A 53,974-nucleotide genomic window follows, 5' to 3' on the forward strand; every position below is an offset into this window, starting at 1 on the left:
GCGCCGGCGCGATCGACGCGCTGACCACGGACAACACGATCCTGGCCGGTTACGCCTCGCAGGACGCCAACAAGGGCAAGTTCAAGGTGGTCGGCAAGACCTTCTCGACCGAGCGCTACGGCGTCGGCCTGAAGAAGGGCGACACCGAGACCTGCACCAAGGTCAACGACGCCCTGAAGAAGATGGTCGACTCCGGTGAGTGGCAGAAGGCGTTCGACAAGAACCTCGGCCCGTCCGGGCTGAAGCTGGACCCGGCGACCAACCCGCCGAAGACCTTCGACGCCTGCGCCTGATCCACCATCTCCGGGGAGGAACCGTTCGCGGTTCCTCCCCGGAGTGCTGGTCTCCACCTCGTTCCCAGCAGGAGAAACATGGATGTGATCTCGGAGTTCTTCTCCGACTACGACGGACTGCAAGCCTTCCGGACGACGATCTACCTCACGCTGCTGGCGGCGGTCTTCGCGCTGCTGATCGGCACCGTGGTCGCGGTCATGCGGGTGTCGCCGATCCGGGTTCTGCAGGTCATCGGCACCGGCTACGTGAACATCGTCCGGAACACGCCGCTGACCCTGATCATCGTGTTCTGCAACCTGGGGCTGTTCCTGCAGCTCGGTCTCACGCTGGCGAACAAGGACTCGGGCACCTTCCTGGCCGACAACAACTTCCGCCTCGCCGTGCTCGGCCTGTCGGTGTACCACGCGTCGTTCGTCGCCGAGGCGATCCGCAGTGGTGTGAACACCGTGCCGCTCGGCCAGGCCGAGGCGGCCCGGGCGATCGGCCTGCCGTTCCTGAAGACCCTGCGGTACGTCGTGCTGCCGCAGGCCTTCCGCGGTGCGGTCGCGCCGCTCGGCAACGTGCTGATCGCACTGACCAAGAACTCGACGGTCGCCTCGGTCATCGGCGCCACGGAGTCGTCGGCGGCGATGAAGGCGATGATGGAGAACCGGCCTGACCAGCTGTTCGTCGTGTTCGGCATCTTCGCGCTCGGCTTCGTCATCCTGACGCTGCCGGTCGGCGTGCTGTTCACGTCCCTTTCGAAGCGACTGGCGGTGAAGCGATGAGCGGCAGCAGCGTTCTGTTCGACGCGCCCGGGCCGAAGGCCAAGCGGCTCTACCTCGGGGTCGGTGTCCTGTCGGTCGTCGCGATCCTGGCCGCGCTCTGGTTCGTGATCGACCGGTTCAACGCGAAGGGCCAGCTGACCGCTGCCAAGTGGAAGCCGTTCCTGACCGGTGAGATCTGGACGCAGTACATCCTGCCGGGTCTGGGCGGCACGCTGGTCGCCGCCGGCATCTCCATCGTCTTCGCGATGATCGTCGGCGTCCTGCTGGGTGTCGGGCGGCTGTCGACGAGTGCCTGGATCCGGATCCCGTGCAGCGTCATCGTGGAGTTCTTCCGCGCCGTACCGGTGCTGCTGATGATGCTGTTCACGTTCGCGCTCTACGCGTTCTACGAGATCTTCCCGCCGGAGCGCTACGCCCTGGCCGCGGTGGTGACCGCCCTGACCCTCTACAACGGTGCTGTCGTCGCCGAGCTGGTCCGGTCCGGCGTCTTCGCGCTGCCGAAGGGCCAGTCCGAGGCGGGGATGGCGATCGGCCTCACCCGCAGCCAGTCGATGCGGATCATCCTGTTGCCGCAGGCAATCACCGCGATGCTGCCGGCGATCGTCGGTCAGCTCGTCGTGGTCCTCAAGGACACCGCGCTCGGCTACATCATCACCTACGAGGAGCTGCTCCGGAAGGCGGAGCAGATCGGCAACTACAAGTCGAACCTGGTCCCGGCCTTCATCGTGATCGGGGCGATCTTCATCCTGATCAACTACCTGCTCACCGTGGTCGCGCACCGGGTCGAGAAGGTCATGCGCAACCGCGGCCGCTCCGCCGGCGGCCCGCTGACCGCCAACCCGATCGACCAGCCAGGCGGCATCGCCCCGATCGACCTCGCGGCAGACAGCGGTGGCGTCAGCAGCTGATCCATCCAGCTCCCTCCGATCCCCGGACGATCCTTCGCCCGGGGATCGTTGTGTTGCGGGCGTTACCCCACGACCGTTGCGGCTTGCCGCCGATCGGTCGTTGCCGGCTGCCACTTCGTGCAATTCCCCGGCCGGGCATGGACACATTTTGTTGCTCATGGCAATGATGTTGAGGCGATCCGACCGGCGAACGAGGAGCAAGGATGAAGATTCGTCACGTTGCCGCGCTGCTGAGCGGTGTCACGATCCTCACCACCCTGACCGTGCCCCTGGCGGCCGAGGCGGCACCACCGAAGGACAAGTGTGCCGACCCGGTGATGACCAAGACCTTCGACCACGACCAGACCGGTGGCTGGTGGGCCATCACGCTCGACATGAAGTGCAACTCCAAGTTCACCAAGGAGTACGTCGTCTTCATCTACAACCGCAAGACCCGCAAGGCCTACCACTTCGAGACGATACCGACCAGGGCCAGCACCTATCACAAGGTCTTCACGGTGGCGTCGACACCGCCGAGCGGCAAGGAGGTCGCCTGCGTCGACGCGCAGGCCTCGGTCTTCGGGCCGTCGGAGGAGCCGTGGGACAGCAAGCGGCTCTACGACTGCTTCCCGATCACTTCCCCGGCCTGAGGAGCGCACCGATGAGACGAATTGTCAGCTTGCTCGCCGGTACGGCGCTCCTGGCGGGCCTGCCCGCGGTCGCCAATGCCGGGCCGGCCCAAGACTTCTGCTTCGACGCCGACGCGAACTTCACCCCGGCGGCCGGCGGCACCAAGGGCCGCGTCAACATCCTGGCGCGCTGCGAGGCGATGGCCGAGTCCTGGCGGCTCGACGTCTACGTGAACGGCGAGTGGTGGGAGTCCACCACCGGCGGCAAGATCAGCGCCGTACGGGAGCACTGGATCGGGGTCGACGTCCCCACCATGCCGAAACCCAACGACCGCCGCGGCAACTTCGTCTGGGCCAAGGTCACCTACAAGACCGGCTCCTGGGAGAACACCTACCGAGAAGAACTCGGCTGGTTCCCCTGCAAGACCTGCACCACCTGACGCCGGAGGGCCTGGGCAGCGCGCCCAGGCTCTCCGCAGCAGGTTCAGCGCAGGGTGTTGAAGGAGTCTCGGAGGATCTCGAGGGCCTCGGTGGTTTCTTCTTCGGTCAGGGTCATGGGTGGGGCCATCCGCAGGACGTTGCCGTAGAGGCCGCCCTTGCCGATCAGGAGGCCGCGGTTCTTGGTCTCCTGCTGGAGTTTGGCGGTGGTGGCGGCGTCGGGGGTGTTGTCGGCGGGGTTGACGATCTCGGTGGCGAGCATCAGGCCCTTGCCGCGGACGTCGCCGAGCTCGGGGAACTCCTCGGCGATGCCGCGCAGGCCGTCGGCGAGCTGGGCGCCGCGTTTGGCGGCGTTGGCCTGCAGGTCGTGGTCGAGCAGGTAGTCGATGGTGGCCTTGGCGGCGCTGGTGGAGATGGGGTTGCCGCCGAAGGTGGACAGCGAGTTGGCCTTGATGCTGTCCATCAGGTCCGGCTTGGCGACCACGCCGCCGATCGCGAAGCCGTTGCCGAGGCCCTTGGCGAACGTCATCGCATCCGGTACGACGTCGTGCGCCTGGATGCCCCAGAAATGGTCGCCGGTGCGGCCCCAGCCGGTCTGGACCTCGTCGGAGATGAACAGGATGCCGTACTCGTCGAGTACCTGCTTGAAAGCGCCGTACAGGCCGTCGGGCGGGGAAGCGAAGCCGCCGACGCCCTGGATCGGCTCGGCGATCAGGCAGGCGACGTCACCGGCGGTGGTGGTCTCGATGACGTTGCGCAGGTCGTCGACGCAGACCTTGATGTAGTCGGCGTCGGACAGGTTCTTGAACGGGCTGCGGTACGGGTACGCGCCCTGCAGGTACTGCACATTGACCGGCGACAGGCTGCTCGCGGACCAGCCACGATTGCCGGTGATCGCGACGGTGCCGAAGGCGCGGCCGTGGTAAGAGTTCCGCATCGCCAGGACCTGGTTGGAACGGCGGTTCTGGGTGGCGAGCAGCAGGGCGGCCTCGTTCGCCTCGGTGCCGGAGTTGGCGAAGAAGACCTTCGCGTTCTCGATCCCGGACAGCTTCGCGATCTGCTCGGCCAGCTCGATCTGCTTGCGGATCAGGTACACCGTGGAGGTGTGCGCGATCCCGCTGCTCAGCTGCTCACGCACCGCGTCGGAGATCTCCGCGATGTCGTAGCCGATCGCGTTGGTCAGGATGCCGGCGAAGAAGTCGAGATAGCTGTTGCCCTCACCGTCGGTGACCCGGCGGCCGGCCCCCCGGACGATCTCGATCGGCTCCTCGTAGTACAACGACAGCCAGTCCGGCATGACGGCCTTGTGACGCTCCCAGAGCTCCGCATGTGTCATGTCATAGCAATACCTCATCTGGCCGTTGTCCGACAGTAGGGTGCTCTGCGTGACACAGCCGAGCATCCCTCACGTCGACATCGAGTCGCTGGAGCACTTCGACCAGATGGTGGCCGCCGGTGCGACCACCATGGCCGGCTGGCGGGTCCAGTCGGTCGACCTGAGCGGCCGGACCGCCGAGCTGCTCGGCCTGAGCCCGCTGGGCGCGCTCTTCCTCGGCTGCGTACTGGAGGACAAGGCCGATCACTGGATCCGGGATGGTGGCGGCCTGGTCTTCCCGGCGATCCCGGAGCTCCCGTTCGACTCCTACCGCGGCAGGCTCTACACCGCCGACGACCTGTACGCCGGTCTGGACGGCGGGTACGAGGCCACGCCGGATGCGCGTATCTACGCGTGGTCCCGGCAGCACGACGAGCGTGGTGACACCAGTCGCACGCTGGCCGCCGCACTGCACGACCACGCGATCGCTGACGCACTGCACGAGCTCCCGGACACCGGTCCGTGGGTCGGCGTGATGGGCGGACACGGCATTGCCCGCGGCAGTACGACGTACCGGTCGGCTGTCCTGCTGGGACAGGGGCTGGCGCGGGCGGGGCTGACTGTAGTGACCGGTGGTGGGCCCGGTGCGATGGAGGCGGCGAACCTGGGCGCGTCGTTGGCCTCGTACGACGATGCGGCCGTGGAACGGGCGCTGACCACGCTGGCCGCCGTACCGTCGTTCCGGCCGTCTATTGCGGAGTGGGCGTCAGTGGGGCTCGACGTACGGCGTGAGTTCCCGGGGAACGGTGGTGTGTCGATTCCGACGTGGTTCTACGGGCACGAGCCGCCGAACGTGTTTGCGTCGTCGATCGCCAAGTACTTCTCGAATGCGCAGCGTGAGGACGTGCTGCTGTCCCAGGCGCGCGGCGGGATCATCTACCTGCCCGGTGCGGCTGGGACGGTGCAGGAGGTCTTCCAGGCGGTCACACCGAACTACTACGGCGACCACGCCACCCAGATCCCGCTCGTGCTGGTCGGCGTCGAGCACTGGACGGTGGACCTCCCCGTCTGGCCGCTCCTGCAGTCCCTGGCCGCGGACCGGCCAATGGTGTCGTCCATCCAGCTGGTCGACACCATCGACGAGGCCGCGTCGCTCGTCAGCTGACTTGCTGCGGCTTGAACTGCATCTGGGGGTTGGCGTAGGCCTCCTGCGACTCCACGAGCTGCAGTTCCCGCTCACCCGACTCGTGAGTGCGCGTGAGCAGGTCGAAGACGCTTGAGGTGGTGCGAGCGAGGGCGTCGGCCAGATCGCCGGTACGGCGGTAGTGCGCGGTGAACAGAGCAGCCGTGACGTCACCGGAGCCGTTCGCCTTCATCGGGATGTACGGCGTCTGGACGAGCCACGCGCCGCTGTCGTCCACCGCCAGCATCTCGATCGTGCCGTCCTCGCGGTCCGGGCGCTCGACGCTCGTCACGAGCACCGTGCGCGGTCCGGTCGCTCGGACGAGCTCCACCGACGCCAGGGTCGACTCGAGCGTGTCCGGCTGAGTGTCGGTCAGGAAGCCCAGCTCGAACTGGTTCGGCGTGATGATGTCGGCCGCTGGTACCACGCGCTCCTTGAGGAGCACCGGGATCGCCGGAGCGACGAAGCAGCCCGACTTCGCGTTGCCCATCACCGGGTCGCACGAGTAGACCGCCGCCGGGTTCGCCGCCTTCACCCGCTGCACCGTCTCCAGAATGACGTCCGCGATCCCCTCGCCGCCCTGGTAGCCCGACAGGACCGCATCGATCTGCGGGAACGCGCCCCGCTCTTCGATCCCCAGCACAACCTCTCGCACGTCGTCCGGGCTGATCAGCGGTCCCCGCCAAGCGCCGTACCCGGTGTGGTTCGAGAAGTTGACCGTGTAGACGGGCAACACCTCGACCCCGATGCGCTGGAGCGGAAAAACGGCAGCCGAGTTGCCCACGTGCCCATAAGCCACTGCGGACTGAATCGAGAGGATCTTCACCCATCCAGCCTAAGCGCCCGCCGATGGCGCATGGCTAGGCGGTGGGGTCGGGGCCGAGGGCCAGGGTGAGGAGGTCACCTAGCTGGTCGAGTTGGGTGGGGGTGAGGGCGCTGAAGGACGACTGGATGACGGCGTCGACGGCTTCTTGGCCGGCGGCGCGGAGGCGGGCGCCTTCGGGGGTGAGTTGGTGACGGACGGCGCGGCCGGGGCCGGGGACGCGCTCGATGAGGCCGCGGTCGGCCATGCGGGTGGCCAGGGAGCCGAAGGACTGGTCGGTCTGGAAGGTCAGGACTGCCAGGTCGTGCAGAGAGGCGTCCGGTTTGCGGTGCAGGTGGCGCAGGGTGTCCCACTGCACGAGGGAGAGGCCCAGGGGCGCGAGCGCCTGGCTCAGGGCGCGGTGGTGGCGGTACTGGAGCCGCTTCACGGCGAGCCCGACCTCGCCCGGTTGGTAAGCCATGGATCGATCTTAGACCAGGTTGCTTATATCAGGATGCTGATATAAGTTTCCTTATATAGACTTTCTCCACCCAGTTGAGGACGACACCATGACGGCACTCCCCCAGGCCGGCTCGCTCCGGCCGGTTCGCACCGAGACCCGCACACTGACCGGCGCCGAGGTGACCTTCCAGGACCGCGACCGCACTCGGCCGTTCCTACTGCTGCACGGCGGCGGTGGCGTGGTGACGATGGCCGGCTTCGCCGACCTGCTTGCCGAGCGCACCCACTCCCGCGTCCTGCTTCCGACGCACCCCGGCTTCGGAGGTACGCCGAAGCCTGCCGAGCTCGACAGCGTCACCGAGCTCGCGCGCCTGTACGTCGCTCTGCTGGACGAGCTCGATCTGACCGACGTCACCGTGGTCGGCAACTCCTTCGGCGGCTGGCTGGCCGCGGAGATCGCGCTGCAGCACAGTCCGCGGGTCAGTGGTGCGGTGGTCATCGACGCGATCGGCATCGAGGCCGAGGGCGAGCCGATCACCGACGTCAAGGGACTGTCGGCGACCGAGCTGCGCGCGCTCTCCTTCCACGACCCGAGCAAGCTGCCAGCGCCGCCGGCCGGGACGCCCGGCCCGAGCCCCGACGTACTGGCTCTGATCGGTTACACCGGTCCGGCCATGCTCGATCCGACGCTGGCCAAGCGACTCGGTGAGATCGACATCCCCGTCCACGTCGTGTGGGGCGAGAGCGACGGGATCGCCGGACCGGCGTACGGGAAGGCTTTCGCCGACGCGATCCCGCAGGCGACGTACACGCTGCTTCCCCGCACGGGCCACATGCCGCAACTGGAGACGCCCGAGGAACTTCTCGGCGCACTCCTCGACCTCGCAAAGGCGTCGGCATGAGTACGCCGTTGGCCGTGACCCGGATCGGGCACGCCTGTCAGTTGATCGAGGTCGCCGGTCTCCGGGTCCTGACCGACCCGTGGTTCACCCAGAAGGCGACGTACTACCAGGGTGAACGCGTCGCCTCGACCGTGGCCGACCTCGGGCACCTCGACGCGATCGTGGTCACGCACGAGCACTACGACCACTGCGACCTCGACGGACTCATTGCCGGAGGCATCGATCTTGGCACGCCCCTGATCGGGCCGGGCACCGTCGCGACCATCGCGCGGGCCAAGGGATTCACCGACGTCCGCGTCGTCGAGGCCTGGGAAGCGGTGTCGGTCGGCGAGTTGACCGTCACGGCCGCTCCGGCCAAGCACGGCGTCCACGAAGTGACGTTCGTCCTCCAGGCCGGCGGCCGGACGGTGTTCTTCGGCGGCGACTCCCTGCGGGTCCCCGAGCTCGACACGATCCCGGAGCGCTTCGGCCACGTCGACCTGGCGATCCTCCCGACGAACGGCCTCTGCATCCGCCCGATGAATCTCGAGCAGGTCGTCATGGATGCCGAGGAGGCAGCCGCGCTGACGGCGGTCCTGAAACCGGCCCTGGCGATTCCGCACCACTACGCTTTCCACAGCGGCCGGCTGGGCGACCAGATGATCACCAAGGCCGACCAGGACCCGCGCCACTACGCGGACGCGGTCGCCCGCCTCGCCCCGGAGGTCGCCGTACGGCTGGCGCTTCCTGGAACGCTGGTGACGGTCCCATGACCTACATGCCGGAGGTCAGCGACGACCTCCCGCCCGGCGAGCGGCCGATGATCGCTGTCGTCCGCGCCGTCCCCGGCCACGAGGCACAGCTCGCCGCGGCCATCGCCACCCTCACCACAGCCGTACGGAGCGAGCCGGGCTGCGTGGAGTTCCGCTCCTTCCGGGAAGCCTCGAACCCCGGGGTGTTCCAGCTGTACGAGATCTACGCCGACACCGACGCCTTCCGGACCCACCTGGCAACCAGCCACGTCGCGCACTTCTTCACCGAACTGGCCCAGCACAGTACGACGGACGCCGCCGCGCTGACCCAGCTCGTCGAGCTCTAGTTGGCGGCGGCGAGCTGGCCGCAGGCGCCGTCGATCTCCTGGCCGCGGGTGTCGCGAACCGTGGTGGAGATGCCGCCGGCCTGCAGGCGGCGGACGAACTCACGCTCGTCGGCCGGATCGGAGGCCGTCCACTTGGAGCCCGGGGTCGGGTTCAGCGGGATCAGGTTGACGTGCACCCAGCCCCAGTCGCCGCGGGCGCGGAGCTTCTCGGCGAGCAGGTCGGCACGCCAGGCGTGGTCGTTCATGTCGCGGATCATCGCGTACTCGATGGAGACCCGGCGCTTGGTCTTCTCGGCGTAACCCCAGGCGGCGTCGAGAACCTCGTCGATCTTCCAGCGGTTGTTGATCGGGACCAGCTCGTCGCGCAGCTCGTCGTCCGGCGCGTGCAGCGATACGGCCAGCGTGACCGGAATGCCCTCGTCGGCGAGCTGGTGGATCCGCGGTACCAGGCCGACGGTCGACACGGTCACGCCACGAGCGGAGATCCCGAGGCCCTCGGGCGACGGGTCGGTGAAGCGGCGGACGGCACCGATGACGGCCTTGTAGTTGGCCATCGGCTCGCCCATGCCCATGAAGACGATGTTGTTGACCCGCCCCGGGCCGCCGGGGATCTCGTCCCGGGCCAGCGCGCGGGCGCCGTCGACGACCTGCTCGACGATCTCCGCGGTGGTCATGTTGCGCGTCAGTCCGGCCTGACCGGTCGCGCAGAACGGGCACGCCATCCCGCAACCGGCCTGCGACGAGACGCACATCGTGGTGCGGTCGGAGTAGCGCATCAGCACGGACTCGACCAGCGAACCGTCCAGCAGCTTCCACAGCGTCTTGCGCGTGGTCCCGTTGTCGCACTCCAGGTCGCGGACCTTGGTCAGCAACGGCGGCATCAGCTCGGCGACCAGCTTGTCGCGGCTCGCGGCCGGCAGATCGGTCATCTCGGCCGGATCCGACGTCAGCCGGGAGAAGTAGTGGTTCGACAGCTGCTTGGCCCGGAACGCGGGCTCTCCCAGCGCGGTGACCGCCTCGCGGCGCTCCTCCCCGGACAGGTCGGCCAAGTGCCGCGGCGGCTTCTTGGCCCGGCGCGGCTCATCGAAAACAAGCGGAAGGGAGGTAGTCATAACCGATCCATTGTCGCCTGCCGTCCCAACCATTCACAAATTCACATCCTGGACGTGCTGCGGATCACTCCGCCTTACGGTCGGAGTGACCGAGCTGGCGATCCGGCGCGATCCGGTCGCGGACCAGCTGCTTCAGTAACGGCAGCTCGATGAACCCACCCTCGGCTTTGCGGGACCAGAGCAGCTCGCCGTCCAGGGAGATGTCGAAGATCCCGCCGGTGGACGGCATCAGCGCCACCTCGCCCAGCTCCTTGGCGAAGGTGGTGAGCAGCTCCTGCGCGGTCCAGGCTGCTCGCATCAACCAGCGGCACTGCGTGCAGTACTCGATCTCCAACCGCGGTGCTCTGCTCACATCCTTAAACTACATTTCCACCCCATGACGCACTTCTGGGTCCACGGTGTGGGCGTCCTCGAGGACGAGGCCACCGAGCGGCTGACGAAACGCCACCCTGGCTGGCGATTCACCGACGGCGCACCGCCTGCAGACGCCTCGTACGACGTACTGGTCGCCCGCTCGCCCACGCGCGAACTCGTTGCCGCCAGCCCGCAGTTGCGGACGCTCGTCGTACCGTTCGCCGGGGTGCGGCAGGAGGTGCGTGATCTGCTGGAGGAATTCCCGGCTGTGCGGTTGCGGACCGTCCATCACAACGCTGGTCCGACGGCCGAGCTCGCGGTTGCGTTGGTACTCGCGGCGGCTCGCGCGATCGTGCCGGCCGACCAGGGCATGCGGTCGGGCGACTGGACCACGCGGTTCGTGCCGCCGAACCCCACGATGATTCTCGGCGGCCACCCCGCACTGGTCATCGGGTACGGCGAAGTGGGCCGCCGCATCGCCCGTGCGCTGAGTGGACTCGGTATGGCGGTGCATGTGGTGCGCTCCACCGAGCAGGCGGCGTCTGACGGGGACATCCGCGTTCACCCGCGGTCCGAGCTGCCCGGACTCGTCAGCCGGTCGCGCGTCGTCGTACTGGCTCTGCCTGGAACACCAGCGACTGCTGGGCTTTTCAGTGCGGACCTGATTGCCCGCCTGCCGGAGCCCAGCGTGCTGGTGAACGTCGCCCGCGCGACCGTGGTCGACGAGCGTGCACTGTACGAGCGCCTTCACGCGGGAGGCGTTGCTGCGGGGCTGGACGTGTGGTGGGACGAGGCCCGGGCGGCCGACGCGGCGATCGGTGTCACCGCGTCGGCGTACCCGTTCCACGAGCTGCCCAACGTCGTACTGAGTCCGCATCGTGGTGGTGCGTTCAGCTTGCGTGAGGTTCGCGACCTGCGGCTCGACCACGTGGACGCCATCCTCAGTGAGCTGGCTCAGGCCGAGTAGCCCTTCGGCGGGATCAGCGTCGCGAGCTGGTTGAAGGTCAGCCAGTACGTCGCCGTGGGGGCGAAGCCGGCCGGGTCAGCGATCAGGACGGTCGAGTCACTCGAGTCGTATCCGATCACCGTGAAGTAGTGGTAGATCGTGTAGTTCGGGTAGCCCGGCGGGTGGTTGCTGGCCGGCGCGACGATGTTCGCGACCAGCGCCCAGCCGCGGTCGACGTCGTACGTGATGTCCTGCCAGAGCAGGTTGCGCTGCGCCTGCGTCGGCGGATCGTTCGGCATCTCCTTGGTCTCGTAGTAGCTGGTGCCGAGGCGGTTGTTCAGCACTCGCGTGACCTGACCGATCCAGTCGGTGCCATTGGTCGTGGTGGGCAGCTCGTTGGCCAACTGCTGCTGGCTGGGCAGCGACGACGTCTTGGCCGACAGTGCGATCCGGGTCGCGGCCGGGCCGCACCAGTAGCCGGTCTGCTGGTACTGGAACTGGATGTTCAGGGTCTTCAGCGTCTGGGTGGAGTAGCCCAGCGTGGGGACGGCCTTGGTCGCCGCAACTGCTTCGGCCGACAGCGTGGGTGCAGCCGGCACCGGTCCTGCGACGGCGGGGGCAGCGCCCATCGGCAGTGCTGCTGCGGCGATCAGGGCCAGACCGCAGAGTGCGGCCTTCAATTTCGGCGGGGTGTGCCTCATGTCAACTCCCTCAGCCTCACGGAGTGACCCGGGGTGGTCGCTCCAGCACCGAGTGCAGTCCCATCTCGACGGAATGTAAACCCCTGCCCAAGATCGTCACGAGATCCGTCAGATACTGACGAAAGGACATTTCCGCAGGTCAGAGCCCAGTACGACGGCTCCCAGGAGGCCCCGGAACGGATTTCGAGCCTTTCGATCTTGCTCGAAAAGTCAGCCGAGGGTCGGCTCGATGATCTCCCGGACCAGCCACTGGACAGCTCGGTCCGGGTACGGCCGGGGCAGCGACAGCACGATGTGATCGAAGCCCAGGCCGACCGCACTCCGGACGATGGCGCGCGTCGACGCCGGATCGTCGTACGAGACGACCTGCTGCAGCGAGCGGCTGACCGAGGCCGGATCGCGACCGATCGCCGCCAGCTCGGCATCGAGTCGCCGGACTCGGTCGGCCAGGAAATCGAGGTCGTTGTGCGGCGGCCCGCTGATGTTCCAGACGTCGGCGTACTCCGCGATCAGTCGCATCATCCGGTTGCCCCAGCCACCGATCAGCAGCGGCGGCCCCGGACGCTGGATCGGCTTCGGCGCGTTCCTGGTCTGCTCGAGCGCGTAGTACCGGCCCTGGAAGTCGAAGACCTCCTCGGTCCACATGGCCCGCAGGATCTCGATCGTCTCCCGCAACCGGTCCACACCCTCCCCCGGCGGTACCAAACTCAGCCCGTACGCCGCGTACTCCGCGGCCGCGGGATTCGGACCGGGAATGCCTCCGGCGCCGTCCGGCTGGTGCGTGCCACCCACGCCAAGCCCCATCACGAGGCGACCGCCGGAGATGACGTCGAGCGTGCTGGCGATCTTGCCCAGCACCGCCGGCGGCCGGATCCGGTTGCTGGTGACGAGCAGTCCGAGCCGCAGCCGGCTCGTCTGAGCGGCCAGAGCCGCGAGCAGCGTCCAGCCCTCCAGGACGTCACCGCCCTTCGGCCCGGCCAGCGGCAGGAAGTGGTCCCACAACCACGCGTCGCGGATCAACGGGGTCTCGTCGGCCTCCCGCCAGACGCGCTGGATCTCGGCGTACGGGACATGCATCGGGGTGGTCTTCAGACCGAAGGTCGGTTCCATAATCGTCAGAGTAACTGACGATCAGCTCTCCTGACGATCAGTTCCCCGGTAGATTCGGCCCATGGCGTCCGATCGGCTGGGATATCTGCTCAAACACGTGCTGGCGCGCCTGACCGAGGCGCAGACCGAGGCGCTGGCGCCGCACGGGCTCAACGGCCGGGATCTGGCCGTCCTCGCCTCGATCGCTTCCGGCGAACCGCTGTCGCAGCTGGAGGTCGCCGCGCGACTCCGGGTGGATCGGACGTCGATCGGCGATCTGATCGACGGTCTCGAGGAACGCGGGCTGGTCGAGCGGCGGCGCAGCGCCGAGGATCGCCGCCGCAACGTCGTGGTCCTGACCTCCGAGGGCGAGCGCACCCTCGAGGCGGCCGAGCGGGTCCGGCACGAGGTTGAACGCGAGTTCTTGGCACCGCTGGGCGATGACGCCCGGTTCCGGGCAGACCTGCAGCTCCTGCTTGGGGAATGAGCCGTCCGAGGCCGCCGTTGCCTTGAGTATGGGCTTGTTGTCAGGGGTGCCGTTGTCGGTCTTGGACAGGTCGCGGCGACGCGTGGGCGAGTCTGAGGCCGAGACGCTGCGTGCGACCGTCGACTTGGCGCAGGAGGTCGAGAAGCTCGGCTACAAGCGGTTCTGGGTGTCTGAACACCACAGCGTGCCTGGGGTGATCGGTTCCGCCCCTACAGTGCTCGCAGCGGCCATCGCAGCGCGCACTGACACCATCCGGGTCGGTACCGGCGGTGTGATGCTGCCGAACCACCAGCCGCTCGTCGTGGCTGAGCAGTTCGGCGTGCTGGAGTCGCTGTACCCGGGCCGCATCGACATGGGGCTCGGCCGCTCGGTCGGGTTCACCAACGGAATCCGCCGGGCGCTGGGCGTCGAGAAGGACGCGGCCGAGGACTTCGCTGACCAGCTCAAGGAACTCTTGGGGTATTTCGACGGCACTCAGCAGGCACATCCGCAGGTCCACGCCCGCCCGGGCGAGGGATTACGCATCCCGGCGTTCATCCTGGCCATCGGCGAGGGCGCTGCGCTGGCCGCGGCGTTCGGTCTGCCGTTGGTCATCGCCGGCGTGAAAGGCGAGGACGACCTGCTGAAGCTCGTCGCGCGGTACCGGGCCGAGTTCCGCCCATCCGCCCAGGCTGCGCACCCGTACGTCGTACTGGCGGCCACGGCTGCAGTAGCACCGACGACCGAGCAGGCGCGTGAGCTGCTGCTCCCGGAGGCGTGGGCGAGCGCCTACACGCGGACGCGTGGCGTGTTCCCGCCGCTCGAGTCCGCTCCCCCGGCCGAGATGACGCCGAAGGAGCGGGAGTTCTTCGAGAACGCGTTGACCGGCCAGATCTACGGGACCCCGGCTGAGGTCGACGCCGCGCTCGGCAGGCTGGTACGTCGTACCGGCGCCGACGAGCTCCTGGTCACCACGAACACGTATGACCGGGGCGACCTGGTCGCGTCGCTCACCGCACTCGCGGAGCTGGCGAGCTAGCGGTTGATGCGTTCCTCGAGGCGCTCGCGCACCTCGGGCCACTCGTCGGCGAGGATCGAGAACACGACGGTGTCGCGGAACGAACCGTCGCCCTGGCGCATGTGGCGGCGCAGCACGCCTTCACGGGTCGCGCCCAGCTTGGCGATCGCCGCCTGGGAGCGCGTGTTCTTCAAGCCGGTCTGGATCTTGACCCGGCCGAAACCGCAGTCCTCGAAGGCGTGCTGGAGCAGCAACAGCTTCGCCGACGGGTTCACCGCCGAGCCCCAGACCGCGGGCGCGTAGCCGGTGAAGCCGATGTGGATCCGCTCGTTGGGGACATCGACATCGGCGAGGCTCGACGTCCCGACCAGGGTGCCGGCCGCACCAAGGGGGCTGTCGGCAACCAACCGGACGCCGTACGCGAACCGCTTGGCCGTGGCCGGGATCCAGCTCTCCCGCATCGCGGCCGCACTGGTCGGCATCACGCCGCCACCGAAGCCACCGGCGTACACCTGCTCGTTGCCGATGGCGGCGTACAGCTCGTCGTACTCGTTGTCCTGCAGGCGATCCAGGCGGATCACCGGACCCACCAGCGATCGTCCGTCCGGTGCGATCGTCATGCGCTCACCCCTTCACCAGCAGATGGAGCAGCAGCCACACCGCCGGCGCCGTCGCCAGTAGTGAGTCCAGCCGGTCCATCACTCCACCGTGACCGGGCAGCAGGTTCGACATGTCCTTGATGCCCAGGTCACGCTTGATCATCGACTCGCCGAGGTCACCGACGGTCGCCGTCAGCACCGCCACCACACCGACGATCGCACCGACCCACCAGTGACCGTCGAGCAGGAAGACCACCGAGAGGATGCCGGCACCGACACAGAACAGCGTCGAACCGGCGAAGCCCTCCCAGGACTTCTTCGGGCTGATCGTCGGAGCCATCGGGTGCTTGCCGAACAGGATTCCGGCCACGTAACCGCCGACATCGCTGGCGACGACCACCAGGAAGAACGTGAGGACCCGGTACGGCCCGTCCGCATCCGGCTGGACCAGCAGGATCGCGAAACCGGCCAGCAGCGGGACATACCCGATCAGGAAGACCCCGGCGCTGGTGTCGCGCACGAAGCCGACCGAACCGCCCGGCATCCGCCAGAAGATCGTGGCCAGCACCGTGAGCGCCATCGCGGTCAGCAGCGCCATCGGCCCGCCGAAGTACGCGGCGACCAGCATGGCCGCCGTACCGACGACGACCGGAACGCGCGGGATCACCGCACCACCGGTCCGCAGCGACTTGATCATCTCGTCCACGGCCAGCAGCACGGCGGCCAGCACGACGAAGATGAACAGGAACTTCATCCAGAACAGCGATCCGATGATCACCACCCCGAGGCCGACGCCGACCCCGATCGCCGCAGGCAGATTCCGCCCCGCGCGGCCAGGATCCGAAGCCGGCTTCGGAACGGGTGGGGGCGTGCTCTCGACGCCCATCACACCTCGAGCAGTTCGGCTTCCTTGTGCTTGAGCAGCTGGTCGATCGAGTCGACGTACTTCTTCGTCATCCCGTCCAGCCGCTTCTCAGCACTCTTGCCCTCGTCCTCGCCGGCCTCGCCGTCCTTGACCGACTTGCCGATCGAGTCCATCGCGTGCCGGCGGATGCTGCGCACCGAGACCTTGGCGTCCTCGCCCTTGGTCTTGGCGACCTTGATGTACTCCTTGCGGCGGTCCTCGGTGAGCTGCGGCATCGTGACCCGGATGACCGAGCCGTCGTTGCCCGGGTTCACGCCGAGGTCGGAGTCGCGGATCGCCTTCTCGATCGCGGCCATCGCGCCCTTGTCGTACGGCGAGATGAGCACGGTCCGCGGGTCCGGGACCTGGAAACCGGCCAGCTGCTGCAGCGGCGTCGGGGAACCGTAGTAGTCCGCCACGATGTTCGAGAACATCGACGGGTGCGCGCGGCCGGTACGGATCGCGGCGAAATCGTCCTTGGCGACCTCCACGGCCTTCGCCATCTTCTGCTCGGCTTCGCGGAGTGCTTCGTCGATCACGACATTCCTCGCTTCCTCAGGGCCGCGTCGGCGCGGCCACCTCAACCCTACGCACGGGAGGTCCGCCGGATCGCGGACATCCACCCGTGTCGACCGATCCTAGTGGTACGGCGGCGCTCGCCGTACCACTGGCCTGCGGAGAACCTGGGGCGGTCAGCCCGGGGCGACGACCGTCCCGATCTTGTCCCCGTGCACGACGCGGGCGATGTTGCCCTCCTCGAGACCGAAGATCACGATCGGCAGCGCGTTGTCGCGGGCCAGGCTGATCGCGGTCGCGTCGGCGACCCGCAGGCCGCGGGACAGGAAGTCGTCGTACGAGAGCTGGTCGAACTTGACCGCGTCCGGGTTCGTCTTCGGGTCGGAGTCGTAGACCCCGTCCACGCCCTGCTTGCCCATCAGCAGCGCCTCGGCGCCGACCTCGAGCGCGCGCTGGGCGGCCACCGTGTCGGTGGAGAAGTACGGCATCCCGGAACCGGCGCCGAAGATGACCACGCGGCCCTTCTCCAGGTGCCGCTCGGCCTTGCGCGGGATGTACGGCTCGGCGACCTGGCCCATCGTGATGGCGGTCTGGACCCGGGTCTCGACGCCGAGCTTCTCCAGGAAGTCTTGCAGCGCCAGGCAGTTCATCACGGTGCCGAGCATGCCCATGTAGTCGGCGCGGTTGCGCTCCATCCCGCGCTGCTGCAGCTCCGCGCCGCGGAAGAAGTTGCCGCCGCCGACGACGATCGCGACCTGGACGCCGGCCCGGACCACCTCGGCGATCTGGGCGGCGATCGAGTTCACCACGTCGGGGTCGACGCCGAGCTTGCCGCCGCCGAACACCTCACCCGACAGTTTCAGCAGCACCCGCCGGTAGGCGGGCGAATACGGCGAAGAGGCCGGATTCGTCTCGGTACCCAGGGTTTCCGTCACGATTCCGGCCTCTCCTCGTTGCGATGCTGTGCAGTCGGTCCTTCAGACCTCAGGCGCCGACCTCGAAGCGGGCGAACCGCTTCACGGTCACGCCGGCCTCGTCCAGGACGGCCTTCACGGTCTTCTTGTTCTCGGTGACCGACGGCTGCTCGAGCAGCACGACCTCCTTGAAGAAGCCGTTCACCCGGCCCTCGACGATCTTCGGGAGCGCGCCTTCCGGCTTGCCCTCCTCGCGCGCGGTCGCCTCGGCGATCCGCTGCTCGTTCGCGACCGTCTCGGCCGGAACCTCGTCGCGGGTGGTGTAGAGCGGACGCATCGCGGCGGCCTGCATGGCGGCGCCACGGGCGGCCTCGATGTTGTCGCCCTCGAACTCGACCAGGACGCCGACCTGGGCCGGCAGGTCCGCGGCACGCTTGTGCATGTACGCGGTGACCTGGCCGTCGAAGACGGCGACCTTGCCCAGCTCGAGCTTCTCGCCGATGACCGCGGCCAGGGCCTCGATGTTCTCGGCGACCGACTTGCCGTCGGTCAGCTTCTCGGTGAGCAGGCCCTCGACGTCGCCGACCTTGCTGGCCGACGCGTGCGCGACGATGTCGGCCGCGAGCTGCTGGAACTGCTCGTTCTTGGCGACGAAGTCGGTCTCGCAGTTCAGCTGGACCAGGGCGTTCTCGGCCGCGGCCACCAGGCCGTTGCTGGCGGAGCGCTCGGCGCCCCGCTTCTGCGCCTTGGCCGCGCCGTGGATGCGCAGCTCCTCGATCGCCTTCTCGAAGTCACCGTCGGTGGCCTCGAGCGCCTTCTTCGCGTCCATCATGCCCGCGCCGGTGGTGTCGCGGAGCTTCTTGACGTCAGCGGCGGTGTAGTTCGCCATTCCTCGTTCTCTCGTCTTCAGTCGATGCGGCTGGATGGGCGGACCTGTCCGGTGGCCCTGCCGCCCGCGGTGCGGGCGGCAGGATCAGCGGGTCTCAGGCCTCGTCGGCCTTCGGGGCCTCGGCGGCCGGGGTCTCCTCGGCAGCAGCCGGGGCCTCCTCGGCAACCGGGGCAGCCTCGGCGGCCGGAGCAGCGGCTTCCGCGGCCGGGGCCTCGGTCGCGACAGCCTCGGCGGCGGGCGCCTCGTCGGCCTTCGCCGCGTCGGCGGCCGGGGCCTCCGCAGCGGCAGCGCCGTTCTGGCTCTCCAGCAGCTCGCGCTCCCAGGCAGCCATCGGCTCCTCGGCACCCAGCTCCTCGCCGGCCGCCGCAGCGCCCTGGCCACCACGCGACATCAGACCGTCGGCGACGGCGTCCGCGACCACGCGGGTCAGCAGGCCGACCGAGCGGATGGCGTCGTCGTTACCCGGGATCGGGAAGTCGACCTCGTCCGGGTCGCAGTTGGTGTCCAGGATGCCGATGATCGGCAGCTTGAGCTTGCGCGCCTCGTCGACCGCGAGGTGCTCCTTCTTGGTGTCCACGATCCACACGGCGGCCGGGACCCGGGCCATGTCGCGGATACCGCCGAGGGTCTTGAGCAGCTTGTCGTGCTCGCGACGCTTCTGCAGCAGCTCCTTCTTGGTGACACCGGAGGCGGCAACGTCGTCGAAGTCGATCAGCTCCAGCTCCTTGAGGCGCTGCAGCCGCTTGTTGACGGTCTGGAAGTTGGTGAGCATGCCGCCCAGCCAGCGCTGGTTCACGTAGGGCATGCCGACCCGGGTCGCCTGCTCGGCGATCGCTTCCTGGGCCTGCTTCTTGGTACCGACGAACAGGATCGCGCCACCGGCGGCGACCGTGCTGCGCACGAACTCGTAGGCGCGGTCGATGTACGACAGCGACTGCTGCAGGTCGATGATGTAGATGCCGTTGCGCTCGGTGAGGATGAATCGCTTCATCTTCGGGTTCCAGCGCCGGGTCTGGTGCCCGAAGTGGACACCGCTCTCGAGCATCTGCTTCATGGTCACGACGGCCATGAGGTGTTCCTCCTGTCGCGCCTCCGGGTATCGCCCCGGGCAACGCAGTCTCGGTTGATTCGCGACGGACCGGTCGGCCCGCCGCGCCTGATGCCCGTCGTGCGGCCCCATCCGGGCGATGAAGCCAGGACCGAGGGGGTCGCACAGGGGTTCGGGCATGCGTAGTCGCCCCACGCGAGGTGGGACGCTGCGAGAAGTCTACGGGACCGACCCCGCCGGAAGCGAACCGGGCATCGGTTGTCCACAGGCAGCAACTCGGCGGCGGAAATCAGCGCCCTCGACGGCATGTTCTCAGCATGAACATCTGCTGCCTGTTCCTCGCTCCCGCACCCCCGCCCACCGCCTGGCCGCTCGAGCCCCGGCCGGCCGTCGTCCACGGCTTCGAGAACCCTGCCAAACCTTGGCTCCCCGGCCACCGCGGCGTCGATCTGGCCGGCTCCCCCGGCCAACCCGTCCTCGCTGCCACGGACGGCACCATCACGTACGCCGGTTCGGTCGCCGGGCTCGGCGTCGTCACGATCGCCGACGGCCCCCGCCGTACGACGTATCAACCGGTCGTACCGTCTGTCCGGGCCGGGACCGTCGTGACCGTCGGAACGGTCATCGGTCACCTGTCGGCGGCCGGTTCGCACTGTGCACCCGACACCTGCCTGCACTGGGGTCTGCTGGAGGGCGAGCGCTATCTCGACCCGCTCACCCTGTTGCCGGAGCGACCGGTTCGGTTACTGCCGCTGTCAGCTGCCGGGGACGCGGGCCTGCCAGGCGTCGTCGTCCTTGGACCGCCGCTCGACCCCGGCGGGGAGCTTGTTCTTGGCCAGGTCGGTCAGCGTGGTGTGCTCGAGGACGTCGCGCAGGCTGGCCCGCGCGGCGATCCAGACGCGCTGCAGGACGACGGCCCGCTCGTTGTAGGCGACGCTCTCGGGCCGGACACCGGAGATGCTCACGATCGGCCCGTCGACGGCCCGCATCACATCGGCGACCGAGATCTCGTTGGGGTCCACCGCGAGCTTCCACCCGCCGGACTGCCCGCGCTGGCTGGCCAGGATGCCGGCCCGCCGCAGGTCGGCCAGGATGCCCTGCAGGAAGCCGTGCGGGATGGCCTGTGCGCGACTGAGCTCCTCGGCCGACACGACCGAGGGATCGTCGGCCACCCATCGCTGGGTGATCTCGATCAGCGCCCGCAACGCATAGTCAGACTTCGCCGAAACCCGCATAGTCCGCAGTCTGCCGTATTCGGGTGGGCAGCCGCCGCACCCGGTGCGCAGACACACCTTCCCTCAGGCGCGGGGATGCGCCTGTTCGTAGGCCTTGCGGAGCCGATCGGTCGAGACGTGCGTGTAGATCTGCGTGGTCGCCAGCGAAGCGTGACCGAGCAACTCCTGCACGCTCCGCAGATCCGCACCGCCCTCCAGCAGGTGCGTCGCCGCCGTGTGCCGCAGCCCGTGCGGCGAGAGGTCCGGCGCCTCGACGACCGCGATCCGCTCGTGCACCAACCGCCGTACGGCGCGCTGATCGATCCGGCCTCCCCGGGCTCCGAGGAAGACGGCGGGTCCGCTGCCGGAGCGAGCCAGTTGCTGGCGGGCTTCGTCCAGCCAGCGATCGAGCGTCCGGCCCGCCGGGACGCCGTACGGGACGGAGCGCTCCTTGCGGCCCTTGCCGAAGACACGCACGACCCGCCGCGAGGTGTCGATGTCGTCGATGTCCAGCGCGCAGAGCTCGCCGACCCGGATACCCGTTGCGTAGAGCAACTCCATGATCGCCAGATCGCGCAGCCCGACCGGGCTTCCGTCGTCGGCGGAGACCGCGGCGGCGTCGAGGACGGCGCGGGTGTCGGTCAGGTTGAGCACGCCCGGAAGGCTCTTGTGCGGGCGTGGGCTGGCCAGCAACGCGCCGGGATCGGTCGTGATCCGCCCGGTCCGGTTGGCCCAGGCGGTGAAGACCCGCGCGGCGGTCGCCCGGCGGGACATCGTGCTGCGCGACTTCCCCAGGCTCTGCTGCTTGGCCAGCCAGGACCGCAGGCCACGGATGTCGAGCGCCTCGAGATCGTTGTGACCAAGCCGAATCAAATGATCGAGTAGATCTGCGATGTCTCCGAGGTAGGCTCTGACGGAATGTTTGCTGAGGTCTCTTTCCGCCGTCAGATGCCGTTCGTAGTCGGTCAGTAACACCGTGAAACTCTCCGGCCTGGTGAGGTCGGTGCTGACTTCCTCCGGCGTCATGCCTCGACCATGCGGGAGCGGGACCGGCATCGCAAGCCACCGCGCGGACGTCGGGAAAGGGAGGTCTGGTCGATAACCCGAGGGTCGGCTACTGTTCGGCCCGATTGCCCTAGTAGCAACGGAGGCACCCCTGACCATGGCCCCCTCAGCGAACGGACAGACCGTAGGCCGGCGCCTGCCGGTCGAGTCGGCGTTCACTCGAGTCGAGGATGCACGGCACCGTCTGCCGCGCCTGTTCGGTCGTCGCGACCTGGTCGTTTTAGGCCTGGGCGTGATGATCGGGTCCGGCATATTCAGTATCAGCGGCAACCAGGCGGCACTGACCGCCGGTCCGGCCGTGATCCTGTCGTTCGTCATCGCAGCGATCGTGTGCCTGCTGGCCGCGGCCTGTTATGCCGAGTTGTCCTCGACGATCCCGGTCTCGGGTAGCGCCTACACCTTCAGTTACGTGACCTTCGGCGAGATGTGGGCCTGGCTGGTCGGCTGGGCCCTCGTGCTCGAGCTCGTCACCGCCGCCGCGATCGTCGCCCGGGTCTGGTCGGCGTACTTCCTGGCCACCCTGGACGGGTTCGGCCTGACGCTGCCCGACAACGTCGCGAAGTACTTCGGCCCGGACGCCAAGCTGAACCTGGTCGCGCCGCTGCTCCTGCTCCTGCTCACCGCGATGGTCGTCACCGGGACGAAGCTGTCCGCCCGGGTGCTGACCGTGGTCGTGATCGCCAAGGTGGCCGTGATCCTGCTGGTCATCGTGGTCGGCGCGACGCACATCAACTGGGACAACTACTCGCCGTTCGTGCCGATGTCGCGGGCGGCTCCGGCGACGGCCAGTCCGACCTTGTTCAGCTGGATCCTGGACTCGTCGTTCGGCACCTTCGGGACGATGGGCATCTTCACCGCGGCGAGCACGATCGTGTTCGCCTACATCGGGTTCGACCTGATCGCGACCGCGTCCGAGGACGCGAAGAACCCGCGCAAGACGGTCCCGCAGGGGATGCTGCTCGGCGTCGGCGCCGTGACGATCCTCTACATCGCGATGGCCGTCGTCCTGGTCGGCATGCGCCCGTACGGGCAGCTCGGCGGCAGTGCGCCGGTGTCCAGTGCGATGGCGGCGGTCGGTGTCGGCTGGGCCGCCAAGGTGGTCAACCTGGGCGCGCTGCTGGCGTTGATGACCGTCATCATGGTGGTCCTGATCGCGCAGAGCCGGGTGCTGTTCAACATGGGCCGTGACGGCCTGCTGCCGAAGAGCCTGGGCCGGGTCAGCCGGGTCTACTCGTCGCCCGCCCGCGCCGCGGGGGCCGCCGGCCTGGCCGCGGTCGCGCTGACGCTGTACCCGAAGGTCCTCGAACTGGAGGAGCTGCTCGTCATCGGAGCCCTGTTCTGCTTCGCGTTCTGTGCGGTCGGCGTGCTGCGGCTGCGCCGGACCGAGCCGGATCTGGAGCGCGGCTTCCGGGTGCCGATGGTCCCACTGATCCCGCTGCTGTCACTGGGCGCGACCCTGTGGCTGATGCTCAACCTGAAGACCAGCACCTGGGCGAAGTTCGGCATCTGGATGGTGGTCGGGCTGGCGATCTACGGCCTCTACGGACGCTGGCACAGCCGGTTGGCCAACGAGGACAGCTGGGACTTCGACATCGGCGACACCGACCCCGGCACGGGCGGCCTGCAGGCCATCCGCAACGATCCCGATCGCACCGGCGAACTGAAGGCCGTCCGCACCCCGCAACAGAACCCGAACCAGACAAAGCCCACCCGCGGCAAACACATGCGCAACTAACGCGTTCGCTTCACACACCCCCTTCGCCGTCTGTGGTTTTCCACAGGCGGCGAAGTCATGGTGAAAATCGGGGGCTGATCCCGGCATGTTCTCTGCCGGAGGTGGTCAACGATGCCAACCAAGAACGCCGTCGGCAGATTCGGCGAGGATCTCGCCAGCAGGTATCTCACGACTGAGGGTCTGGTCATTCTCGAGCGCAACTGGCGCTGCGGGATCGGTGAGATCGACATCGTCGCGCGGGAGGGCGGCACCCTCGTCATCTGTGAGGTGAAGACGCGGCGCGGGCTCGGCTACGGGTCGCCGTTCGAGTCGATCACGTACCGCAAGCTGACCACGTTGCGGAAGCTGGCCGGCGCCTGGCTGCGCAGCCACGAGGTCCATCCGAGCGAGGTCAGGATCGACTTCGTCTCCGTCCTGCTCGATCACGGCGCGCAGCCTCAGGTGGAGCACCTGCGAGGGGCGGCCTGATGACGCTCGCGCAGATGTGGTCGGTCGCCCTGGTCGGGCTCGAGGGTCATCTGGTCGAGGTCGAGGCCGACATCGCGCAGGGCCTGCCGAAGACCACGCTGATCGGTCTGCCGGATGCGTCGCTCTCGGAGGCGAGGGATCGGGTCCGGGCCGCCGTAGTCAACAGCGGCGAGAAGTTCCCGGACCGCAAGGTCACCATCGGCCTGTCCCCCGCGACCCTGCCGAAGACCGGTTCGCACTACGACGTCGCGATCGCGTGTGCCCTGCTCGCGGCGGCCGGGGTCGTCGAGGCAGTCTCGACCCGGCGGACCGCGATCATCGGTGAGCTCGGGCTGGACGGCCGGATCCGGGAGGTTCGGGGCGCGCTCGCGATGACGCTGGCCGTGGCCCGGTCCGGGTTCGACCGCATCGTCGTCCCTGAACTGAATGCGGGCGAAGCACGGCTGGTTCCGGGCATCGAGGTCTACGGGGTGCGGTCACTGCGGCAGGTGCTGGCGTTGCTGCGCGGCGTCGAGATTCCCGATGAGGCGCCACCGCAGGCGGAGCCGCGGCTGTTGTCGGAGTCGCTGACCAGGGTTCCTGAGGTCGATCTGCACGACGTGATCGGCCAGCACGAAGGCCGCCGGGCGATCGAGGCGGCGGCCGCGGGTGGTCACCACCTGTTCCTGCACGGTCCGCCGGGTTCGGGCAAGACCATGCTGGCGGAGCGGCTGGCCGGGTTGATGCCGGATCTCAGCACCGACGAGTCGCTGGAAGTCTCCGCGGTGCATTCGCTGGCCGGGATGTTGAGCGGCGAAGCCGAGCTGGTGTCCCGGCCGCCCTTCATCGCGCCACATCACACGGCGTCGCTGTCGAGTCTGGTCGGTGGCGGTTCGGGTGTGCCGCGGCCTGGGGCGATCAGCTGCGCCCATCGCGGGATCCTCTTCATCGACGAGGCACCCGAGATGCACCCGCTGACACTCGACACGTTGCGGCAGCCGCTGGAGTCGGGGTTCGTCGAGGTGCATCGATCAGCAGCCGTGGCGAAGTTCCCGGCGCGTTTCATGCTCGTGCTGGCCGCGAATCCCTGTCCCTGTGGGATGTCCGGCGTCCGGCACGCCGTCTGCAACTGCACACCGCAGGCGCTCGCTCGCTATCAGCAGCGGATCAGTGGACCGATCAAGGACCGCCTCGACATCCAGCGCCAGATCCTGCCCGCCGGCCGCAGCGGCACCGAGGCCGACGCCTCGGAACCGACCGCAGCAGTCGCGGCCCGGGTGCGAGCCGCCCGGGACCGACAGTCCGCCCGCTACCGCGACAGTCCCTGGACGCTCAACAGCCAAGTCCCCGGTGCCGTCCTGCGCCGAGAGTTCCCCCTCGACTCGAAAGCCCAGCGCCTGCTGGAAGACCACTACGCCACCGGCCGCTTGACCGGCCGCGGCTTCGACCGCGTCGTCCGCCTCGCCTGGACCCTCGCTGACCTCCGCGGTGTCCCTCAACCGACCCTTGAGCTCACCCACGAAGCCTTCCAGCTCCGTGCCGGCGAAACCCTCACCCCGCTGTCCGATACCCGCCCCCTCAAAGGATCGATCTCATGAGCCACACCTGCCCCGCTCCCCTGACCACCACTCACGAGCCGCATGACGCGGCATCCGCGACGCACCACCACGAAGTGCCATCGGCGGTGGTTTGCGGCGTGGACAGGCAGGAGGTCGCGGCTGGCGGGCCGGGAGCCAATCGCGAGGGGAACCTTGGGAGCGGCGAGGCTGAGGCCGGCAGCCCATCTCAAGCAGGGGTCGGTGGTCGGGGGCCTGGTCAGGTTCCACGGGCTGGGGTTGGTGGGAGCGGGGATGCGGAGCGGTTGGCCCGGGTGGGGTTGGGGCGGGTGATCGAGCCGGGAGATCTGGCTGCCTTGAAGGTGTTCGAAGGGATGGGCGTGCTGGAGATGTGGGAGCGACTGCGGCGGAAGGACCTGGGGACGGAGCGGTGGGAGACACGGATGGCGGCTGTGGAGCCTGAGCGGGATCTGGAGCGGGCCGCGGCAGTTGGGGCGCGGTTCGTGATTCCGGGGGACGACGAGTGGCCTGAGCAGGTAGAGGTGCTGGCGGATGCTGGGCAGCTGAGTCGGCGGGCGGGAGTGCCGTTCGGGCTGTGGGTGCGGGGGCCGGCGCGATTGCGGCAGGTGCTGGAGAAGTCGGTGGCGATCGTGGGAGCACGGGCGTGCTCGTCGTACGGGGCGCATGTGGCCGGGGAGCTGGCGGCGGGGTTGGCCGCCAATGGATACGCCGTGGTGTCGGGCGGGGCGTATGGGATCGATGCGGCGGCGCATCGCGGGGCGCTCGCGGCTTCCGGGGTCACTGTCGCGGTGCTGGCCTGTGGGGTGGACAAGAGCTATCCACGGAGCAACTCGGCGTTGTTCAGCCGGATCGTCGAGCAAGGGTTGGTGGTCAGTGAGTTGTCACCGGGGTGTTCCCCGAGCAAGCTGCGGTTCCTGGCTCGCAATCGCGTGATCGCGTCCGCCAGTCAGGGCACGCTGGTCGTCGAGGCGGCCGTCCGCAGCGGCGCCCTGAACAGTGCCGGCTGGGCCGAGCAGTGCGGCCGCCCGGTGATGGCCGTGCCAGGGCCCATCACCTCCCGCATGTCCGAAGGCAGCCACGTGCTGATCCGTGACCGGGACGCCGTACTGGTGACTGACGTCGCCGAGGTCATCGAGGCCGTCTCCGAGCTGGGCAGTGGGCTGACCTCCTACCGGCACGCCCCGAAGACGGCGATCGATGAGCTCTCCCACGACCTCCGCCGCGCGCTGGACGCCGTACCGGTCCAAACCCCGGTTCCGACCCACCGCATCGCCACCACGGCGGGTCTGGACGTTCCCACAACCCAAGGAGCCCTGGAGGCCCTCGCGGCCCTGGAGCTCGTCCATCTGGCCTCGACCGGCTGGTGCCTCACCCGCCCGGAGGCCGGTTGACGTGATCTAGCGACCGAAGTCGGAGTCCTTGGGGACCTCGAGGTCGGACTTGGCGAGCTCCTCGATGTTGACGTCGCGGAAGGTGACGACCTTGGCGTTCTTGACGAAGCGGGCGGAACGGTAGACGTCCCAGACCCAGGCGTCGGCCATGGTCACCTCGAAGTAGACGTCGCCGCCTTCGGTGCGGACCTTGAGGTCCACGGCGTTGCACAGGTAGAAGCGCCGTTCGGTCTCAACGACGTACTTGAAGATCCCGACGACGTCCTTGTACTCCCGATAGAGCTGCAGCTCCATATCGGTTTCGTACTTCTCGAGATCATCTGCACTCATCGACTGCTCTCCACTCCGGTGGGACTGGTGACATTCTGTCCCATATCGGGCCGCAGACTGCGGCGGACATTCTCGAACCGCCGTCGATGTTGTGGGCACGGGCCGTATTCGTCCAGTGCCGCCTGGTGTTCGGGGGTGCAGTAGCCCTTGTGGACGGCGAAGCCGTACTGCGGGTACTCCTGGTCCCAGTGTTCCATCACGCGGTCGCGGGTCACCTTGGCGATCACGGAGGCGGCGGCGATACAAGCCGCCACGCGGTCACCCTTCCAGATCGCCAGCCCCGGTACGCCGAGACCGTCGACACCGAAGCCGTCGGTCAGCACGTACGACGGGCGCACGTCGAGGCGGAACAGGGCCCGGCGGAGCGCCTGGAGGTTCGCCACGTGCATGCCGAGGCGGTCACACTCCGGCGCCTCGATCGAGACCACCGACCAGGCCAGGGCGCGGTTGCGGATCTCCTCGTAGCAACGCTCGCGGGCCTTGGCGGTGAGCAGCTTGGAATCGGCCAGCTCGGGGATCTGACCGCGCTTGCCCTCCGGCAGGATCACCGCGGCAGCGACCAGCGGGCCCGCACACGGTCCACGGCCGGCCTCGTCGACACCGGCGATCGGGTCCAGGCCGACCCGGCGCAAGGCCCGCTCGTACCCGTACAGCCCGGCGTCACGGCGCACCGTGCTCCCGCGGGGCAACGCGCTCATCCAACCCTCCGCATCACACGACCCACCCTAGGCAATCCCACCGACGAACACGGCATCCGGTCGGCGCTGCGCACCCAAGATCGACACACCGGCCCGCCGCACGAAAAGGCGTGCGGGCGGCGGCTTGGTCGGTTGAGAGGGGGCGCTGTCACCGAGCGGGGACTACTTGGGCGGCGGCGTCAGCGAGATCGACGGCTTGGCCGGCGGCGGGCCGGCCGCGGGCGGTACCTGCTTGAAGGTGTCCGGTACGCCGAGCTTCGCCCAGCGGCCCGCCGGCCAGACGACCAGGATCGCGCGGCCGGTGACCTTGTCCAGGGGGACGAAGGCCGCGTCACCGGGGTTGCCGCCGTCGGCGTCGACGTCCTGCAGGTGCACGCGGGAGTCGCCGGAGGCGGAGCGGTGGTCACCCATCACGAAGATCCGGCCGGCCGGGACGGTGACCTGGAACTCCAGCTGCGAGGCGGCGTCACCGGGGTACAGGTACGGCGTCTCCTCCAGCGGCTTGCCGTTCACCAGCAGCCGGCCCTTGGTGTCACAGCACTCGACCTTGTCGCCCGGCATCCCGATCAGGCGCTTGATCAGGTGACCGTGGCTGGAGTCCGGCAGCAGGCCGACGACCTCGAAGAACCGGCCGACCGAACCGCGCTTCTGGCCGCTCTCCTCGGCGCCGAGCCAGCCGCCCGGATCCTCGAAGACGACCACGTCGCCACGCTTGACGTCGGTGAGCTTCTCGACGACGACCCGGTCACCGACCAGCAGCGTGTTCTCCATCGACTCGCTCGGGATGATGAACATCTGCCCGACGAAGGCCCGCAGGATCGAGGAGACGATCAGCGCTCCCACGACGATCAGCACGAACTCGCGCGCGGCGGCCGCGAAGCCGGAACGATGGGCGGGTTTGGCGGGTGTGGCGTCGTCCGTCTTCGTCGGTGTATCGGTCACTTCTTCAGCCCCGGCTTCTTGAAGGTTTCCGGAGGACGCAGCATCGTCATCCGGTCAGACGGCCAGATTACGCAACAGGCCCGGCCAACCACGTTCTCGATCGGGACGAACCCGCCCCCGGGGCCGCCCATATGGGCACGGGAGTCCGCGGACTGGGCCCGGTTGTCGCCCATCACCCACAGATGACCGGCCGGCACGACGACGCTGAACGGCGTGTCCGAGGGGTGTGCGTCCTTGAGCAGGTACTCCCGCTCGTCCAGCGCGATCCCGTTCACCGTGACCTGGCCGTTGCGGTTGCAGCAGACCACCTTGTCGCCGGGCAGCCCGATCACCCGCTTGACCAGGTGACCCTCACCGCTGCGCGGCAGGATGCCGACGAACTCACCGACCTGACGCAACGCGCCAGGCTTGGTCGGCTCCTCGTTCAGCCAGTTGGCGGGGTCCTTGAAGACGATGATGTCGCCACGCTCGACGTCACGATGCAGGTAGCTGACCTTCTCCGCGAGGATCCGGTCGTCCTTCGTGAGCGTGTCGTACATCGACTCCGAGGGCACGTAGAACGCTTCGGCGACGAAAAGCCGCAGCACCACCGTGATGACGAGTGCGAGCACCGTCACGGTGGTCATCTCGACCAGCAGACTGAGCAGCGGATTCCGCTGCTTCAGCCTGCGGTGACGTCCCTTGCTGCGACGTGCCCCCCGGGGTGCCGAGCGAGGGCGAGCACGAGTCGCAGTGCTCGGCGCCATGGGTGGTTGTTGTTACGGGGCTCAGGAGGCCGGGATGTTGTCCCGCTTCTCCTTGATCTTGGCTGCCTTGCCGCGCAGCTCGCGCAGGTAGTACAGCTTGGCGCGACGGACGTCACCGCGGGTGACGACCTCGACCTTCTCGACGATCGGGGTGTGCAGCGGGAAGGTCCGCTCGACACCGACGCCGAAGCTGACCTTGCGGACCGTGAAGGTCTCCTGCAGGCCACCACCGTGGCGGCGGATCACGACGCCCTTGAACACCTGGACACGGGACCGGTTGCCTTCGACGACCTTCACGTGCACGTTCACGGTGTCACCGGCGCGGAAGGCCGGGATGTCGTCGCGCTTGCTCGCGTTGTCGAGCTCGGTCAGGATCTTGCTCATCAGGTGTCTCTTCTCTCGCGCGTGCCACAGGTCACCCACGAAGTGGTTGGTGATGAAGTCATCGAAAAGCTGCCGATCGGTGGTCACCCCCTGTGGCAGGAGCACCGAAAGAGCAGCAGCAGACAATCTTGCCACATGCCCCGCACCGTGACGAAATCCGCCCAGGTGATCAGCACAGGGTGAGCACGGTCACTTCTTCCGGCGGCGCTTGGCGAGGTGCACCAGGTCGACCTTCGGGGTCTGGGCCTCCCGCCGGACCTCCCGGTAGCCGGCCTTCTGGTACAGCGCCAGGTTCCGGTCGCTCCGCCCGCCTGTGTTCAGCTCATACCCGGTCACCTCGGCCGGCGCGAGCTTCTCGACGGTCCGCAGCAACCGGCTCCCGAGACCGCGGCCCTGCCAGTCCGGTGCGACGACGATCCGCCCGATGTAGCCGACCGATCCGTTGACGGTCAGCTGCACCGATCCGATGATCCGCGTACCCGCCACGGCCTTCAACACCAGTCCCTCGCGCAGCCGCTCAGCCGCCGCCTCAGGCGTCTCCAGCAGCGGCGGGATCGCGTACTCGTCGTACAGGCGTCCCTCGGAGAGGAAGGCGGCCAGTTGCAGCGTGTGGATCTCCCCCGCGTCACCAGGCGTCGCCGGCAGAATCCGGATGCCGTCGGCATCCTCTTTGGCGGCCAGTACGTCGCCCCACGCGGCCAGCAGGTCGGGACGGCGCTCCGCGGTGCGGCTGATGGACTGCTCGTGCCGCCACTCGGCGATCTTGCCGTGGTTCCCCGACAGCAGGATCTCCGGTACGTCGTGCCCTCGCCAGCTCACCGGCTTCGTGTACACCGGGTACTCCAGCAGCCCGTCCCCAGAGTGCGACTCCTCGGCCAGCGACTCCGGATTGCCGATCACACCAGGCAGCAGCCGGGCCACCGCCTCGACCATGACCAGTACGGCGACCTCTCCGCCGTTCAGCACGTAGTCGCCGATCGACACCTCGTCGACGCGCATCCGCTCCCCCGCGTACGCCGCGACCCGTGCGTCGATGCCCTCATACCGGCCACACGCGAACGCCAGCCAAGGCTCCTCGGCCAGCTCGTAGGCGAGCGCCTGAGTGAACGGCCGGCCAGCGGGCGTCGGCACGATCAGTCGCGGCTGCTCCGCAGCACCGGGCGGCGCGACCGCATCCAGCGCCTCACCCCACGGCTCCGGCTTCATCACCATGCCCGCGCCACCGCCGTACGGGGTGTCGTCGACGGTCCGATGCCGGTCGTAGGTCCACTCCCGCAGGTCATGCAGCCGGACGTCCAGAAGACCGCTCTGCGCGGCTTTGCCGACCAATGAGACGTCCAGCGCGGCCAGGTACTCCGGGAAGATCGTGAGGACGTCCAGCCTCATTGGCCCGTGTCTCCCGGCTGCGACGGAACCACCTCGGCGCCCTCAGGGTCGAGCAGACCAGGCCGATCGGCCACAGTCACATAGCCGGAGTCCAGGTCGATCTCCGGAACCAACTCTTCGACCAACGGCACCAGTACGGCGTTGCCCGCGGGCCGGCGGATCTCCAGCAGGTCCTGGGACGGCAGGTGGATCACGTCGATCACCTCACCCGCCTCCTCACCGGTGGCGGTGCGGACCTTCAGACCGATCAGCTCGCGGTCGTAGTACTCCTCGGGATCCTCGGGCCGCTCGTCCTCGTCGATCTCGGCCTGGACCTCCAGGTTGCGCAGCAGCTCCGCAGCGGTCCGGTCCGGCGACTCGACGAACTTCACCAGCAGCCGCCCGCTGTGCCAACGGCTGGATTCCACGGTGAGTGTCCGGGGCGGGTTGGAGGTCGTGACGAGCTTCGCGCCGTCGGCGAAGCGCAGGTCCGGGTCGTCCGTGCGGACGATCATCCCGATCTCGCCCTTGATCCCGTGCGCCCGGCCGATCCGACCGACAATTACCAACACCGCTAGTTCCTCTCGAAAGACAACGGCACAGTGTCTCAGGCGCTGCCGCTCCAGGGCGCAGGGGTCAGCACCCAGACCAGCTCAGCCGGCTCCGTCGGGCTGGAGTTGACCCACGCGTGCGGCCAATTCCTGCCCGCATTCCTAGAGGACTGCTTGCAGGGTGACGCTTTGCGGGACGAAGCCGTGCCGCTGGTAGAACCTGTGCGCGGCCTCGTTCGCGGCGTACGCGCTGACCGAGACGAATGCTGCCTGCTGCGCACGGGCCCACGTCAGGAACTGCTCGGTGAGCTGCCCACCGATGCCCTGACCCCGGACGTCGGCGAAGACATAGATGCTTTCCAGTACGGCGGCGAGGCTCGGGCGGGTCGGAGTCGGCTCGCTCAACCGTCCCACCAGATGGCCGATCACCCGGTCCTCGTCGTCGTACGCGACCAGCTGTAGCCAGGCCGGATCCCCGACCAGACCGCCGTACCTCGCGTGCCCCTCGCGGTGCGGCCAGGTGATGTCGGTGAACCGGTCATGCCGGCCCGCGTCGTCCCGGAAGAGGTTGGTGACCGACTCGACCAACTGGTTCACATCGGCTGCGGTGGCCACGCGGATCTTCGGCATACCGCCGAAACTAGCTCAGATCGCGGGCGAACAACGCGAAAGGCCGCGGCCCCCGTCGGGGACCGCGGCCTTTCGCAGGTGGTACTAGCGCCGAGGGCGCTTGTTGAACTCGTCGACGAAGTCGATGCGCAGCGACTGCTCGGAGCTGAGCGCTCCGACGACCGTGCGGATCGCGGTGGCGGTCCGGCCGTTGCGGCCGATCACCTTGCCGATGTCGTCGGGGTGCACGTGCACCTCGAGCGTCCGGCCGCGCCGCAGGTTGCGGGCCCGGACACTCACGTCGTCCGGGTTGTCCACGATGCCTCGGACCAGGTGCTCCAGCGCCTCGGTCTCCATCACCGTCAGGCCTTGGCGTCGTCGGCGGCCGGAGCCTCGACAGCGGCCTCGTCAGCCTTGGGGGCCTCGTCGGCCTTCGCCTCGGTCTCGGCCTTGGGGGCCTCGTCCTTGGCCGCGGCCTTCTTCGCCGTCTTCTTGGCGGTGACGGCCTCGGTCTTCAGCGTGCCGTGGGCCTCGGCCAGCGCCTCGTTGAAGATCTCCTGCTTGTCCCGCTTCGGCTCCTTGACCCGCAGCGGGGCCGGAGCCTCCAGGCCCTTGAACTTCTGCCAGTCACCGGAGGCCTTGAAGATGGCCTCGACGGCCTCGGTCGGCTGCGCGCCGACGCCCAGCCAGTACTGCGCCCGGTCCGACTCGACGTGGATGAACGACGGCTCGGCCTTCGGGTTGTACTTACCGATCTCCTCGATGGCGCGGCCGTCACGCTTGTTGCGGGCGTCCATCACGACGATGCGGTAGTGCGGCGCACGCTTCTTGCCGATGCGCTTCAAACGGATCTTGACTGCCACGTTTGCGGGAACTCCCTTGGGATTACATGTCTTGGGTGAGTAGCACAGCGTCGTGGGGACAACGCGTCGCCGCTCGAATGGGCCGAGCCAGGCCGTGGAGTTAGAGGGCTGCACAAACCTGGACGGACTCAGCCAATCATTCTGCCAGATCCAGCCCGGTGAAGCCCAATCCGGGCCTAGGGGCGGAGGTAGGCGAGGTCGGGGAGGTGGGTGGTGTAGGAGTCGAGGAGGTGGCCGGCGGCGGTGACCGAGTCGATCAGGGGGTGCCAGGCGAAGGCTCTCAGGGCGGCGGAGCGGGAGGCGGAGGTGGCCGCCTCGATGGTGGAGCGCTCGACGGCTTTGACCGCGGTGACCAGGCCGGCCTGGTGGTCGGTGAGCTGGGAGACCGCGACCGGGAGGGCTCCGTTGGCGTCGACCGTGCACGGGATCTCGACCACGGCGTCGTCGTCCAGGTGGCGCAGGATGCCGCGGTTGCGGACGTTGAGGATGAGCGAGGCGCGCTCGTTGTGCGCGATCGCGCGCATGAGCGACAGCGCGACCTGCTCGTATCCACCGGCGGCCATGTCGCGCTCGTCGCGCTCACCGGCGTCGGCGATCTCGCGGCTCTCCACCATGTACGTCGACTCCCGCTCGGCGCGGGTCTTCTGCCACAGCTCGAGCGCCTGGTCGGGGTGTTGCGCGGTCTCGGCGTAGAACGCGGACTGCTGCTCCAGGAGGAACGTCCCCCGCGTCTGCTTCACAGCCTGTACGGCGGCCAGCGTCTCGCGCGCGAAGTAGTAATAGTGCAGGTACTCGTTGGGGATCGAACCGAGCGACCGCAACCAGTCCACCCCGAACAGCCGTCCCTCCTCGAAGGAGGTGAGCTCCTCGGTGGACGTCAGCAGCTCCGGCAGCCGGTCGACCCCGCCGGACCGCAGACCGCGCAGCCAGCCGAGGTGGTTCAGGCCGGCGTAGTCGTAGAAGGCGGTCGCCGGGTCCACCCCGAGCGCCAGCGCCGCCCGGCGGCCGAGCCCCGAGGGCGAGTCACAGATCCCGATCACCCGGTCGCCGAGGTACGGAATCATCGCCTCGGTCACCATGCCCGCCGGGTTGGTGAAGTTGATCGTCCACGCCTCCGGCGCGAGTGCCGCGATCCGCTGAGCAATAGCCGTCGCGACGGGAATCGTCCGCAGCCCATACGCGATCCCACCCGCGCCCACCGTCTCCTGCCCAAGCACACCCAGATCAAGCGCGACCCGCTCATCAACAGTTCGCCCCTCGAGTCCCCCGACCCGAATCGCCGAGAAGATGAAGTCGGCCCCCCGAATCGCCTCATCCAGGTCAGTAGTCGCCGTCACCACCGGCGCTTCTCTCACAACGTCCGAAGAACCGGAGACGGGCGTCGGCGTGTCTTCGGACGTTGGCGAATGGGCTTGCTGGCGGAGGACTGCGGCTATGGAGGAGAGGCGGGTGGGGTCGGTGTCGTAGAGGGTGACTTCGGTGATGCGGCCGGGGCCGCGGTCGCCCAGGAGGGCGTGGTAGACGAGCGGCACCCGGAATCCGCCGCCGCCGAGAATCGTCAGTCTCACTCGATGCTCTCCCTCTTCACCTTGCCTCCGAAACACCTTGCGTCCGAAAACACGCCGACCACGTACTGCGCCCCTTCGGACGCTGGGGGTCAGGCGAGGACTACCTGTACGCCGGCCTCCGTCAACTGGGTCCTGGTCGCGGGGTCGGCGTTGGCTTCCGTGACGACCAGGTGGAGTTCGGCGGGCTCGCAGACGCGGGCTACGCCGTGGCCGGGGAACTTGGTCGCGTCGGCGAGCAGGACCACGCGGTCGGCGGCCTTGATCATCGCGCGCTTGACCGGGACCTCGATCATCGTGCTGTCCATCACCCGGCCGTCGGGGCGGACGCCGCTCGTGCCGAGGAACAGCCAGTCGACGTGGATCTGGCGCAGGCTCTCCTCGGTCAGGTAGCCCACCAGCGATCGATAGCTGCGCCGGACGAACCCGCCGAGGATGATCAGCTCGATCGACTCGTCGTTCTGCAGCTCCTCGAGGACAGCGAGGTTGCTGGTGACGACGGTCAGCGATCGGCCGTGCAGATGTTGCGCCACCCGCAAGGCCGTCGTACCGATGTCGAGGAGCACCGACTCGCCGTCCTGAACCAGCTCGGCGGCCCGTCGCGCGATCCGGTCCTTCTCCGCAGCGTGGACGGCGTTCACATCCGCGAACGGCTCGTCGCCACCGTCCACCGCGAGAGCGCCGCCGTACACGCGGGTCAGCCGGCCCTCGTCGTGGAGCTGCTCGAGGTCGCGACGGATCGTCGCCTCGCTGACCCCCAGGCGGGTGGCCAGCACCTTCACGCCTCCGGCCCCGTCGGCCCGGAGCGCGCGCACGATCTCGTCCTGACGCTGCTTCGGCAACACATCACGACCGTATCACGCAAACTACGTCATTTTCGATCATGCCTATGATCGGGTATTGCGGAATCTGGCAACGCGATCCAAGATTCACGCAAGAGTTTGATCAGACCTGCAGGAGTGTGGGGCAGCTCATGGAAGAGCTTGACGTGGTCGTATCCGGCCTGGTGTTCCAGGACCTGGTGCTCGGCCTGCCCACGCCTCCGCGCCCCGGGACCGAGGTCTGGGCGACCGACTCCCACGAGAGCCCCGGCGGCATCGCCAACTTCGCCGTCGCGCTGGCGCGACTCGGGCTCCGCACCGGCATGGCCGCCGCTTTCGGCGCCGACGACCTCGGCGACCGGCTCTGGGACCGGCTGCACAAAGAAGAGGGCATCGACCTGAGCCTGTCCCGCAAGCTCAACGGCTGGCCGACCCCGCTTACCGTGGCCCTTGCCTATGACAACGATCGCGCCCTGGTCACCCGCGGTACCACGCCCCCACTCACGGCCGACGACCTGATCACCACTCCCCCGAAGGCCAAAGCAGTTGCCGCCCACATCGGTCCCTGGCCCAACGAGTGGCTGGCCAAGGCGAAGGCCGCCGGCAGCCTGGTCTTCGCCGACGTCGGCTGGGACCCGACCGAGCAGTGGGACCCCGCGGTCCTCGACCAACTCGAGCACTGCGACGTCTTCCTCCCGAACGCCACCGAAGCCATGGCCTACACCCGTACGACGTCGCCCGCGGCAGCGCTTGAGGCGCTCGCCCGGCGAGTCCCGGTGGTCGTGGTGTCCAACGGCGCCCACGGAGCGGAGGCGATCGACGGCCGCACCGGCGAGCGCATCGCCGTACCGGCCTTCTCTGTCCCGGCGGCGGACACCACCGGGGCGGGTGATGTGTTCGCCGCCGGCTTCATCGCTGCCACGTTGTGGGACCTGCCGCTCGCGCAGCGGGTCCGCTTCGCCGCCCTCACTGCGGCCCTGTCCGTCACCAAGCTCGGCGGCGCCGACGCGGCGCCCCGCTGGACGGACCTGGCCGAGTGGCAGCAGGAACACCCGGAAGACCAGCATCTCCGAGCGCTCATCAGCGCACACGAAGGAAGGTAAGACCAATGGATCTGTCACGTCGAACGCTGCTTGCTGGGGGCCTCGCAGCCGTGCTCGGCGGCACAGTCGTCGCCTGCTCGTCCGGAATGGACACCGGCTCGACCAAGAAGAACGCCACCGGCAACCTCGCATTGTGGTGCTGGCCGGGCGGTCTCGGCAAGTCGGTGCTGGACGACACCATCGCGCACTTCCCGGACCAGCACATCAAGTACTCCGAGGTGGGCGGCGACTTCAAGCAGAAGCTGCTGACCACCTTCAGCGGCGGGACGTCGATCCCCGACATCACCGGGATCAAGGGCGAGGACATCGCCTCGCTGCTGCCGCAGGCCAGCCGGTTCGTGGACCTGAAGACGATCGGTGCCGACGACGCGTTCCTCGGGCAGTACCTGGAGTGGAAGGTCAAGCAGGCCACGACGCTCGACGGCAAGGTGCTCGGCATCCCGATCGACATCGGCCCGACCGCGCTGTTCTACCGCGAGGACATCTTCACCGCCGGTGGGCTGCCGGGCGACCCGGCCAAGGTCGGCGACCAGATGAAGAGCTGGGACGACTTCCTGCAGGCCGGTGTCGAGCTGAAGGCGAAGAACCCGAAGGCGTTCATCGTCGCGGACGCCGTCGACATGTACGGCACGATCGTCAACCAGGGCACGGCTCGCTATATCGACAAGGACAACAAGTTCATCGGCGACCAGGACCACATCCGCAAGGCCTGGGACACCGCGGTGAAGGCGATCACGCTGAAGGTCGACGGCAAGACGCTCGGTGGTTCGAACGACTGGAACGCCGGCCTCGACCAGGGCACGGTGCCGACCGTCGTCGGCGCGGCCTGGGTCGCGCTGGACATCAAGGCGGCCGCGAAGACCAGCGTCGGCAAGTGGCGGGTGGCGCCGACGCCGGGCGGCCCGGCGAACTTCGGCGGCTCGTTCCTGGCGATCACCAAGAACGCGGCCGACCCGAAGGCCGCCTTCGAGGTGATCAAGTACATGCTGAGCGCGGACAACGAGGCGAAGGCGTTCGCCGACGCGCAGATCTTCCCGGCGACGCCGGCGGCGTACGACAAACCGCAGTTGAAGGCGGCGGACCCGTTCTTCGGTGGGCAGGTGCCGATCGAGGTGTTCGGTCCGGCGGCCAAGGACATCCCGATCGCCTACGAGGCACCGCTCGACGCGGCGATCGCCGTACCGTTCACCGACGCGCTGAAGCTGGTCCAGGTCGGTAAGAAGACCTCCGACGCGGCGTGGGCCGAGGCAGTGACGAAGGCCAAGCAGATCGGCAAACGTCAGGGCGTTCAGTGACTCTCACCGCCACAGCCAAAGCACCCCGTACGGCGAAGGTCCGCACCCGGCGCGGTGTCTGGTCGTACTGGCGGTTCTATCTGGCGCTGTCACCGTTCTACCTGCTCTTCCTGGTCTTCGGGCTCTATCCGATGGCGTCGACGATCCTGCTCGGCTTCCAGAAGTGGGACGGGTTCAGCGCCCGGCAATTCGTCGGGCTGCAGAACTTCGCCTTCCTGTTCGAGGACAGCACGTTCTGGCTGGCGCTGAAGAACACGGTCGTGCTGTTCTTCCTGTCGACGGTCCCGACGCTGGCGATCGCGCTCGTGCTGGCGGTGATGCTGAACTCGGCCGTCCGGTTCTCCAGCGTCTACCGGATCGCGTACTTCATCCCGAACATCACGTCGCTGGTGGCGGCCGCGATCTTCTTCGCGGCCGTCTTCAGCACGAACTTCGGACTGATCAACTCCGGCCTGCGCGCGCTCGGTATCGAGACCCAGGACTGGCTCGGGCAACCGTGGGGGATCAAGATCGCGGTCTCCACGATGATCGTGTGGCAGTGGGCCGGGTACAACACGATCATCTATCTGGCCGGGCTGCAGGCGATCCCGAAGGAACAGTACGAGGCGGCCAAGGTCGACGGCGCCGGCGCGGCCCGGACGTTCTTCTCGATCACGTTGCCGCAGCTGCGCCCCGTCGTACTGTTCACCGTCGTCACGTCCACCATCGGCGGCCTGCAGACGTTCACCGAACCGCAGGTGATGGTCGGCAACAGCGGCGGTGTCGGCCAGAGCGGCCTGACGATCGTCATGTACTTCTACCAGCAGGCCTTCCTGAACAACGACTACGGGTACGCCGCGGCCATTGCCCTGAGCATCTTCATGCTGGTGCTGCTGTTCACGGCGATCAACTGGAAGCTGATCGGCGGAAGGGGCAAGCAGTGAGGTGGCACTGGCGAGGCGTGACGCTGCACGTCGTCCTGGCGATCGCGGGAATCCTGAGTCTGTTCCCGTTCTACTGGACGCTCGTGATGGCGACGAACACCACCGCGGACATCTACCGGTACCCGCCGAAGTTCACCCTCGGTTCGCAGTTCGACGACAACGTCCGCGCCGTCCTGCACAACGTCGCGTTCTTCCAGTCGATGGGCAACACGGTGGTGGTCGCGGTCGCGACCACGCTGCTGGTGCTGTTCTTCGATTCGCTGGCCGCGTTCACGTTCGCGAAGTTCCGGTTCCCGGGCCGGAACGCGTTGTTCGTGATCCTGCTGGCGACGATGCTGCTGCCCGCGCAGCTGGGTGCCATCCCGCAGTTCCAGACGATGGCGGCGTTCGGCTGGGTCGGATCGCTGAAGGCGCTGATCATTCCGGCGGCGGCCAATGCCTTCGGCATCTTCTGGCTGCGGCAGTACTTCTCGAGCTCGATCCACGACGAACTGGTCGAGGCGGCGACGCTGGACGGATGCGGGTTCCTGGGCGTCTATCGACATGTGGCTTTGCCGTCCGCGCGGCCGGCGCTGGCATTCCTCGGCATCTTCACGTTCGTCGGTGCGTGGAACGACTATTTCTGGCCGCTGGTCGTGCTGACCAACCCCGACCACCTCACCCTGCAGGTCGCGCTGTCGTCGCTGAACCGGGCCCATGGGGTGGATTACTCGATGGTGATGACCGGGGCGCTGATGGCGATGGTCCCGCTGATCGTGGTCTTCATCGTCTTCGCGCGGCAGTTCATCAAGGGCGCCACCGAGGGGGCGGTCAGAGGCTAAGCTGCGGAACCAGGAGCAGCAGCGGTACGTCGGAGGGGCGTCATGGTTGGCAAGCGGGGACGCGTGATCGGGCGGATCGCACCAGGGATCGTCGGCGAAGTGATGCTGCCGATCCGTGGTGCCACCGAAGCCTTCTACGCTTACCCCGCGGTCGACGAAGAGATCGAGGTGGGCGCACAGGTCGTGGTCGTCGACTACGACCCGCCCCGCACGGTCTACGTCGCTCGCGCTGTCTGAATTCTCAGGTTCCCTGGAGGGGAAATGCTCTGGACGTACGTGATCATCGCCGCGGTGGCGCTGGTGGTCCTGCTCATCGTGTTCCGGATGGTCTGGCGGGTCGCCGAACCGAACGAGGCACTCATCATCTCCGGCCTCGGCGCGCACTCGAGCAACGAGCAGGTCAACGAGACGCTCGGGTTCAAGATCGTCGTCGGCCGCGGCACCGCTGTGCTGCCGGGCTTCCAGACGGTACGACGGCTGCCGCTGGACATCCGGGCCACGCCGCTGACCGTGACGTGCGTGTCGAGTCAGGGCATTCCGCTGCACATCAAGGGCGTCACGGCGTACAAGGTCGGTGACGACTACGGCTCGATCGCGAACGCGGCCCGGCGCTTCCTGGAGCAGAGCGACGAGCAGGTGATGAGCACGATCCACGAGCTGTTCGCGGGTCACCTGCGCGCGATCGTCGGTTCCACCACGGTCGAGGAGATGCTGCACGACCGCGAGACGCTGACCACGAACATCCGCGGCTCGCTGGCCGGGGACATGGAGAAGCTCGGTCTGGTGGTCGACTCGCTGCAGATCCAGGAGATCGACGACGAGTCCGGCTACATCCGCAACCTGGGTCGTCCGCAGGCCGCTGCCGTCGAGGCCGCGGCCCGGATCGCGCAGGCCGAGCGGGACAAGGAAGCCACCGAGCGCGAGCAGGTCGCCGCGGCGGCCAAGGCGGCCGCCGTACGGCAGAGCTCGATCGCGCAGGCCGGCTACCAGGCCGAGGTCGACCAGGCGAAGTCGAAGGCGCAGCAGTCCGGCCCGCTGGCCGAGGCGCTGGCCCGCCAGGAGGTTGTGGTCGCCGAGACCGAGACCGCCAAGCTGAACGCGTCGCTGGCCGAGAAGCAGCTGGAGTCGTCGGTGCTGAAGCCGGCCGACGCCGAGGCGTACCGCCAGCGCACGCTGGCCACCGCCGCCCGGGACGCGCAGATCGCGGCCGCCGAGGCGAACGCCCGTGAGGTCCAGCTGCGCGGTGAGGCGCAGGCGAAGGCAACCGAGCTGAACGGTAAGGCCGAGGCGGCCGCCGTCCAGGCGAAGGCGATGGCCGAGGCGGCCGGTATCAAGGCGCGCGCCGAGGCGCTGGCCACCAACACCGACGCGGTCGTTGCCCAGCAGCTGGCCGAGGCCTACCCGGAGATCGTCCGCGCCGCGGCGAGCTCGTTCGAGAAGGTCGGCAACATGGTCGTCCTGAACGGTGCCCAGGGCATCGAGGACACCCTGGTCAAGACCATCACGATGGGTGGCTCCGGCTTCGCGCTGGCCAAGCAGCTGATCGAATCCCTGGGCAGCAAGGGCGACGACGCCAAGCCCTTACCGCAAGCCCCGGCAGAAACGCTCTGATATTTTCTAACTAGACAGAGTCTTGCGTGGTTTTTTGTTCACCTCGACACTGCAGAAATGCCGCCCAGAAAACTGTTAGCAGTTCTCGCCGCGCTCCTGCTCGGTGCCGCCACCCTCGTGGTGGCGCCGACGCAGGCGCAGGCAGCGCCGAACTTCAAGGCCCCGTTCCCGTGTGGCCAACGCTGGACCTACAGTCACCACTCCGGTGAGGTCCGCCGCGCACTCGACTTCATCCGCTCCGACGGGGGCACCACGAACGGTACGCCGGTGCTCGCTTCCGCGGGTGGTACGGCGTACCGGTTCTCCCAGCCCGACGGAGCCGGCAACTACATCGCCATCGAGCACGGCGGCGGCTGGAAGACCTACTACTTCCACCTCTCCGCCTACTCGGTGGCCAACGGGCAAGCCGTCTCCCAGGGTCAGCAGATCGGGGTGACCGGGAGCACCGGCAACTCGACCGGCCCGCACATCCACTACGAGCAACTGCTCAACGGTGTCGGTCAGAACATCGTCATCAACGGCAGCGGGCTCGCCTACCCGGGCTCCTACGGCAGCTACAACCTGACCAGTGACAACGGTTGCTCCGGGCCCGGAAAGCCCTTCATGACCTGGGGTTCCGGGGTCAACGTCCGCTCCACACCGCGACTGAACGGCTCGGTCGTGGCCACGCTGTCCGGCCCGACCTCGGTCCGGGTGCTGTGCCAGGTCCAAGGCGACACCGTCAACGCCGAGGGTTACTCCAACAACTGGTGGGCAAAGTTGAACTCACCGGCCGGCTACATGACCAACATCTACATCGACGATCCGAACGCGAAGCTCCCCGGCGTACCGGTCTGCTGACCAGAGACCCCGGATCCCCTATTGCGCGGGGGATCCGGGGTCTCTGCCGGGTCAGGCGGTGTGCAGGGTCAGGCCGTAGGCCTGGAGAATCTCGTTGACCGGCTGGAACCAGGTCTCGCCGCCGCTGCTGCAGTTGCCCCAGCCGCCGGAGGTGACGCCCTGGGCCTGGTCACCGGTGATGAACGAGCCACCGGAGTCGCCGGGCTCGGCGCAGACGTTGGTCTTGGTCGCACCGTAGAACAGCTGACCGTTGCCGTAGTTCACGGTCTCGTTCTTGCCGGTCACGGTGCCGCAGTGCCAGTGCGAGGTCGAACCGCTGCGGCAGACCGAGGTGCCGATCGGCGCCTCCCACGAGCCGCGGACGAGCGAGTCGCTGGTCTGTCCCCAGCCGATGACGACGGGCACCGTCCACCAGCCGTAGCCGGTCGCGACAAAGCCATAGTCGTTGCCAGGGAAGGACCAGCCACGGAAATCACCCTGGTCCGAACCGTCCCAGCCGCGGACCCTTCCACCCCGACCACAGTGGCCGGCGGTGACATAACCGCCGTACACGGAGAAGCCGATCGAGCAGCGGATGTTGTCGACGTAGAACGGGTCGCCGCCGACGGTGCCGGCCGCGAACGTCTGCGGCGCCTGGGCCGCGACCTCGCGTACCGTCAGGGTGCCGGCCTTGGCGATCTTGGCCACGAACGCGTTGACGGCCTGGGATCGCTTACCTGCTTGAACATTGACCACGACGCTGCCTGTCTTGGCGTCGGTGGACCAGCCGCTGACCGCAGCCGGCACAGCCTTCCCGGCCAGCTTGTCGACGGCAGCCTTCTGCTTGTCCAGTACGGCGGCAGTCTTCGGTACGGCGATCGTGTCGACACCAGTCGCCTGTACGGCGGTCGCCCGGCTCGAACCGGCCAGCCCGATCACCAGCTTCTGCTTGGCGGCGTCGTACCAGGCACCGCCGAACTCCGTGCCGGCCGCCTTCTGAGCGGTCGGGAGCAGCTTGGCGGCGTCGGTCTCGGACTTCAGCCGAGCGTTCATCTGCTGCTCGGTCAGGCCGAAGTCCTTCTGCATCGCGGTCGCCTGACCAGCCACGGTCAACGGCTGATCATTGCCTGCAGCAACAGCTTGGGCCGGGACGCCGAGGGCACCGGCGACAAGCACAGCGGCAACTAGAACCTTCATGGATCTCTCCCTCACCTAGGGGCGGGTCGGTGGGTGTGAGAGCGCTCTCTGGACTGAGAGTGGCCTACCGGGAACGGATCGTCAAGACCGCGCGGGTCAGAGTCCCAAGTAGGCCAGAACCGCCAGCACACGGCGATGTCCGGAATCGGACGCCGGCAGGTCCAGTTTGAGGAAAACGTTTCCAACGTGTTTGTGCACAGCACCTTCGGAGACCACGAGCTTCTCCGCGATCGCGGTATTGCCCAGTCCTTCGGCCATCAGGGCGAGCACTTCACGCTCGCGCGGGGTGAGCCGGTCGAGCGGATTGCTCTTCTTGACCATCAACTGGCTGACCACTTCCGGGTCGAGCACAGTGCCTCCGGCGGCCACTCGTCGTACCGCCTCGAGGAACTCGTCGACGCGGGAGACGCGATCCTTCAGCAGATAGCCGACACCTTCGGTGCCGGTCGCGAGCAGTTCGGCGGCGTAGATCTCCTCGACGTACTGGGAGAAGACCAGCACCGGGAGGCCGGGGCGGCCGGTGCGTGCCTTGATCGCGGCGCGCAGGCCCTCGTCGGTGAAGGTCGGTGGCAGCCGGACGTCGACGACCGCGATGTCCACCTCGTGCTCGGCCATCGCCTGCTCGAAACCGTCCACGTCGGCGGCGACCGCGGCGACCTCGAAACCCGAATTGCTCAGTAACAGGCTGAGCCCCTCGGCCAGGATCGGGTTGTCCTCAAGGATGATCACTCGCACGGAAGGATGACCTCGATCGTTGTGGGTCCGCCGATCGGGCTGCGTAGTTCCAGCTGGCCGTCGATCGCTTGTACCCGATGGAGCATGCCATGCAGGCCACTCCCCCGGCCCAGCAGGTCGGCCTGCTCGTTGATGCGCGCGCCACCGATTCCGTCGTCGGTGATCTCCAGGTAGAGCTCAGTACCGCGCCGCTCCATCAGGAGGTCGACCCGGCCGGCGGCCGAGTGCTTGGTGACGTTGGTGAGGGACTCCGCGACGACGAAGTACGCCGCGGCCTCAACGGGGGCCGGGACCTGGCCGAGCTCGCCCATCCGCAGGTCCACCGGCAGTGGGCAGCGGGCGGCGAGTGCGGCGATCGCACCGGCCAGACCGCGGTCCTGCAGGATCGGCGGGTACATGGTTCGCAGTACGCCGCGCAGCTCGTGCATGGCCTGCTCAGCGCCGTCCCGCGCATCGTCGAGCAGCTTGGCGGCCTTCTCCGGGTCGTCGGCCATCACCTGCTTGGCAACGCCAATCCGCATCGCCAGCGACACCAGCTGCGCCTGAGTGCCGTCATGCAGGTCCCGCTCGATCCGGCGCAGCTCTGCGCCGTGTGAGTCGACCGCACCGGCCCTGGTCCTGGTGAGCTCTTCCACCCGCTGGTTGAGCCGAGCTGCCTCGAGCTGGTCGGCCGTGGGCGACAGGTGGTTGAGCATTCCCTTGGCGTGGCCACGTGCCAGCGCGGGTAGCACCCAGCCCAGCAGGCCCAGCCCCAGCACGCTCTGCAGCGGCGTGAGCCAGAGGACGTCCCACCAGCTGTCGATCGGTACCCCGAGCGTGGTGAAGTTGCCCGGGTCGAACGACCACAGCAGTGCGTTCAGCAGAGCACTCGGTACGGCGAAGATCGCGAACACGACGAGGAAGAACTCCGGCACGATCGCCAGGACGCCCAGCGACAGCCAGAGACCCCGCCTGAACGACCGCTTCGTGCCGGGCGGCAGCTGCGGTACGTCGTCCCGGCCCAGGTACCGGCCCGCTCGGGTGAGCTCGCCGTTGGTCCGGAACGACCGCACCAGCAGGTACTTACTTGCTGATCCCCCGCGGCGCAGCCGCCGTGTCCACGTCATACCTCGATGATGCAGCACGGCGGCGGCCGGGTCGGTACAGCAGGCTCTACTCTTCGTGCTCCAGCCCACTGCCTAACAGACGGGAACTCCCGGCAGTTTCGGGTTCGGGTCGGAGATGTAGATGTTGGTCATGTAGCCGCCCTGGTCGCGGAGCTTGGCCCACCAGTTGTTGGTGGTCCCCTCGGCCGTGACGGTGTCGCCCTGGACCTGGCAGGTGACGAAGACCTGCGTCGGGCCGGGGAGCTCGGTCAGGATGGTGCCGTTCAGGCGGGGCGTCGCCCGGACCCGGACACCGCTGCCGTAGGTGGTGAAGTTGTACGTCGGCGGGTTCGGGTCGCCGCCGTTCACCAGCTGCATGTAGTAGGTCCAGTTCCAGTTCGGACCGGGGTCGGTGTGCGTCTGGTTCGGCAGCTCGCTGTGACCCATGATGTGGGCCCGGTCCTTCGGGATACCGCGCCGGTCGGCGATGTTGCGGGTCAGCGCGGCCGACGAGCGGTACATCGCGTCGGTGAACCACGACGGCTGGTCGACGTAGCCCTCGTGCTCGATGCCGATCGTGTAGCCGTTCTCGCTGCCCACGTGCCAGGCCTTGTCCTTCTCGGCGACCATCTGGGTGACCTGGCCGTCGGAGGAGCGGATCACGTAGTGCGCGCTGACCTGGGCCGCCGAGTTCTTGAACCAGCTGATGGTGCCGGCGTAGGAGCCCTGCGTGACGTGGATGATGATCTTGGTGATCGCCTGCGTCCGGCCGACCGTGTAGTTGCAGGTACAGGCCGGGTTCCAGATCGCGCCCGGGTAGTCGACGGCGTCGACCGACGACTCGGAGCGGGTGCCGAGCGGGGCCACCTTCGCGAACTTGCCGCGCTGCGGGGCGACCTGCTTGGGCGCGACCGTCACGCCGTCGGCGCGGACGCCGGCGCCGATGATCCGGTAGACCTCGTCGGTGTAGAGCCGGGCGGTCGGTGCGTCGGCCGAGTGCGAGTACTTCGCGACGACCTCGTACCAGCGGCCGGAGTCCTTGCGGGCATCGCCCTGCAGACCGGCGGCATCGGCGTACGAGTCGAGCACCGCGGCGGCGCCGTCGATGTTCGAGGGAGTGTCCTTGGCGAGCTTCTCGACCGGCAGGCCGGTCAGCTTGGCGGCCTCGGACATCGTGTGGTTCTCGTTGTTGCTGACCAGGTGCATGACGCCGTAGCCGTTGTCCTGGCTCGGCTCACCGTTGTGGCCGTCCAGGTGCGACTCCGCGTACCCGATGCCGACCAGCAGTTCACGCGGTACGTCGTACTTGGTCGCGGCGGACGTGAACGCGGCCGAGATGTCGATCGAGCCGGCCGGCTGGGTCGGCTCGACGGCGCTGCTCGGCAGGGCGCTCAGCGCCAGGGCGCCGGCGGCCGCCGCGGCCAGGAGGGCGGAGAGTCTGGGCACGGGTACTCGGGCGATTTTCCCCATGGGCGGTTCCTTCCCTTGGTCGGTCCGTCGAGGGGCGGTCGACGGTCCCGAATGCAAGCTAGCCGTCACGCTAGGCGAAAACCTTCCGTCAATGCCAGTAGTTGAGTGAACTTTTTCCCGTCACCGCGTGAATTCGCCTCGTTACGCGATTCTGCCACGCAGGACGATCACCTTCGGGTGCGACAGGACGGCGGGGTTCACGCGCGGGTCCTCCTCGTAGACGACCAGATCGGCCGGATCCCCCGGCTGCAGCGTGCTCGGTACGCCGAGCCACTCGCGCGCCGCCCACGATCCGGCGGCCAGCGCCTGCTCCCCCGACATCCCGATCCCGGTCAGCGCCTGGATCTCACTCGCGATCAGGCCGTGCCCGAGGACGCCGCCCGCGTCGGTTCCGGCGTACACCGGCACTCCGGCCTCGAACGCGTCCCGGAGCCGGTACAGCCGACGCTCGTACAGGTCGGTCATGTGCGCCGAGTAGAGCGGGAACTTGGCCGCGGCCTGATCGGCGTACTCCGGGAAGTTCTCCAGCTGGATCAACGTCGGTACGACGGCCACCCGGCGCTCGGCCATCAGCGCGAGCAGCTCGGGTTCGACACCGGTGCCGTGCTCGATGCAGTCGATCCCGGCGGCCAGCAGATCGGGCAGGGCGTGCTCACCGAAGACGTGCGCGGTGACCCGGGCGCCGAGCTCGTGGGCGCGGGCGATCGCCGCATTCAGCGCCTCGGCCGGCCAGCACGGGGTCAGGTCGCCGGCATCCCGGTCGATCCAGTCGCCGACCAGCTTCACCCAGCCATCGCTGCGGCGAGCCTCCTGCTCGACGTACGCAACCAGCTCCTCGGGCTCGATCTCCCAGCCGTAGTTGCGGATGTAGCGCTTCGAGCGGGCGATATGGCGACCGGCCCGGATGATCTTCGGCAGGTCCGGCCGGTCGTCGATCCAGCGGGTGTCGGTCGGTGAGCCGGCATCCCGCACCAGCAGCGCCCCGGCATCCCGGTCGGCGATCGCCTGCTGCTCCGCGGTCGCCTCGTCGACCCCGCCGAAGGTGTCGAGGCCGATGTGACAGTGCGCGTCGACCAGGCCGGGGATGATCCAGCCGCCGGTGTGGACGGTCGTCACGTCAGCAGTGGCGGGCCGGTCGACGACCAGCCCGCCACTGAGGTGAAGCTCCTGCTGCTCACCGGACGGCAACACCGTGCCGACGAGCCTGAGTACGCCGGATTCACTCATGGAGTGACCGTATCCGGCCGGGGATCACCCGTGCGAGCCCCCACCCGGCGTACACGTCGGGGTGGTCGGATCCGCCGAACACGGCGTCCCGCTCGGGGTCTCCGTCGGCGTCGGCGTGGGCGTCGGCGTCGGGGTCGGAGTGGGGGTCGGCGTCGGCGTGGGAGTCGGCGTCGGGGTGGGCGTCGGCTTCTGTGTCGGCGGCTTGGTCGGCTTCTGCGTCGGCGTCTTCGTCGGCTGCTCCACCGGGTCCGGCGTCGTCGTCGGCAGCGTCGGCTTCTTCGTCGGCGTCGGAGTCGGCGTCTTGGGGTCGTCCGGCACGTCCGGGACCTGGCGCGGGTCGACCTTGCGCTCGGCGTTACCGGTCGGCTTCGGGACCGACAGCAGACCCGTCTGGTTCGGGACCAGGACGGCGTTCTTGCTGTAGACGCGCATCCACTTCAGCACCGTGGCGACGAAGTCCTTGGAGTGCTGGTAGCGCAGCAGGGACTCGACCAGGTCGCGCGGTCGCTTCAGGTCGGCGCCCTCGGCGCAGAGATAGACGGCCACCGTGGTCACCGCGTCGTACACGTTGTTGGGGTTGCGGAAGCCGTCGCCGTTGCCGTCGGCACCGTAGTCGGCCCAGACCTGCGGGATGATCTGCATCGGGCCGACGGCCCGGTCCCAGACCAGGTCGCTGTCGAACTTGCCCTTGTCGCTGTCGGGGATCTTGCCGTTGCCGTTCTTGCCGTTCAGCACCGGGCCGAAGATCTTGCCGCGGGTGGTGCCGGCCACGTCGACCCGGCCGCCACTGGCGTGGTCGGACTCGACCTTGCCGATCCCGGCCAGCAACGGCCAGGTGAGACCACAGTACGGCCGGACCACGGCGAGATTCGCGGTGGCGCGGCGGTAGGCGGGGAAGACCCCGCGCGGGATGCCGTTGACGGCCCCCGGACGCCCGGGACGGACCACCGAGCGGCCGTCGGTGGCCCCTTGGACGGGCACGTCGGCACGGGCGGGCTTGTCGGATCCGAGCCGGCCGTCCACTCCGGGACGCTGCGGCACGATCATCGTCAGTTCGTCGAACTCACCGCTGTTCAGGCCGGCCCCAGGCTGAGGAGCAACCGGACTGTCCGTCGCGAGCTGGCCGGAGGCACCGGCCCCACCCGAAGCCACTGTCACGATCGCCCCGACCAGGAGCGGAACTGTACACAGTGACGCGATGATTATTTTGACCCGACGGTTTCCACTACGGGTTAGGCGCATAGTCGGCTCAACGACCGATAGGCCGAAAAGTTACCTCAAGACGACGCAAAGTTATCCGCTCACCCCTTGACCTGATCGAACAGCACGAAATCGTGCAGAACAAGGGGTTTCCGGGCCCGTCCGCTACTTCGGCTGCGGTGCCACCTGCTCGGTCTGACCGGCCGGGCTCGGGGTCGGCGTGGTGCAGGGCGACGGGGTCGTCGTCGGGTCGTCGGCCTGTGCCTGCTGCCCACCGGACGGAGTATCACTCGGCGTCGTCGACGGCGTGTCCGGGCTCTCCGGGGTCGACGTCGGCGGCGTGGTCGGCGGCGTCGGGGTGCAGACCGGCGGAGTGGGGGTCGTCGGAGGCGTCGGCGTGTGCTTGGTCGGCGGCGGCGTGTACGGCGGCTTCGGCGTCTTGGTGGGCGTCGGAGTCGGGGTCGGCTTCGTCGTCGGCGGCTTCGTGGTCGGCGTCGTCGTCGGCGTCTTCGGCGGCGTCGGGGTGACCGTCGGAGTCGGGGTCGGCGTCGGGCTCGTGGTGCTGTTCCGCGTCGGGTTGTTGACGTTGCCGTTGTCATCCGGCGGGGTGACCACACCTGGGGTGTCCGGAACCTTCACGGTCGTCTTGCTGTACGACTGCATCCAGCGCAGCACCGTGGAGACGTAGTCCATCGAGTGGTTGTAGCGCAGCACCGACTGGACCAGCCCCTGCGCGTCGGCCAGGTTGGCACCGCCCGAGCAGAGGTAGTCACCGGCGGCCCGGGCCGCGTCGTACACGTTGTGCGGGTTCTTGACACCGTCGCCGTTCCCGTCGGCGCCGAAGGACTTCCAGGTGCCCGGGATGAACTGCATCGGGCCGACCGCCCGGTCCCACTGCTTGTCGTCGTCCCACTGGCCCTGGTCGGTGTCGGAGATCGCGGCCATGCCCGGGCCACCGTTCAGCACCGGACCGAGGATCTTGCCGCGGGTGTCGCCGTTGGCCTCGACCTTGCCGCCGTTCGCGTGGTCGGACTCGACCTTGCCGATGCCGGCCAGCAGCGGCCAGGTCATGTGGCAGTTCGGCGTCGCGGCGGCCAGGTCGGTCGCGACCTTCTGGTACGCCGCCAGCACGGTGCCGGGAATGCCGGAGGTGTCACCGGAGACGCCGGGGATCGGCGGGACGTTGCCGTCCGTACTCCCGGTGACCGGGACCGAGACCGTCGACTTCTCCTGGGTCGGCAGGCTGCCGTCGGCCCCGGGCTGGCTCGGGACGTCGTTCACCAGGTCGTCGAAGACCGAGTCCGGCCGCGGGGCGGCCAGGGCGTGCGCGTCCACGATGAACGTGTTCGACGTGACACCGCCGATCACGAACACGGCGACCATGGCCGTCGGCGGAGCCAAGCACACCCAGGTAGCGGTGAGCTTGCCCCGCCACGTGTCCAGGTTCTTGAACTGCTGCCTCATCCGATCCGTCCTTCGACGTTTCCGCAGTTTCAGCTTTCTCCGGGCGTAGGGTCGATCTTAGCGGGCCCGGGATCATCGACAACGGGTAACGGGGTGTCACTTCGTGCAGTGACCAGTTGTCCGATCGGGCAGGATCGGCGTCCGGTCACCCGCGGTCACCGTTACTGGCCGCCGAGCATCTTCTTCAGGTCGTCGGGGAGCTCGAAATCGCCGCCGTTCTGGCCGCCGCCGAACGCGGCCGGCAGCTGACCGGGCTGCGGCGCCTGCGGCTGGGCCGGGGCGCCGGAGCGCTTGGCCGGGTTGCCCGAGCCGCGCTTCTTGCCCTTCTTGGCCTGCTGCTGCTTTGCCTTGCGCGCGCCGCCACCCGGCATCCCCGGCATCCCGGGCATCCCCGGGATGCCCTTGCCGGAGGCCATCGCGGACATCATCTTGCGGGCCTCGAAGAAGCGCTCGACCAGTCCGCTGACGGTGGCGACCTCGGTCCCCGACCCCTTCGCGATCCGCGCCCGGCGGGAGCCGTTGATGATGTTCGGGTCGGTCCGCTCGGCCGGGGTCATCGAGTGGATGACGGCCTCGATCCGGTCGATCTCGCGCTCGTCGAAATTCTCCAGCTGGTCCTTGAACTGGCTGGCGCCGGGCAGCATGCCGAAGATCTTGGTCAGCGGGCCCATCTTGCGCACCGACTGCATCTGGGCGAGGAAGTCGTCCAGCGTGAAGTCCTTGCCGCCGCGCTTCTGCAGCTTGGCGGCCGTCTTCGCGGCTTCCTCGGCGTCGAAGGTCCGCTCGGCGGACTCGATCAGGCTCATCACGTCGCCCATGCCGAGGATGCGCGAGGCCATCCGGTCGGGGTGGAAGACGTCGAAGTCCTCGAGCTTCTCGCCGTTGCTGGCGAACATCACCTGCCGGCCGGTCACCTGCGCGATCGACAGCGCGGCACCACCGCGGGCGTCACCGTCCAGCTTGGACAGCACCACGCCGTCGAAGCCGACACCGTCGAGGAAGGCCTGCGCGGTGACGACCGCGTCCTGACCGATCATCGCGTCGACGACGAACAGGATCTCGTCGGGGTTGACCGCGTCGCGGATGTCCGCGGCCTGCTTCATCAGCTCCTCGTCGACACCCAGCCGGCCGGCCGTGTCGACGATCACCACGCTGTGCTGCTTGGCCCGCGCCTCGTCCATCGCCTTCCGGGCCACGGCCACCGGATCGCCGACACCGTTACCCGGCTCGGGCGCGAACACCGGTACGCCGGCCCGCTCACCGACCACCTGGAGCTGGGTGACCGCGTTCGGCCGCTGCAGGTCGGCCGCGACCAGGATCGGCGTCTGGTGCTGCGTCTCCTTCAGCCACTTGGCCAGCTTGCCGGCCAGCGTCGTCTTACCCGCGCCCTGCAGACCCGCCAGCATGATCACCGTCGGCGGCCGCTTGGCCATCCGCAGCTCACGGGTCTCCCCGCCGAGGATGCCGACAAGCTCCTCGTTCACGATCTTGATCACCTGCTGCGCCGGGTTCAGTCCCCCGCGCACCTCGGCCCCGCTGGCCCGCTCCCGGATCTTCGCGATGAACTCGCGCACCACCGGCAGCGCGACATCCGCCTCCAGCAACGCGATCCGGATCTCCCGCGTGGTCGCCTCGATATCGGCGTCGGTCAGCTTGCCCTTGCCGCGCAGATTCTTGAACGCAGCGGACAACCGATCGGAAAGCGTGTCGAACACGGGAAAGTCCATCCTCTAGCGAGCACCGAACAACTCCCAGAGTCTACCGGCCACCCGACGCTGTCCCACCGCCCGACCTTGAGCACCGTTCAGTCAACCGAACCGCCGTTCGGTGGTTCGGTCATTTGTGCGGCGCTTCGGTGGTTGACCCGTGCACAAAGTGCGGTGACCCCGGGGCTGTGGATAACCCTGGGCCTGGTGGGACGGGTTCGGGCTAGCGTTCTGCCATGGACCTCGACGACTTCCGCTCCCTCCGGTCCGCACGGCTGCTCCTGCTGATGCGGCAGCTGACCGATGCCTACGTGACGGCGTCCGAGGACCTCTATGCCTTGGTCCCCGACCTGCCCGAGGCGGATCGCGCCGACGCGGTCGACCAGATCGAGCGCCTCGGCGACCACCTCGGGTTCCTCACCACGCGCACGACCCGGGCCGAGCAGCTCGCCAGTCAAGCAGTCGGTGACGCCCTTGTCGGCCGCCGTGGCATCGCCGACAAACTCGCCGGCATCACCGCCGCCTGCAGCTACGTCTGGGCCCTCGCCGACGAGCTGGAGCGCGAAGGAAAATCCGACGAATCCAGCCGGGTCCGCTGGAAGACCCGCCCCCTCGACTGCACCTCCCGCGACCTCGAAGACCCGACCGTCCCCTGGGCCGACCACAACGCCACCCACTACGAGCCCACCATCCAAGAGAGCCTCGAAGGCCGCCTCTGGATGGACCTCCCCGAAGGGCGTCACTGATGGACATCGCCAAGATCAACTCGCTGTTCACCCAGGCCCGCCACGAACAACGCCTTCACCCCGCGTACGACGTACGCCCCACGCAGCACGAGATCCGCACCCTGGTCGCCGGCGAACCTGACTCCGAGGACAAAGCCTGGGCCCTCCGCCTGGCCGACAACCTCGCCACCCCGCTCCCGCCCGCCAGAGAGTGGAGCCCCCTGTACGACGAAGCCGCCGCCATCGCGAGTGAGCTGGCGCCGGTCGACGAGCCCGTGGCTGAACAGGTCGCGGCCCTGCAAAGCGCGTGTGAGCGGATCTGGGCGATCGCCGATCGCGCCGCTCCTGAGGAGGAGGTCCACATCCGGGCGCTGGCGTCGCCGCTCGAGCGGATCCAGGACTACCTTCAGCCACCGACCTTCGGCTCCGGTGACTGACCATGGCCCGGTATGAGCTGATCCCGCCAGACTCCCGGGTCCACCAGGAGTTCACGCGGCTGCATCGGCTCGCCCAGCAGCAACGGCCGGGCAGTGGTGGTCGGTGGAACGGTGAGCTGTACGCACTCCACGACGGCGGGTCGGCACAACTGAACTCCCGCACGGGCGCCATCGCCTTGTCCGCAAACCGTGTCCTGCCGTACCTGGGGCAACAGGTCCCGCCGAACCAGCACGACCACCAGGCAGCCGCCCTGCGGACGGTCCTGGAGATGTCGACGCACGCGGGCATGTCGGTAGCGCCGGGGGCTTCTCCGCATTCCCACAGCCTGGCAGCGGGAATCGGCGAGGTTCGTGTGGCGACCGACTTCGAAGCTTTCGCCAACCGGGCTGGATATCCGCAGCTGACCCTGCCTACATCCGAGCCATCAGGCGTCCACGCGGCTGCCGACAGTCTGTTGACGCAGGCGTCTGGGCTTACTAGTGGGCGGGACGAGTTGTTGAGTGAGTTGGTGGCTACGCCGGTCGGGGAGCAGTTCGATC

The 53,974-nt window shown here is 68.2% G+C and carries 61 protein-coding genes and 1 pseudogene (2 of these 62 cut by a window edge); 27 read left to right on the top strand and 35 right to left on the bottom strand.

The features are described 5' to 3' along the window. The 5 genes from ACIA49_RS26635 to ACIA49_RS26655 form a co-directional block, all read left to right on the top strand. On the top strand, window positions 1-293 hold the 3' end of the coding sequence (locus ACIA49_RS26635; RefSeq protein WP_396380052.1) for a glutamate ABC transporter substrate-binding protein. Its footprint begins 538 nt before the window's first position; only the last 293 of its 831 coding nucleotides appear in the window; its start codon lies off the left edge, out of view; the stop codon is at window positions 291-293. Window positions 294-371: 78 nt separating this feature from the next. Next, a complete protein-coding gene (locus ACIA49_RS26640; protein WP_396380053.1) occupies window positions 372-1,061 on the top strand; it encodes an amino acid ABC transporter permease in 690 nt (229 codons plus the stop codon). Then, the gene (locus ACIA49_RS26645; RefSeq protein WP_396380054.1) at window positions 1,058-1,969 is read left to right on the top strand and encodes an amino acid ABC transporter permease; all 912 of its coding nucleotides are present in this window, start codon (window positions 1,058-1,060) and stop codon (window positions 1,967-1,969) included. The genes ACIA49_RS26640 and ACIA49_RS26645 overlap by 4 nt, the downstream gene beginning before the upstream one ends. 203 nt (window positions 1,970-2,172) lie before the next feature. Continuing rightward, entirely contained in the window at window positions 2,173-2,598 is a 426-nt protein-coding gene (locus ACIA49_RS26650) for a hypothetical protein (protein ID WP_396380055.1), read from the top strand. An 11-nt stretch (window positions 2,599-2,609) separates the two neighbouring features. Then, the gene (locus ACIA49_RS26655; protein ID WP_396380056.1) at window positions 2,610-3,017 is read left to right on the top strand and encodes a hypothetical protein; all 408 of its coding nucleotides are present in this window, start codon (window positions 2,610-2,612) and stop codon (window positions 3,015-3,017) included. Between the two features lie 44 nt (window positions 3,018-3,061). Here ACIA49_RS26655 and ACIA49_RS26660 read toward each other — a convergent pair whose 3' ends face one another. After that, window positions 3,062-4,351 carry an aspartate aminotransferase family protein gene (locus ACIA49_RS26660; protein ID WP_396380057.1) on the bottom strand — a complete coding sequence of 430 codons (1,290 nt, stop codon included), beginning with the start codon at window positions 4,349-4,351 and terminating at the stop codon, window positions 3,062-3,064. A gap of 49 nt (window positions 4,352-4,400) precedes the next feature. On the opposite strand from ACIA49_RS26660, the gene ACIA49_RS26665 reads away from it, so the two are divergent. Next, complete coding sequence (locus ACIA49_RS26665; RefSeq protein WP_396380058.1) at window positions 4,401-5,495, top strand: LOG family protein; 1,095 nt, start codon at window positions 4,401-4,403, stop codon at window positions 5,493-5,495. On the opposite strand, the gene pdxY is transcribed toward ACIA49_RS26665, so the two are convergent. Then, window positions 5,488-6,339, bottom strand: coding sequence for a pyridoxal kinase PdxY (gene pdxY, locus ACIA49_RS26670; protein ID WP_396380059.1), 852 nt, complete (start codon window positions 6,337-6,339; stop codon window positions 5,488-5,490). The two genes, ACIA49_RS26665 and pdxY, sit on opposite strands and share 8 nt — an antisense overlap. A 34-nt stretch (window positions 6,340-6,373) precedes the next feature. Beyond that, window positions 6,374-6,796: a MarR family winged helix-turn-helix transcriptional regulator gene (locus ACIA49_RS26675; protein ID WP_396380060.1), complete on the bottom strand. Its 423-nt coding sequence runs from the start codon at window positions 6,794-6,796 to the stop codon at window positions 6,374-6,376. A gap of 88 nt (window positions 6,797-6,884) precedes the next feature. Between ACIA49_RS26675 and ACIA49_RS26680 the strand changes: the two genes are divergently transcribed. From ACIA49_RS26680 to ACIA49_RS26690, 3 genes are read left to right on the top strand one after another with little or no spacing between them, the layout of a single operon-like run. Next, on the top strand, window positions 6,885-7,679 hold the full coding sequence (locus tag ACIA49_RS26680) for an alpha/beta fold hydrolase (protein WP_396380061.1): 795 nt from the start codon (window positions 6,885-6,887) through the stop codon (window positions 7,677-7,679). Then, window positions 7,676-8,431: an MBL fold metallo-hydrolase gene (locus ACIA49_RS26685; RefSeq protein ID WP_396380062.1), complete on the top strand. Its 756-nt coding sequence runs from the start codon at window positions 7,676-7,678 to the stop codon at window positions 8,429-8,431. Before ACIA49_RS26680 ends, ACIA49_RS26685 begins: the two co-directional genes overlap by 4 nt. Continuing rightward, on the top strand, window positions 8,428-8,757 hold the full coding sequence (locus ACIA49_RS26690) for a putative quinol monooxygenase (protein ID WP_396380063.1): 330 nt from the start codon (window positions 8,428-8,430) through the stop codon (window positions 8,755-8,757). The genes ACIA49_RS26685 and ACIA49_RS26690 overlap by 4 nt, the downstream gene beginning before the upstream one ends. Here ACIA49_RS26690 and rlmN read toward each other — a convergent pair. Together rlmN and ACIA49_RS26700 are read right to left on the bottom strand one after the other, a co-directional pair. Beyond that, the gene (rlmN, locus tag ACIA49_RS26695; protein ID WP_391546401.1) at window positions 8,754-9,869 is read right to left on the bottom strand and encodes a 23S rRNA (adenine(2503)-C(2))-methyltransferase RlmN; all 1,116 of its coding nucleotides are present in this window, start codon (window positions 9,867-9,869) and stop codon (window positions 8,754-8,756) included. The genes ACIA49_RS26690 and rlmN overlap by 4 nt on opposite strands. A gap of 64 nt (window positions 9,870-9,933) precedes the next feature. Continuing rightward, on the bottom strand, window positions 9,934-10,221 hold the full coding sequence (locus ACIA49_RS26700) for a SelT/SelW/SelH family protein (protein ID WP_396380064.1): 288 nt from the start codon (window positions 10,219-10,221) through the stop codon (window positions 9,934-9,936). A gap of 24 nt (window positions 10,222-10,245) precedes the next feature. On the opposite strand from ACIA49_RS26700, the gene ACIA49_RS26705 reads away from it, so the two are divergent. Further along, window positions 10,246-11,190, top strand: a complete 945-nt coding sequence (locus ACIA49_RS26705; protein WP_396380065.1) for an NAD(P)-dependent oxidoreductase — start codon at window positions 10,246-10,248, stop codon at window positions 11,188-11,190. Here ACIA49_RS26705 and ACIA49_RS26710 read toward each other — a convergent pair. Further along, a complete protein-coding gene (locus tag ACIA49_RS26710) occupies window positions 11,178-11,870 on the bottom strand; it encodes a C39 family peptidase (RefSeq protein WP_396380066.1) in 693 nt (230 codons plus the stop codon). The two genes, ACIA49_RS26705 and ACIA49_RS26710, sit on opposite strands and share 13 nt — an antisense overlap. Window positions 11,871-12,080: 210 nt before the next feature. Further along, a complete protein-coding gene (locus tag ACIA49_RS26715; protein ID WP_396380067.1) occupies window positions 12,081-12,980 on the bottom strand; it encodes an LLM class flavin-dependent oxidoreductase in 900 nt (299 codons plus the stop codon). A gap of 61 nt (window positions 12,981-13,041) precedes the next feature. Here ACIA49_RS26715 and ACIA49_RS26720 point away from each other — a divergent pair, with 61 nt between their 5' ends. Both ACIA49_RS26720 and ACIA49_RS26725 read left to right on the top strand, forming a co-directional pair. Continuing rightward, the gene (locus tag ACIA49_RS26720) at window positions 13,042-13,446 is read left to right on the top strand and encodes a MarR family winged helix-turn-helix transcriptional regulator (protein WP_396380068.1); all 405 of its coding nucleotides are present in this window, start codon (window positions 13,042-13,044) and stop codon (window positions 13,444-13,446) included. Window positions 13,447-13,474: 28 nt separating this feature from the next. After that, window positions 13,475-14,464: an MsnO8 family LLM class oxidoreductase gene (locus ACIA49_RS26725; RefSeq protein ID WP_396380069.1), complete on the top strand. Its 990-nt coding sequence runs from the start codon at window positions 13,475-13,477 to the stop codon at window positions 14,462-14,464. On the opposite strand, the gene ACIA49_RS26730 is transcribed toward ACIA49_RS26725, so the two are convergent. The 6 genes from ACIA49_RS26730 to rpsB form a co-directional block, all read right to left on the bottom strand. Continuing rightward, complete coding sequence (locus tag ACIA49_RS26730) at window positions 14,461-15,063, bottom strand: GNAT family N-acetyltransferase (RefSeq protein ID WP_396380070.1); 603 nt, start codon at window positions 15,061-15,063, stop codon at window positions 14,461-14,463. The genes ACIA49_RS26725 and ACIA49_RS26730 overlap by 4 nt on opposite strands. Before the next feature lie 4 nt (window positions 15,064-15,067). After that, the gene (locus ACIA49_RS26735) at window positions 15,068-15,928 is read right to left on the bottom strand and encodes a phosphatidate cytidylyltransferase (protein WP_396380071.1); all 861 of its coding nucleotides are present in this window, start codon (window positions 15,926-15,928) and stop codon (window positions 15,068-15,070) included. After that, window positions 15,928-16,485, bottom strand: coding sequence for a ribosome recycling factor (frr, locus tag ACIA49_RS26740; protein ID WP_396380072.1), 558 nt, complete (start codon window positions 16,483-16,485; stop codon window positions 15,928-15,930). The genes ACIA49_RS26735 and frr overlap by 1 nt, the downstream gene beginning before the upstream one ends. A gap of 153 nt (window positions 16,486-16,638) precedes the next feature. Continuing rightward, the gene (pyrH, locus tag ACIA49_RS26745; RefSeq protein ID WP_396380073.1) at window positions 16,639-17,397 is read right to left on the bottom strand and encodes a UMP kinase; all 759 of its coding nucleotides are present in this window, start codon (window positions 17,395-17,397) and stop codon (window positions 16,639-16,641) included. Between the two features lie 49 nt (window positions 17,398-17,446). Further along, window positions 17,447-18,265 (bottom strand): translation elongation factor Ts, encoded by an 819-nt coding sequence (gene tsf / locus ACIA49_RS26750; protein ID WP_396380074.1) that lies wholly within the window; start codon window positions 18,263-18,265, stop codon window positions 17,447-17,449. Window positions 18,266-18,359: 94 nt separating this feature from the next. Beyond that, complete coding sequence (rpsB, locus tag ACIA49_RS26755) at window positions 18,360-19,334, bottom strand: 30S ribosomal protein S2 (protein WP_396380075.1); 975 nt, start codon at window positions 19,332-19,334, stop codon at window positions 18,360-18,362. A gap of 296 nt (window positions 19,335-19,630) precedes the next feature. On the opposite strand from rpsB, the pseudogene ACIA49_RS26760 reads away from it, so the two are divergent. Beyond that, window positions 19,631-20,014: pseudogene (locus ACIA49_RS26760) on the top strand (peptidoglycan DD-metalloendopeptidase family protein); the annotation flags it as partial. Between the two features lie 54 nt (window positions 20,015-20,068). On the opposite strand, the gene ACIA49_RS26765 reads toward ACIA49_RS26760, so the two are convergent. Together ACIA49_RS26765 and ACIA49_RS26770 are read right to left on the bottom strand one after the other, a co-directional pair. Next, window positions 20,069-20,548: an RrF2 family transcriptional regulator gene (locus ACIA49_RS26765; protein ID WP_396380076.1), complete on the bottom strand. Its 480-nt coding sequence runs from the start codon at window positions 20,546-20,548 to the stop codon at window positions 20,069-20,071. A gap of 63 nt (window positions 20,549-20,611) precedes the next feature. Continuing rightward, window positions 20,612-21,553, bottom strand: a complete 942-nt coding sequence (locus ACIA49_RS26770; protein WP_396380077.1) for a tyrosine recombinase XerC — start codon at window positions 21,551-21,553, stop codon at window positions 20,612-20,614. A 136-nt stretch (window positions 21,554-21,689) separates the two neighbouring features. On the opposite strand from ACIA49_RS26770, the gene ACIA49_RS26775 reads away from it, so the two are divergent. The 4 genes from ACIA49_RS26775 (at window position 21,690) to dprA (ending at window position 26,742) form a co-directional block, all read left to right on the top strand. Beyond that, entirely contained in the window at window positions 21,690-23,327 is a 1,638-nt protein-coding gene (locus ACIA49_RS26775) for an APC family permease (RefSeq protein ID WP_396380078.1), read from the top strand. A 111-nt stretch (window positions 23,328-23,438) separates the two neighbouring features. Continuing rightward, complete coding sequence (locus tag ACIA49_RS26780) at window positions 23,439-23,795, top strand: YraN family protein (RefSeq protein ID WP_396380079.1); 357 nt, start codon at window positions 23,439-23,441, stop codon at window positions 23,793-23,795. Beyond that, window positions 23,795-25,372, top strand: a complete 1,578-nt coding sequence (locus ACIA49_RS26785; RefSeq protein WP_396380080.1) for a YifB family Mg chelatase-like AAA ATPase — start codon at window positions 23,795-23,797, stop codon at window positions 25,370-25,372. The genes ACIA49_RS26780 and ACIA49_RS26785 overlap by 1 nt, the downstream gene beginning before the upstream one ends. 287 nt (window positions 25,373-25,659) lie before the next feature. Then, on the top strand, window positions 25,660-26,742 hold the full coding sequence (gene dprA, locus ACIA49_RS26790; protein ID WP_396380081.1) for a DNA-processing protein DprA: 1,083 nt from the start codon (window positions 25,660-25,662) through the stop codon (window positions 26,740-26,742). Between the two features lie 6 nt (window positions 26,743-26,748). Here dprA and ACIA49_RS26795 read toward each other — a convergent pair whose 3' ends face one another. From ACIA49_RS26795 to ACIA49_RS26850, 12 genes are all read right to left on the bottom strand, one after another. After that, window positions 26,749-27,072 (bottom strand): DUF2469 domain-containing protein, encoded by a 324-nt coding sequence (locus tag ACIA49_RS26795; RefSeq protein WP_012922325.1) that lies wholly within the window; start codon window positions 27,070-27,072, stop codon window positions 26,749-26,751. Further along, window positions 27,069-27,770, bottom strand: a complete 702-nt coding sequence (locus ACIA49_RS26800; RefSeq protein WP_396380082.1) for a ribonuclease HII — start codon at window positions 27,768-27,770, stop codon at window positions 27,069-27,071. The genes ACIA49_RS26795 and ACIA49_RS26800 overlap by 4 nt, the downstream gene beginning before the upstream one ends. A gap of 162 nt (window positions 27,771-27,932) precedes the next feature. Beyond that, window positions 27,933-28,712: a signal peptidase I gene (lepB, locus tag ACIA49_RS26805; protein ID WP_396380083.1), complete on the bottom strand. Its 780-nt coding sequence runs from the start codon at window positions 28,710-28,712 to the stop codon at window positions 27,933-27,935. Further along, complete coding sequence (lepB, locus tag ACIA49_RS26810; RefSeq protein WP_396380084.1) at window positions 28,709-29,338, bottom strand: signal peptidase I; 630 nt, start codon at window positions 29,336-29,338, stop codon at window positions 28,709-28,711. The genes lepB (ACIA49_RS26805) and lepB (ACIA49_RS26810) overlap by 4 nt, the downstream gene beginning before the upstream one ends. A gap of 141 nt (window positions 29,339-29,479) precedes the next feature. Continuing rightward, window positions 29,480-29,842, bottom strand: coding sequence for a 50S ribosomal protein L19 (gene rplS, locus ACIA49_RS26815; RefSeq protein ID WP_391546425.1), 363 nt, complete (start codon window positions 29,840-29,842; stop codon window positions 29,480-29,482). Window positions 29,843-30,031: 189 nt separating this feature from the next. Further along, window positions 30,032-31,228: a tRNA (guanosine(37)-N1)-methyltransferase TrmD gene (gene trmD, locus ACIA49_RS26820; RefSeq protein ID WP_396380085.1), complete on the bottom strand. Its 1,197-nt coding sequence runs from the start codon at window positions 31,226-31,228 to the stop codon at window positions 30,032-30,034. After that, window positions 31,225-31,779, bottom strand: a complete 555-nt coding sequence (gene rimM, locus ACIA49_RS26825) for a ribosome maturation factor RimM (RefSeq protein WP_396380086.1) — start codon at window positions 31,777-31,779, stop codon at window positions 31,225-31,227. The genes trmD and rimM overlap by 4 nt, the downstream gene beginning before the upstream one ends. A 141-nt stretch (window positions 31,780-31,920) precedes the next feature. Then, window positions 31,921-32,388, bottom strand: a complete 468-nt coding sequence (locus ACIA49_RS26830) for a GNAT family N-acetyltransferase (RefSeq protein WP_396380087.1) — start codon at window positions 32,386-32,388, stop codon at window positions 31,921-31,923. Window positions 32,389-32,472: 84 nt separating this feature from the next. Beyond that, window positions 32,473-32,724 carry an RNA-binding protein gene (locus ACIA49_RS26835; protein ID WP_396380304.1) on the bottom strand — a complete coding sequence of 84 codons (252 nt, stop codon included), beginning with the start codon at window positions 32,722-32,724 and terminating at the stop codon, window positions 32,473-32,475. Window positions 32,725-32,729: 5 nt separating this feature from the next. Next, window positions 32,730-33,230: a 30S ribosomal protein S16 gene (gene rpsP, locus ACIA49_RS26840; protein WP_396380088.1), complete on the bottom strand. Its 501-nt coding sequence runs from the start codon at window positions 33,228-33,230 to the stop codon at window positions 32,730-32,732. A gap of 176 nt (window positions 33,231-33,406) precedes the next feature. Further along, window positions 33,407-34,798 (bottom strand): 6-phospho-beta-glucosidase, encoded by a 1,392-nt coding sequence (locus ACIA49_RS26845; RefSeq protein ID WP_396380089.1) that lies wholly within the window; start codon window positions 34,796-34,798, stop codon window positions 33,407-33,409. Between the two features lie 89 nt (window positions 34,799-34,887). After that, window positions 34,888-35,640, bottom strand: a complete 753-nt coding sequence (locus ACIA49_RS26850; protein WP_396380090.1) for a DeoR/GlpR family DNA-binding transcription regulator — start codon at window positions 35,638-35,640, stop codon at window positions 34,888-34,890. Window positions 35,641-35,768: 128 nt separating this feature from the next. On the opposite strand from ACIA49_RS26850, the gene ACIA49_RS26855 reads away from it, so the two are divergent. From ACIA49_RS26855 to ACIA49_RS26885, 7 genes are all read left to right on the top strand, one after another. Continuing rightward, a complete protein-coding gene (locus ACIA49_RS26855; protein ID WP_396380091.1) occupies window positions 35,769-36,719 on the top strand; it encodes a carbohydrate kinase family protein in 951 nt (316 codons plus the stop codon). A 5-nt stretch (window positions 36,720-36,724) separates the two neighbouring features. Further along, entirely contained in the window at window positions 36,725-38,014 is a 1,290-nt protein-coding gene (locus ACIA49_RS26860; RefSeq protein WP_396380092.1) for an ABC transporter substrate-binding protein, read from the top strand. An 80-nt stretch (window positions 38,015-38,094) separates the two neighbouring features. After that, window positions 38,095-38,937 carry a carbohydrate ABC transporter permease gene (locus ACIA49_RS26865; RefSeq protein WP_396380305.1) on the top strand — a complete coding sequence of 281 codons (843 nt, stop codon included), beginning with the start codon at window positions 38,095-38,097 and terminating at the stop codon, window positions 38,935-38,937. Next, window positions 38,934-39,758 (top strand): carbohydrate ABC transporter permease, encoded by an 825-nt coding sequence (locus ACIA49_RS26870; protein ID WP_396380093.1) that lies wholly within the window; start codon window positions 38,934-38,936, stop codon window positions 39,756-39,758. Before ACIA49_RS26865 ends, ACIA49_RS26870 begins: the two co-directional genes overlap by 4 nt. A 42-nt stretch (window positions 39,759-39,800) precedes the next feature. Further along, the gene (locus tag ACIA49_RS26875) at window positions 39,801-39,995 is read left to right on the top strand and encodes a hypothetical protein (RefSeq protein ID WP_396380094.1); all 195 of its coding nucleotides are present in this window, start codon (window positions 39,801-39,803) and stop codon (window positions 39,993-39,995) included. 24 nt (window positions 39,996-40,019) lie between these two features. Next, window positions 40,020-41,369 (top strand): flotillin family protein, encoded by a 1,350-nt coding sequence (locus ACIA49_RS26880; protein WP_396380095.1) that lies wholly within the window; start codon window positions 40,020-40,022, stop codon window positions 41,367-41,369. A 57-nt stretch (window positions 41,370-41,426) separates the two neighbouring features. Beyond that, entirely contained in the window at window positions 41,427-42,209 is a 783-nt protein-coding gene (locus ACIA49_RS26885; protein WP_396380096.1) for a peptidoglycan DD-metalloendopeptidase family protein, read from the top strand. Window positions 42,210-42,260: 51 nt separating this feature from the next. On the opposite strand, the gene ACIA49_RS26890 is transcribed toward ACIA49_RS26885, so the two are convergent. From ACIA49_RS26890 to ffh, 8 genes are all read right to left on the bottom strand, one after another. Then, a complete protein-coding gene (locus ACIA49_RS26890; RefSeq protein WP_396380097.1) occupies window positions 42,261-43,385 on the bottom strand; it encodes a S1 family peptidase in 1,125 nt (374 codons plus the stop codon). 96 nt (window positions 43,386-43,481) lie between these two features. Next, window positions 43,482-44,120: a LuxR C-terminal-related transcriptional regulator gene (locus ACIA49_RS26895; RefSeq protein WP_396380098.1), complete on the bottom strand. Its 639-nt coding sequence runs from the start codon at window positions 44,118-44,120 to the stop codon at window positions 43,482-43,484. Then, on the bottom strand, window positions 44,111-45,226 hold the full coding sequence (locus tag ACIA49_RS26900; RefSeq protein WP_396380099.1) for a histidine kinase: 1,116 nt from the start codon (window positions 45,224-45,226) through the stop codon (window positions 44,111-44,113). The genes ACIA49_RS26895 and ACIA49_RS26900 overlap by 10 nt, the downstream gene beginning before the upstream one ends. A gap of 72 nt (window positions 45,227-45,298) precedes the next feature. Next, window positions 45,299-46,651, bottom strand: coding sequence for an N-acetylmuramoyl-L-alanine amidase (locus tag ACIA49_RS26905; RefSeq protein ID WP_396380100.1), 1,353 nt, complete (start codon window positions 46,649-46,651; stop codon window positions 45,299-45,301). 165 nt (window positions 46,652-46,816) lie between these two features. Continuing rightward, a complete protein-coding gene (locus ACIA49_RS26910; protein WP_396380101.1) occupies window positions 46,817-47,902 on the bottom strand; it encodes an amidohydrolase family protein in 1,086 nt (361 codons plus the stop codon). A gap of 24 nt (window positions 47,903-47,926) precedes the next feature. Next, the gene (locus ACIA49_RS26915; RefSeq protein ID WP_396380102.1) at window positions 47,927-49,060 is read right to left on the bottom strand and encodes a lytic transglycosylase domain-containing protein; all 1,134 of its coding nucleotides are present in this window, start codon (window positions 49,058-49,060) and stop codon (window positions 47,927-47,929) included. Window positions 49,061-49,267: 207 nt separating this feature from the next. Beyond that, on the bottom strand, window positions 49,268-50,566 hold the full coding sequence (locus ACIA49_RS26920; RefSeq protein WP_396380103.1) for a lytic transglycosylase domain-containing protein: 1,299 nt from the start codon (window positions 50,564-50,566) through the stop codon (window positions 49,268-49,270). 161 nt (window positions 50,567-50,727) lie between these two features. Continuing rightward, window positions 50,728-52,281, bottom strand: coding sequence for a signal recognition particle protein (gene ffh, locus ACIA49_RS26925; protein ID WP_396380104.1), 1,554 nt, complete (start codon window positions 52,279-52,281; stop codon window positions 50,728-50,730). Window positions 52,282-52,508: 227 nt separating this feature from the next. Here ffh and ACIA49_RS26930 point away from each other — a divergent pair, with 227 nt between their 5' ends. The 3 genes in view from ACIA49_RS26930 to ACIA49_RS26940 are tightly spaced (at most 2 nt apart) and all read left to right on the top strand, a layout consistent with a single transcriptional unit that may run on beyond the window. Continuing rightward, window positions 52,509-53,018, top strand: a complete 510-nt coding sequence (locus tag ACIA49_RS26930; protein WP_396380105.1) for a hypothetical protein — start codon at window positions 52,509-52,511, stop codon at window positions 53,016-53,018. Further along, on the top strand, window positions 53,018-53,434 hold the full coding sequence (locus ACIA49_RS26935; RefSeq protein ID WP_396380106.1) for a hypothetical protein: 417 nt from the start codon (window positions 53,018-53,020) through the stop codon (window positions 53,432-53,434). Before ACIA49_RS26930 ends, ACIA49_RS26935 begins: the two co-directional genes overlap by 1 nt. Before the next feature lie 2 nt (window positions 53,435-53,436). Beyond that, window positions 53,437-53,974, top strand: the 5' portion of a protein-coding gene (locus ACIA49_RS26940) for a hypothetical protein (RefSeq protein WP_396380107.1). It continues 380 nt past the right edge of the window; 538 of the gene's 918 nt are visible here — the first part of the coding sequence; its start codon is at window positions 53,437-53,439; its stop codon lies off the right edge, out of view.

Origin of the sequence: Kribbella sp. NPDC051587, from assembly GCF_044453945.1 — a bacterium.
Lineage (GTDB): Bacteria > Actinomycetota > Actinomycetes > Propionibacteriales > Kribbellaceae > Kribbella.

What these genes read in the sequence shown, in the direction of transcription:
- ACIA49_RS26880 (WP_396380095.1), top strand. Translation starts at nt 40,020, where the DNA reads ATGCTCTGGACGTACGTGATCATCGCCGCGGTGGCGCTGGTGGTCCTG.
- ACIA49_RS26860 (WP_396380092.1), top strand. Translation starts at nt 36,725, where the DNA reads ATGGATCTGTCACGTCGAACGCTGCTTGCTGGGGGCCTCGCAGCCGTG.
- trmD (WP_396380085.1), bottom strand. Translation starts at nt 31,228, where the DNA reads ATGAGGCTGGACGTCCTCACGATCTTCCCGGAGTACCTGGCCGCGCTG.
- ACIA49_RS26795 (WP_012922325.1), bottom strand. Translation starts at nt 27,072, where the DNA reads ATGAGTGCAGATGATCTCGAGAAGTACGAAACCGATATGGAGCTGCAG.
- ACIA49_RS26710 (WP_396380066.1), bottom strand. Translation starts at nt 11,870, where the DNA reads ATGAGGCACACCCCGCCGAAATTGAAGGCCGCACTCTGCGGTCTGGCC.
- ACIA49_RS26640 (WP_396380053.1), top strand. Translation starts at nt 372, where the DNA reads ATGGATGTGATCTCGGAGTTCTTCTCCGACTACGACGGACTGCAAGCC.
- ACIA49_RS26735 (WP_396380071.1), bottom strand. Translation starts at nt 15,928, where the DNA reads ATGGGCGTCGAGAGCACGCCCCCACCCGTTCCGAAGCCGGCTTCGGAT.
- ACIA49_RS26855 (WP_396380091.1), top strand. Translation starts at nt 35,769, where the DNA reads ATGGAAGAGCTTGACGTGGTCGTATCCGGCCTGGTGTTCCAGGACCTG.
- ACIA49_RS26765 (WP_396380076.1), bottom strand. Translation starts at nt 20,548, where the DNA reads ATGCGGGTTTCGGCGAAGTCTGACTATGCGTTGCGGGCGCTGATCGAG.
- rpsB (WP_396380075.1), bottom strand. Translation starts at nt 19,334, where the DNA reads ATGGCCGTCGTGACCATGAAGCAGATGCTCGAGAGCGGTGTCCACTTC.
- ACIA49_RS26770 (WP_396380077.1), bottom strand. Translation starts at nt 21,553, where the DNA reads ATGACGCCGGAGGAAGTCAGCACCGACCTCACCAGGCCGGAGAGTTTC.
- ACIA49_RS26680 (WP_396380061.1), top strand. Translation starts at nt 6,885, where the DNA reads ATGACGGCACTCCCCCAGGCCGGCTCGCTCCGGCCGGTTCGCACCGAG.
- ACIA49_RS26920 (WP_396380103.1), bottom strand. Translation starts at nt 50,566, where the DNA reads ATGAGGCAGCAGTTCAAGAACCTGGACACGTGGCGGGGCAAGCTCACC.
- ACIA49_RS26685 (WP_396380062.1), top strand. Translation starts at nt 7,676, where the DNA reads ATGAGTACGCCGTTGGCCGTGACCCGGATCGGGCACGCCTGTCAGTTG.
- ACIA49_RS26705 (WP_396380065.1), top strand. Translation starts at nt 10,246, where the DNA reads ATGACGCACTTCTGGGTCCACGGTGTGGGCGTCCTCGAGGACGAGGCC.
- ACIA49_RS26890 (WP_396380097.1), bottom strand. Translation starts at nt 43,385, where the DNA reads ATGAAGGTTCTAGTTGCCGCTGTGCTTGTCGCCGGTGCCCTCGGCGTC.
- ACIA49_RS26835 (WP_396380304.1), bottom strand. Translation starts at nt 32,724, where the DNA reads ATGGAGACCGAGGCGCTGGAGCACCTGGTCCGAGGCATCGTGGACAAC.
- ACIA49_RS26725 (WP_396380069.1), top strand. Translation starts at nt 13,475, where the DNA reads ATGGGCTTGTTGTCAGGGGTGCCGTTGTCGGTCTTGGACAGGTCGCGG.
- ACIA49_RS26675 (WP_396380060.1), bottom strand. Translation starts at nt 6,796, where the DNA reads ATGGCTTACCAACCGGGCGAGGTCGGGCTCGCCGTGAAGCGGCTCCAG.
- ACIA49_RS26775 (WP_396380078.1), top strand. Translation starts at nt 21,690, where the DNA reads ATGGCCCCCTCAGCGAACGGACAGACCGTAGGCCGGCGCCTGCCGGTC.
- ACIA49_RS26875 (WP_396380094.1), top strand. Translation starts at nt 39,801, where the DNA reads ATGGTTGGCAAGCGGGGACGCGTGATCGGGCGGATCGCACCAGGGATC.
- ACIA49_RS26715 (WP_396380067.1), bottom strand. Translation starts at nt 12,980, where the DNA reads ATGGAACCGACCTTCGGTCTGAAGACCACCCCGATGCATGTCCCGTAC.
- ACIA49_RS26785 (WP_396380080.1), top strand. Translation starts at nt 23,795, where the DNA reads ATGACGCTCGCGCAGATGTGGTCGGTCGCCCTGGTCGGGCTCGAGGGT.
- ACIA49_RS26655 (WP_396380056.1), top strand. Translation starts at nt 2,610, where the DNA reads ATGAGACGAATTGTCAGCTTGCTCGCCGGTACGGCGCTCCTGGCGGGC.
- ACIA49_RS26935 (WP_396380106.1), top strand. Translation starts at nt 53,018, where the DNA reads ATGGACATCGCCAAGATCAACTCGCTGTTCACCCAGGCCCGCCACGAA.
- ACIA49_RS26730 (WP_396380070.1), bottom strand. Translation starts at nt 15,063, where the DNA reads ATGACGATCGCACCGGACGGACGATCGCTGGTGGGTCCGGTGATCCGC.
- ACIA49_RS26800 (WP_396380082.1), bottom strand. Translation starts at nt 27,770, where the DNA reads ATGAGCGCGTTGCCCCGCGGGAGCACGGTGCGCCGTGACGCCGGGCTG.
- ACIA49_RS26690 (WP_396380063.1), top strand. Translation starts at nt 8,428, where the DNA reads ATGACCTACATGCCGGAGGTCAGCGACGACCTCCCGCCCGGCGAGCGG.
- ACIA49_RS26900 (WP_396380099.1), bottom strand. Translation starts at nt 45,226, where the DNA reads ATGACGTGGACACGGCGGCTGCGCCGCGGGGGATCAGCAAGTAAGTAC.
- ACIA49_RS26930 (WP_396380105.1), top strand. Translation starts at nt 52,509, where the DNA reads ATGGACCTCGACGACTTCCGCTCCCTCCGGTCCGCACGGCTGCTCCTG.
- ACIA49_RS26720 (WP_396380068.1), top strand. Translation starts at nt 13,042, where the DNA reads ATGGCGTCCGATCGGCTGGGATATCTGCTCAAACACGTGCTGGCGCGC.
- ACIA49_RS26910 (WP_396380101.1), bottom strand. Translation starts at nt 47,902, where the DNA reads ATGAGTGAATCCGGCGTACTCAGGCTCGTCGGCACGGTGTTGCCGTCC.
- ACIA49_RS26650 (WP_396380055.1), top strand. Translation starts at nt 2,173, where the DNA reads ATGAAGATTCGTCACGTTGCCGCGCTGCTGAGCGGTGTCACGATCCTC.
- lepB (WP_396380084.1), bottom strand. Translation starts at nt 29,338, where the DNA reads ATGACCACCGTGACGGTGCTCGCACTCGTCATCACGGTGGTGCTGCGG.
- ACIA49_RS26780 (WP_396380079.1), top strand. Translation starts at nt 23,439, where the DNA reads ATGCCAACCAAGAACGCCGTCGGCAGATTCGGCGAGGATCTCGCCAGC.
- tsf (WP_396380074.1), bottom strand. Translation starts at nt 18,265, where the DNA reads ATGGCGAACTACACCGCCGCTGACGTCAAGAAGCTCCGCGACACCACC.
- ACIA49_RS26645 (WP_396380054.1), top strand. Translation starts at nt 1,058, where the DNA reads ATGAGCGGCAGCAGCGTTCTGTTCGACGCGCCCGGGCCGAAGGCCAAG.
- rplS (WP_391546425.1), bottom strand. Translation starts at nt 29,842, where the DNA reads ATGAGCAAGATCCTGACCGAGCTCGACAACGCGAGCAAGCGCGACGAC.
- ACIA49_RS26660 (WP_396380057.1), bottom strand. Translation starts at nt 4,351, where the DNA reads ATGACACATGCGGAGCTCTGGGAGCGTCACAAGGCCGTCATGCCGGAC.
- ACIA49_RS26830 (WP_396380087.1), bottom strand. Translation starts at nt 32,388, where the DNA reads ATGCCGAAGATCCGCGTGGCCACCGCAGCCGATGTGAACCAGTTGGTC.
- ACIA49_RS26885 (WP_396380096.1), top strand. Translation starts at nt 41,427, where the DNA reads ATGCCGCCCAGAAAACTGTTAGCAGTTCTCGCCGCGCTCCTGCTCGGT.
- rlmN (WP_391546401.1), bottom strand. Translation starts at nt 9,869, where the DNA reads ATGACTACCTCCCTTCCGCTTGTTTTCGATGAGCCGCGCCGGGCCAAG.